The 57,671-nt window shown below is 34.3% G+C and carries 60 protein-coding genes and 1 other annotated feature (1 of these 61 running past the window's edge); of the genes, 37 read left to right on the top strand and 23 right to left on the bottom strand.

What is annotated here, in order from left to right; translation table 11 throughout:
* Positions 1–1,090: 1,090 nt before the first annotated feature.
* The 9 genes from TY13_RS15025 to TY13_RS14985 all read left to right on the top strand — a co-directional run bounded on the left by TY13_RS15025 (position 1,091) and on the right by TY13_RS14985 (position 8,743).
* Entirely contained in the window at positions 1,091–1,825 is a 735-nt protein-coding gene (locus tag TY13_RS15025; protein WP_407637735.1) for a response regulator transcription factor, read from the top strand.
* A gap of 1 nt (position 1,826) precedes the next feature.
* A complete protein-coding gene (locus TY13_RS15020; protein ID WP_042477731.1) occupies positions 1,827–2,777 on the top strand; it encodes a sensor histidine kinase in 951 nt (316 codons plus the stop codon).
* Positions 2,778–2,859: 82 nt separating this feature from the next.
* Entirely contained in the window at positions 2,860–3,783 is a 924-nt protein-coding gene (locus TY13_RS15015) for an ABC transporter ATP-binding protein (RefSeq protein ID WP_042477726.1), read from the top strand.
* Positions 3,776–4,468: an ABC transporter permease gene (locus TY13_RS15010; RefSeq protein WP_042477723.1), complete on the top strand. Its 693-nt coding sequence runs from the start codon at positions 3,776–3,778 to the stop codon at positions 4,466–4,468. The genes TY13_RS15015 and TY13_RS15010 overlap by 8 nt, the downstream gene beginning before the upstream one ends.
* The gene (locus TY13_RS15005) at positions 4,465–5,343 is read left to right on the top strand and encodes a DUF4097 family beta strand repeat-containing protein (protein ID WP_042477720.1); all 879 of its coding nucleotides are present in this window, start codon (positions 4,465–4,467) and stop codon (positions 5,341–5,343) included. The genes TY13_RS15010 and TY13_RS15005 overlap by 4 nt, the downstream gene beginning before the upstream one ends.
* Before the next feature lie 644 nt (positions 5,344–5,987).
* Positions 5,988–6,191, top strand: a complete 204-nt coding sequence (locus TY13_RS15000; RefSeq protein ID WP_042477718.1) for a hypothetical protein — start codon at positions 5,988–5,990, stop codon at positions 6,189–6,191.
* Positions 6,192–6,450: 259 nt separating this feature from the next.
* On the top strand, positions 6,451–7,269 hold the full coding sequence (locus tag TY13_RS14995; protein ID WP_052344354.1) for an ATP-binding cassette domain-containing protein: 819 nt from the start codon (positions 6,451–6,453) through the stop codon (positions 7,267–7,269).
* Position 7,270: 1 nt separating this feature from the next.
* Positions 7,271–7,975, top strand: a complete 705-nt coding sequence (locus TY13_RS14990; RefSeq protein ID WP_042477715.1) for a hypothetical protein — start codon at positions 7,271–7,273, stop codon at positions 7,973–7,975.
* Between the two features lie 267 nt (positions 7,976–8,242).
* The gene (locus TY13_RS14985) at positions 8,243–8,743 is read left to right on the top strand and encodes a GNAT family N-acetyltransferase (protein ID WP_042477712.1); all 501 of its coding nucleotides are present in this window, start codon (positions 8,243–8,245) and stop codon (positions 8,741–8,743) included.
* 267 nt (positions 8,744–9,010) lie between these two features.
* Here TY13_RS14985 and TY13_RS14980 read toward each other — a convergent pair whose 3' ends face one another.
* The 4 genes from TY13_RS14980 to TY13_RS14960 form a co-directional block, all read right to left on the bottom strand.
* Entirely contained in the window at positions 9,011–10,108 is a 1,098-nt protein-coding gene (locus tag TY13_RS14980; protein ID WP_042477709.1) for a low temperature requirement protein A, read from the bottom strand.
* Between the two features lie 247 nt (positions 10,109–10,355).
* Positions 10,356–10,907, bottom strand: a complete 552-nt coding sequence (locus TY13_RS14975; protein ID WP_052344353.1) for an NADPH-dependent FMN reductase — start codon at positions 10,905–10,907, stop codon at positions 10,356–10,358.
* An 864-nt stretch (positions 10,908–11,771) separates the two neighbouring features.
* Entirely contained in the window at positions 11,772–12,371 is a 600-nt protein-coding gene (locus TY13_RS14965; protein ID WP_042477701.1) for a nitroreductase family protein, read from the bottom strand.
* 75 nt (positions 12,372–12,446) lie between these two features.
* Positions 12,447–13,202, bottom strand: a complete 756-nt coding sequence (locus tag TY13_RS14960; protein WP_230199452.1) for an SDR family NAD(P)-dependent oxidoreductase — start codon at positions 13,200–13,202, stop codon at positions 12,447–12,449.
* 392 nt (positions 13,203–13,594) lie between these two features.
* Between TY13_RS14960 and TY13_RS14955 the strand changes: the two genes are divergently transcribed.
* From TY13_RS14955 to TY13_RS14940, 4 genes are all read left to right on the top strand, one after another.
* Complete coding sequence (locus TY13_RS14955) at positions 13,595–14,068, top strand: GyrI-like domain-containing protein (protein WP_042477699.1); 474 nt, start codon at positions 13,595–13,597, stop codon at positions 14,066–14,068.
* A gap of 119 nt (positions 14,069–14,187) precedes the next feature.
* Positions 14,188–14,673, top strand: coding sequence for a GyrI-like domain-containing protein (locus TY13_RS14950; RefSeq protein WP_042477697.1), 486 nt, complete (start codon positions 14,188–14,190; stop codon positions 14,671–14,673).
* Between the two features lie 245 nt (positions 14,674–14,918).
* Positions 14,919–15,335: an SRPBCC family protein gene (locus TY13_RS14945; RefSeq protein ID WP_042477694.1), complete on the top strand. Its 417-nt coding sequence runs from the start codon at positions 14,919–14,921 to the stop codon at positions 15,333–15,335.
* A gap of 92 nt (positions 15,336–15,427) precedes the next feature.
* Complete coding sequence (locus tag TY13_RS14940) at positions 15,428–15,937, top strand: YfiT family bacillithiol transferase (protein WP_042477691.1); 510 nt, start codon at positions 15,428–15,430, stop codon at positions 15,935–15,937.
* A gap of 77 nt (positions 15,938–16,014) precedes the next feature.
* Here the strand turns inward: TY13_RS14940 and TY13_RS19915 are convergent, their stop codons facing one another.
* Entirely contained in the window at positions 16,015–18,270 is a 2,256-nt protein-coding gene (locus TY13_RS19915; RefSeq protein ID WP_052344352.1) for a M28 family peptidase, read from the bottom strand.
* A gap of 332 nt (positions 18,271–18,602) precedes the next feature.
* On the opposite strand from TY13_RS19915, the gene TY13_RS14930 reads away from it, so the two are divergent.
* The 3 genes from TY13_RS14930 (at position 18,603) to TY13_RS14920 (ending at position 20,351) form a co-directional block, all read left to right on the top strand.
* Positions 18,603–19,259 (top strand): NAD(P)/FAD-dependent oxidoreductase, encoded by a 657-nt coding sequence (locus TY13_RS14930; protein WP_042477688.1) that lies wholly within the window; start codon positions 18,603–18,605, stop codon positions 19,257–19,259.
* Entirely contained in the window at positions 19,246–19,449 is a 204-nt protein-coding gene (locus TY13_RS14925) for a hypothetical protein (protein WP_042477685.1), read from the top strand. Before TY13_RS14930 ends, TY13_RS14925 begins: the two co-directional genes overlap by 14 nt.
* Before the next feature lie 308 nt (positions 19,450–19,757).
* Positions 19,758–20,351 (top strand): YIP1 family protein, encoded by a 594-nt coding sequence (locus tag TY13_RS14920; RefSeq protein WP_042477681.1) that lies wholly within the window; start codon positions 19,758–19,760, stop codon positions 20,349–20,351.
* Positions 20,352–20,394: 43 nt separating this feature from the next.
* Here TY13_RS14920 and TY13_RS14915 read toward each other — a convergent pair whose 3' ends face one another.
* Positions 20,395–20,832, bottom strand: coding sequence for an Lrp/AsnC family transcriptional regulator (locus TY13_RS14915; RefSeq protein WP_042477677.1), 438 nt, complete (start codon positions 20,830–20,832; stop codon positions 20,395–20,397).
* A gap of 140 nt (positions 20,833–20,972) precedes the next feature.
* On the opposite strand from TY13_RS14915, the gene TY13_RS14910 reads away from it, so the two are divergent.
* The gene (locus TY13_RS14910; RefSeq protein ID WP_042477674.1) at positions 20,973–21,554 is read left to right on the top strand and encodes a DJ-1/PfpI family protein; all 582 of its coding nucleotides are present in this window, start codon (positions 20,973–20,975) and stop codon (positions 21,552–21,554) included.
* Between the two features lie 80 nt (positions 21,555–21,634).
* Here the strand turns inward: TY13_RS14910 and ileS are convergent, their stop codons facing one another.
* Complete coding sequence (ileS, locus tag TY13_RS14905) at positions 21,635–24,700, bottom strand: isoleucine--tRNA ligase (protein WP_074432970.1); 3,066 nt, start codon at positions 24,698–24,700, stop codon at positions 21,635–21,637.
* 56 nt (positions 24,701–24,756) lie between these two features.
* Positions 24,757–24,993, bottom strand: a binding site (T-box leader).
* A 170-nt stretch (positions 24,994–25,163) separates the two neighbouring features.
* Here ileS and TY13_RS14900 point away from each other — a divergent pair.
* Positions 25,164–25,700, top strand: coding sequence for a GNAT family N-acetyltransferase (locus tag TY13_RS14900; protein WP_042477668.1), 537 nt, complete (start codon positions 25,164–25,166; stop codon positions 25,698–25,700).
* A gap of 70 nt (positions 25,701–25,770) precedes the next feature.
* Here TY13_RS14900 and TY13_RS14895 read toward each other — a convergent pair whose 3' ends face one another.
* On the bottom strand, positions 25,771–26,454 hold the full coding sequence (locus TY13_RS14895; protein ID WP_042477665.1) for a hypothetical protein: 684 nt from the start codon (positions 26,452–26,454) through the stop codon (positions 25,771–25,773).
* Positions 26,455–26,785: 331 nt separating this feature from the next.
* Between TY13_RS14895 and TY13_RS14890 the strand changes: the two genes are divergently transcribed.
* The 3 genes from TY13_RS14890 to TY13_RS14880 all read left to right on the top strand — a co-directional run bounded on the left by TY13_RS14890 (position 26,786) and on the right by TY13_RS14880 (position 30,741).
* Positions 26,786–27,973 carry a hypothetical protein gene (locus TY13_RS14890; RefSeq protein ID WP_042477662.1) on the top strand — a complete coding sequence of 396 codons (1,188 nt, stop codon included), beginning with the start codon at positions 26,786–26,788 and terminating at the stop codon, positions 27,971–27,973.
* Between the two features lie 18 nt (positions 27,974–27,991).
* On the top strand, positions 27,992–29,224 hold the full coding sequence (locus TY13_RS14885; protein ID WP_042477659.1) for a Zn-dependent hydrolase: 1,233 nt from the start codon (positions 27,992–27,994) through the stop codon (positions 29,222–29,224).
* Positions 29,225–29,565: 341 nt separating this feature from the next.
* A complete protein-coding gene (locus TY13_RS14880; protein ID WP_042477655.1) occupies positions 29,566–30,741 on the top strand; it encodes an amidohydrolase in 1,176 nt (391 codons plus the stop codon).
* Between the two features lie 57 nt (positions 30,742–30,798).
* On the opposite strand, the gene TY13_RS14875 is transcribed toward TY13_RS14880, so the two are convergent.
* Positions 30,799–31,317, bottom strand: a complete 519-nt coding sequence (locus tag TY13_RS14875; protein WP_042477651.1) for an NUDIX hydrolase — start codon at positions 31,315–31,317, stop codon at positions 30,799–30,801.
* Positions 31,318–31,572: 255 nt separating this feature from the next.
* Positions 31,573–32,031: an NUDIX hydrolase gene (locus TY13_RS14870; RefSeq protein ID WP_042477648.1), complete on the bottom strand. Its 459-nt coding sequence runs from the start codon at positions 32,029–32,031 to the stop codon at positions 31,573–31,575.
* Positions 32,032–32,154: 123 nt separating this feature from the next.
* Between TY13_RS14870 and TY13_RS14865 the strand changes: the two genes are divergently transcribed.
* From TY13_RS14865 to TY13_RS14825, 9 genes are all read left to right on the top strand, one after another.
* Positions 32,155–32,637 (top strand): NUDIX domain-containing protein, encoded by a 483-nt coding sequence (locus TY13_RS14865; protein ID WP_042477646.1) that lies wholly within the window; start codon positions 32,155–32,157, stop codon positions 32,635–32,637.
* A 600-nt stretch (positions 32,638–33,237) separates the two neighbouring features.
* Positions 33,238–34,215: an ABC transporter substrate-binding protein gene (locus TY13_RS14860; RefSeq protein ID WP_042477644.1), complete on the top strand. Its 978-nt coding sequence runs from the start codon at positions 33,238–33,240 to the stop codon at positions 34,213–34,215.
* A 14-nt stretch (positions 34,216–34,229) separates the two neighbouring features.
* Entirely contained in the window at positions 34,230–35,216 is a 987-nt protein-coding gene (locus tag TY13_RS14855) for a FecCD family ABC transporter permease (RefSeq protein ID WP_074432969.1), read from the top strand.
* A gap of 1 nt (position 35,217) precedes the next feature.
* The gene (locus tag TY13_RS14850; protein ID WP_042477641.1) at positions 35,218–36,030 is read left to right on the top strand and encodes an ABC transporter ATP-binding protein; all 813 of its coding nucleotides are present in this window, start codon (positions 35,218–35,220) and stop codon (positions 36,028–36,030) included.
* Positions 36,014–36,523 carry a HugZ family pyridoxamine 5'-phosphate oxidase gene (locus TY13_RS14845; protein ID WP_052344351.1) on the top strand — a complete coding sequence of 170 codons (510 nt, stop codon included), beginning with the start codon at positions 36,014–36,016 and terminating at the stop codon, positions 36,521–36,523. The genes TY13_RS14850 and TY13_RS14845 overlap by 17 nt, the downstream gene beginning before the upstream one ends.
* Positions 36,524–36,526: 3 nt before the next feature.
* Positions 36,527–36,952: a DinB family protein gene (locus TY13_RS14840; protein ID WP_052344350.1), complete on the top strand. Its 426-nt coding sequence runs from the start codon at positions 36,527–36,529 to the stop codon at positions 36,950–36,952.
* Positions 36,953–37,304: 352 nt separating this feature from the next.
* A complete protein-coding gene (locus TY13_RS14835; protein WP_042477830.1) occupies positions 37,305–37,544 on the top strand; it encodes a helix-turn-helix transcriptional regulator in 240 nt (79 codons plus the stop codon).
* Positions 37,537–37,866, top strand: coding sequence for a hypothetical protein (locus TY13_RS14830; protein ID WP_042477640.1), 330 nt, complete (start codon positions 37,537–37,539; stop codon positions 37,864–37,866). Before TY13_RS14835 ends, TY13_RS14830 begins: the two co-directional genes overlap by 8 nt.
* A 453-nt stretch (positions 37,867–38,319) precedes the next feature.
* Complete coding sequence (locus TY13_RS14825; RefSeq protein WP_042477636.1) at positions 38,320–38,775, top strand: hypothetical protein; 456 nt, start codon at positions 38,320–38,322, stop codon at positions 38,773–38,775.
* 493 nt (positions 38,776–39,268) lie between these two features.
* Here the strand turns inward: TY13_RS14825 and thrS are convergent, their stop codons facing one another.
* Together thrS and TY13_RS14815 are read right to left on the bottom strand one after the other, a co-directional pair.
* Positions 39,269–41,188 carry a threonine--tRNA ligase gene (thrS, locus tag TY13_RS14820; protein ID WP_042477634.1) on the bottom strand — a complete coding sequence of 640 codons (1,920 nt, stop codon included), beginning with the start codon at positions 41,186–41,188 and terminating at the stop codon, positions 39,269–39,271.
* A gap of 351 nt (positions 41,189–41,539) precedes the next feature.
* Positions 41,540–43,141 carry a Na/Pi cotransporter family protein gene (locus tag TY13_RS14815; RefSeq protein WP_195891707.1) on the bottom strand — a complete coding sequence of 534 codons (1,602 nt, stop codon included), beginning with the start codon at positions 43,139–43,141 and terminating at the stop codon, positions 41,540–41,542.
* A gap of 294 nt (positions 43,142–43,435) precedes the next feature.
* On the opposite strand from TY13_RS14815, the gene TY13_RS14810 reads away from it, so the two are divergent.
* The 3 genes from TY13_RS14810 (at position 43,436) to TY13_RS14800 (ending at position 45,589) form a co-directional block, all read left to right on the top strand.
* The gene (locus tag TY13_RS14810) at positions 43,436–43,729 is read left to right on the top strand and encodes a hypothetical protein (RefSeq protein ID WP_042477631.1); all 294 of its coding nucleotides are present in this window, start codon (positions 43,436–43,438) and stop codon (positions 43,727–43,729) included.
* Positions 43,730–43,856: 127 nt separating this feature from the next.
* Positions 43,857–44,606 carry a DUF2087 domain-containing protein gene (locus TY13_RS14805; RefSeq protein ID WP_407637734.1) on the top strand — a complete coding sequence of 250 codons (750 nt, stop codon included), beginning with the start codon at positions 43,857–43,859 and terminating at the stop codon, positions 44,604–44,606.
* Positions 44,607–44,944: 338 nt separating this feature from the next.
* Positions 44,945–45,589 (top strand): YdeI/OmpD-associated family protein, encoded by a 645-nt coding sequence (locus TY13_RS14800; protein ID WP_042477628.1) that lies wholly within the window; start codon positions 44,945–44,947, stop codon positions 45,587–45,589.
* 126 nt (positions 45,590–45,715) lie between these two features.
* Here the strand turns inward: TY13_RS14800 and TY13_RS14795 are convergent, their stop codons facing one another.
* Positions 45,716–46,576, bottom strand: a complete 861-nt coding sequence (locus tag TY13_RS14795) for an AraC family transcriptional regulator (protein ID WP_042477626.1) — start codon at positions 46,574–46,576, stop codon at positions 45,716–45,718.
* Positions 46,577–46,749: 173 nt separating this feature from the next.
* Here TY13_RS14795 and TY13_RS14790 point away from each other — a divergent pair, with 173 nt between their 5' ends.
* The 4 genes from TY13_RS14790 to TY13_RS14775 all read left to right on the top strand — a co-directional run bounded on the left by TY13_RS14790 (position 46,750) and on the right by TY13_RS14775 (position 49,545).
* Positions 46,750–47,337: a hypothetical protein gene (locus TY13_RS14790; RefSeq protein WP_042477625.1), complete on the top strand. Its 588-nt coding sequence runs from the start codon at positions 46,750–46,752 to the stop codon at positions 47,335–47,337.
* Positions 47,338–47,376: 39 nt separating this feature from the next.
* Entirely contained in the window at positions 47,377–48,081 is a 705-nt protein-coding gene (locus TY13_RS14785) for a tubby C-terminal domain-like protein (protein WP_042477622.1), read from the top strand.
* A gap of 12 nt (positions 48,082–48,093) precedes the next feature.
* On the top strand, positions 48,094–48,978 hold the full coding sequence (locus TY13_RS14780; protein ID WP_042477620.1) for a GNAT family N-acetyltransferase: 885 nt from the start codon (positions 48,094–48,096) through the stop codon (positions 48,976–48,978).
* Positions 48,979–49,236: 258 nt separating this feature from the next.
* Positions 49,237–49,545 carry a hypothetical protein gene (locus tag TY13_RS14775; protein ID WP_042477615.1) on the top strand — a complete coding sequence of 103 codons (309 nt, stop codon included), beginning with the start codon at positions 49,237–49,239 and terminating at the stop codon, positions 49,543–49,545.
* Between the two features lie 101 nt (positions 49,546–49,646).
* Here TY13_RS14775 and TY13_RS14770 read toward each other — a convergent pair whose 3' ends face one another.
* The 10 genes from TY13_RS14770 to TY13_RS14730 form a co-directional block, all read right to left on the bottom strand.
* Positions 49,647–50,276 (bottom strand): hypothetical protein, encoded by a 630-nt coding sequence (locus TY13_RS14770; RefSeq protein ID WP_154661619.1) that lies wholly within the window; start codon positions 50,274–50,276, stop codon positions 49,647–49,649.
* Positions 50,263–51,138, bottom strand: coding sequence for an ATP-binding cassette domain-containing protein (locus TY13_RS14765; RefSeq protein WP_042477609.1), 876 nt, complete (start codon positions 51,136–51,138; stop codon positions 50,263–50,265). The genes TY13_RS14770 and TY13_RS14765 overlap by 14 nt, the downstream gene beginning before the upstream one ends.
* Before the next feature lies 1 nt (position 51,139).
* Positions 51,140–53,161 (bottom strand): ABC transporter permease, encoded by a 2,022-nt coding sequence (locus TY13_RS14760; RefSeq protein WP_195891705.1) that lies wholly within the window; start codon positions 53,159–53,161, stop codon positions 51,140–51,142.
* Between the two features lie 115 nt (positions 53,162–53,276).
* A complete protein-coding gene (locus tag TY13_RS14755; RefSeq protein WP_042477603.1) occupies positions 53,277–53,675 on the bottom strand; it encodes a hypothetical protein in 399 nt (132 codons plus the stop codon).
* Between the two features lie 32 nt (positions 53,676–53,707).
* Positions 53,708–54,466, bottom strand: coding sequence for a hypothetical protein (locus TY13_RS14750; RefSeq protein WP_154661617.1), 759 nt, complete (start codon positions 54,464–54,466; stop codon positions 53,708–53,710).
* A 329-nt stretch (positions 54,467–54,795) separates the two neighbouring features.
* Positions 54,796–55,029, bottom strand: coding sequence for a helix-turn-helix domain-containing protein (locus tag TY13_RS14745; RefSeq protein WP_042477597.1), 234 nt, complete (start codon positions 55,027–55,029; stop codon positions 54,796–54,798).
* Between the two features lie 4 nt (positions 55,030–55,033).
* On the bottom strand, positions 55,034–55,168 hold the full coding sequence (locus TY13_RS20245; protein WP_074432972.1) for a YvrJ family protein: 135 nt from the start codon (positions 55,166–55,168) through the stop codon (positions 55,034–55,036).
* Between the two features lie 16 nt (positions 55,169–55,184).
* Complete coding sequence (locus TY13_RS14740) at positions 55,185–55,760, bottom strand: sigma-70 family RNA polymerase sigma factor (protein WP_154661616.1); 576 nt, start codon at positions 55,758–55,760, stop codon at positions 55,185–55,187.
* Positions 55,761–55,929: 169 nt separating this feature from the next.
* On the bottom strand, positions 55,930–57,048 hold the full coding sequence (locus tag TY13_RS14735; protein WP_042477593.1) for a S8 family peptidase: 1,119 nt from the start codon (positions 57,046–57,048) through the stop codon (positions 55,930–55,932).
* Between the two features lie 513 nt (positions 57,049–57,561).
* On the bottom strand, positions 57,562–57,671 hold the final stretch of the coding sequence (locus TY13_RS14730) for a hypothetical protein (RefSeq protein ID WP_042477591.1). The gene runs 268 nt beyond the window's last position; the window shows 110 of its 378 coding nt (coding positions 269–378); the start codon falls outside the window, past its right edge; its stop codon occupies positions 57,562–57,564.

Below are 57,671 nucleotides of genomic sequence, written 5' to 3'. Positions count from 1 at the left end.
AGAAATGATCAAACTTTTTTATAAAAACAAGATTTAAATCTACTAGGTAAGAATCCATTTTGATCAACCTTTTTTTCAAAATGGATTTTTTTATTTAACGTGAAATATCGGTTTGCGAGGTGCTTTTGATCAAATTTTATTCCAAACCTACAAGCGTTGAAATAAAGTCGTAACGTTTATAAAAAAGATGTACTGTTTTAAATAAAGTTATACCGTTTGTAATAAAGTTGCACCGTTTCCCCCTTTGGATTACTATAATCTAAAGGGGTGTTTTTTATGTCAAAAAGAACATCTATAGTTGAAAAGTGGATTAAGGAAGGTTGAGGTTCTGGTATCTGTTCGGAATATAAACCTTGATTAAATATTCAAGACGTTGCTTCATGTTGTTATAGATATAAGTTCAAGCACAATGATTGTACAAATCACAGGTATAGCTGAGAAACATGACGAACTTTTTTAGTTGCTTTAATCATATCGCATAATTAAAATGGCTTACACAGGCGAAGTAGCCGTTTATCTCATAGTAATAAGCTGTACTTCTGTGACAAGTAAGACCCCTACAACGAAATAGTTAAGTGAGGGATAAACTACCTGCATAACTTTGATTGGTTGCCTCACTTTATAAAGCAAGAATCCATTTTAATCTTTGAAATGGGTTCTTTTTGTTTGTGCTGTTTAACTTGATTTACTATCCGACAGCAAAGTGGCATGTATAGAAATCATTCCTATTATAAGCGGCAGGACAAATGCTAGAAAAGTATTTTAATCAAATGAAGAGCACAATTAATAAACTTGAAAAATCAATATCTATTCATTTGCAAAACTATTAGAATTGAATTAGATAAAAATGGGGTGAGTGGGTGGTTTAACTTGATTCAGCAAATATTTGCTGCGATGAGTAATCACAGGAGCAATGTTTTTTGTATCGAAAGCGTAGTGACAGGTACAGACCATTTCTATAAGTAATGCAAAAAAAGCATTTCAACAAACTCTCTGTTGATTCAAATTAAGCCCTCGGTGGATGTCAGGGGTTTTGAAAGGAGTGCATTATGTAAACACAATGCAATATCCTGACGTGTCGTTGATGGGGATGCTTTTCAAACAATTTTTAGGAGGGGAAATTTTGAATCATCGAATTTTGCTTGTCGAGGATGACCAATTCATTAGTGATATGGTTAATGAAAGTTTAACGAAAGAAGGGTATGAGGTGAAGGCTGCCTTTGATGGGGAAGAGGCTTTGAAAATATTTCATACGCAGTCATTTGCTTTAATTATACTAGATCTCATGTTGCCTAAAATAGATGGTATAGAATGTTTGAAAATAATTAGAATGCAAAGTATGGTTCCTGTTTTGATTATGTCAGCTAAAGGAGAAGACATAGATAAGGCACTGGGCTTAGGATTCGGAGCGGATGATTATATTGCCAAGCCCTTTTCGATGGTTGAGTTAATTGCTAGAATTAAAGCGATTATCAGACGACAGAATTATTACATACAGTCAGCAAGTACTAATGTGAGCGAAAAAACTATTAAAATCGGGGACTTGCTAGTTGATATGGATGAATTTTCAGTAAAAAAACATGACAAATATATCAATTTGACATTAAAGGAATTTAATATTTTAAAACTATTTATTTCAAAGCCCACGCATGTTTATACAAAATCTCAAATATATAGCCTTGTCTGGCAAGAAGACTATTATAGGGACGAAAATGTAATCAATGTGCATATTCGAAGGCTGCGAGAAAAAATTGAGGATGACCCCTCTAATCCTCAATATATTAAAACATTATGGGGAATAGGTTATAAATTGGGGGATTTTTAATATGCTTTATTTTGCAATACTATTGATTGTAGTTTCTTTCAGCTTAAATATTTATTTATATCGGTGTCGAGTAGTGCAAAATAAAAATATTAACTATATAGAGAAAAAGCTTCAGAGTATTATTGATAAAGAGACGGATGAAAAATTATTAGTGTATACAGATGATAAACAATTACAGAATCTATTAATACAAATAAATCTACTTTTAGAACATAATCAAAAAACAGTAGCTAGCTATCATGAAATAGAGCGTTCGATTAGAAAGATGTTAGCGAATATATCCCATGATTTAAAAACACCTTTGACTGTTATTTTAGGTTATATAGAGATTATGCTGATTGAAAAAGAATTAAGTCTTGAAAAAATGAAAGACATGTTATCTAAGGTTAACTTAAAAACAGAGGAAGTACTCAATTTAATTCAGCGCTTTTTTGAGCTAGTGAAGTTGGAGGCTGGAGATAAACATATAGCCCTTTCAAATGTGGATATAGGGGAAATTTCTAGAAGAATGATGCTTGATTTTTATGAAATATTAACAGCAAAAGAGTTTCAAGTATTAATTGAAATCCCAGAGGAGCCCATCTTTATTTTAGGTAATGAGGATGCAATTCAGCGCATTTTAAATAATTTAATTTCCAATGCTATTCAGTATGGAGCAGAAGGTAAAACCATCGAATTTAAAATGAGCACAATAGAAGATAACGTTTTTATTGAGGTGTCTGATCGAGGGATAGGAATCAATGAATTACATAAAGATCATGTTTTTGAACGATTGTATACAATGGAAGACTCAAGAAATAAATTTTATCAAGGAAGTGGCCTAGGGTTAACTATTACAAAAAGGCTAGTTGAGCAATTAGGTGGATACATATTTTTAGATAGCACACCATACAAAAAAACAACATTTACAGTTAAATTTAAACGAGTTACTGGCGGTACACGATTCCTCTAATGGAGCTTAATATTTTTGTAAGAAATGGTTAAGAAAAAAGATATTTTTGTTAGATAGAATGTAGATAAGAGGGGGAAAACATATGACCTATATTATAAAAACAAATAATCTTACAAAAATTTATCAAGGTAAAGAAGTAGTTTCGAATGTAACGATGAATATAAAAAAGGGCGAAATTTATGGTTTTCTTGGACCAAATGGTGCTGGTAAAACCACTTTTATGCGAATGTTAATGAGCTTAGTCAAACCCTCAAATGGAGAAATCATAATTTGTGGAGAACAAGTAACACCCACCTCATTTGAGTTATTAAAACGAATAGGGTGTATTATTGAATACCCCGTCTTTTATGATAAGTTAACAGCAAAAGAAAATTTAGATCTTCACTGTGAATACACAGGGTACTACAATAAAAAGGAAATAGATTTTGTACTAGACTTAGTGAAGTTAAAAGATACTGAGGGAAAGGCTGTCAAGGATTTTTCTTTAGGAATGAAACAGCGTCTTGGTGTGGCACGCGCAATCATAACAAAGCCTGAAATATTAATTTTGGACGAGCCGATTAATGGTCTTGACCCTATAGGAATTAAAGAATTTCGAAATCTATTTCAAAAGCTAAGTAAGGATTACGGGATGACATTATTAATCTCCAGTCATATTCTTGGTGAAATCGAGCAAATAGCGGATACCATTGGGGTTATTAAAGACGGAAAGTTAATTAAAGAAGTATTAATGGAGGATATTCGTGAAGAAAATACGGCATTTATTGAATTGAAAACGAATGATGTAAAGAAGGTGGCATTTGAAATTAGCCATACATTGGGTATTTCTAATTTTAAAATTTTGGATGAAGCGACGATACGTATATATGATATGAAAGCATCAGAAGGTGAAATCTTAAAAACACTTGTAGTAAAGGATATTTTAGTTGAAGCCATTACTCGAAAGAATCACTCTCTGGAAGATTATTTTTTGAGAATAATTAATGGGGGTGGGATGAATGCTTAAACTCATTAAACTTGAGATTAAAAAATTCAAATTGTTCAATTATTATAAAGGTGTACTAATAGCAAATCTAGGATTTATCGCATTTTTAAGTATGATTTATTTTTTAGAGAGAAATGATGGGAATATTCCTTTTGAAAACTTCGAAATGGCAATGAATATTAGTAGTGCTGCCATTCGTACAACATTTATTATTTTCGCAGCAGTCCTCATTGTTAAATTGATTATAGACGAATATAAAAGTAAATCAATTGAAATTATGTTTACATATCCAATTGGTCGAAAGAAAATCTTAACGGCGAAATTGATGATTGTAGTAGCCTTTACTTTTATAATGGTCATGTCATCGACGAGTTTAATGGCAGGGCTCCTCTATTTTGCGGAGGCGCAATTTGACATTTTTCCTGTTGAATTAAGTTTTCAAGATATCGTGAGAAACGTATATGTGAACTTCTTTTATGCGCTTGCAACTGCAGGGCTGAGTTTGATTCCATTATTATTTGGTATGCGTCGAAAATCTGCCGTAGCCACAATTGTTTCAGCTATCTTTTTAGCCACTGTGACAAGTACAACAAGTGATAATATTAATTTATTTTCCATTATCGCTATACCAGTTTCGCTTGGAGTATTTGGTATATTGATAGGGTATTTAGCTATTAGTAAGATTGAGCAGGTGGATGTCATATGATGAAAAAAGTAATCGTAGTAGTTTGTGTTGCCGCTTTAATATGTATTTGGTTTATTAATTCCGAGCTTGGAATGGTTGAGGTTAAAGAAACAAAGGAGTTTGATAGCGATAATCTTCATCATTTAGATTTTCAAACAACAGCAGCTACTATTGAAGTTGTACCAAGTCCAACAGATTTTTTAACAGTAGAATTAGAAGGTAAAATTGAGAAGAAGCTAAAAAATAAAGTTCACTTGAATATAGTAGAGAACAATGACCGATTAGAAATAGCTTACTTGCCAAAAAATAATCGCTTAGGCTTGAAATTGGGAAGTGAAAAAGGCGTAATCCTTCGTGTAAAGCTCCCTGAAAAAATGTATAAAGAATTATCTATACACACAACTTCTGGGGACATTCATTTAGAAAACATAATATCTGAAAATATGAACATAACATCAACATCGGGAAATCAAGCTATGGAAAATTCTGAATCTAAAGGTACTATGATACTTCAAACGACAAGCGGCAATTTTGAACTGCAGCAAAATAGATTCAATGACTTTTCTGTTGAATCGACTAGTGGAGATGTCAATCTGGCGTATTTTATTGCTGAAAAAGGGAAAGTAAAGACAAAATCAGGTGATGTTCACATACTACTAGATGAAATGATTCATAATCTGGCTATTAATACGACAAGTGGGAGTGTAAATACTACCTTCAACAAAAATCCTCAATCACTTAAGCTCGATTTCAAAGGCAGTTCCGGAAAAGCTATTATCCAATTGGAGGATATTTTGTATGAGGAAAAGGATGAGGATCGCACAATCGGGACAATTGGTAATGGGGTCAATACATTAAGCGTGAAAACAACATCTGGAGGTTTAACAGTAAAGTGAGTTTCTGAATAGGCTCATTTCCAAAATCGAAACTACCTCAAAACAATGAAAAATCTAACTTTTAGTTATTTTAAAGCGTAATGCCTCTTCAAAATCCGTGACATTCGGCAGGGCTCTTGACGCACTAGTTGGTCACTCAGCCGTGGGGATCTTAGACTGATTTTTATTTTCTTAGTGCGTGTTTGGGACCTACTTAACTGGGCAAACGTAGCTCCCTGTCTAGGAAACAATCTTCTGTACCTGTTGTTTTCCTGCTACGGTTCCTCGGTGCAGAGAAAAATTTAATCTTAATACAAACAAAGATTTGCTGAACCAAGATAAATTTTTTTATTTTAAATATCTCCTTTAAAATTAGAGGATTTTTGGAAAAATACAGAATCTATCTTTAAAACTATTAAATATTTGGAGGGGTACGATGAAAACACATTATTACTGTACAATGGGAATAAGAAACTAACGGATGAAGATAAGGAAACTATACAATATAAAGATAAAACCGATGTAATATCCATAAAAGATTTATATGATAAAGATAACGATGCTGAATGATTTAAAAATGGGACAGAAGTTATACCGCTAACGGACCATTTAAGGTAGTAAGGATTGTTTAACTAACGATCGAGACTGGAGAGAGCAGGGGGGAATTGTTTAAAGCAGCAGTATATTTGGTACAAGGATTGATATTCATATTAGTAACTCTTATTGGTTTAGGACCAATATTTAGCATTGCTGCACCAGACTCAGATGAAATTTATGGGGTTTGGGTTTCAATGAATGTGAGTTTTAATACTCTTGTGTTGATATCTGCTTTTGTGCAGTTAAGGATAAAAAAGTTTGGGTGTTTTTAATATTCACAATAGGCTTGACTGCTCTTTTTATTTTAACTTTACAATACATATACCCTTACGTTTTGGATTTATTTTAGAATGAACAAAGTAACAAGCATTCAATTATCGCGCACGTTTGTTGAACAACATTACTGGAAAATGATTAAACTTTTTTATAAAAGTTAATATCAGTCTAAAGTGAAACCTATACATTTTGATTAATCTTTTTTCAAAATTTATCTCCTATACAATCTTATTAGGAGAATAGAAGGAGTTTTTAATGAAAATATTTGAGGCAAATAAAGTTTGCAAGAAGATAGACGGAAGAATGATTATTCATGAAGTCACTATAAGTATATCGCAAGGAGAAAAGATAGCGATTACCGGAAAAAATGGTTCAGGAAAAAGCAGCTTGTTGAAGCTTATCGGTGGTATCTTTACAGAAACTGAAGGGCAAGTGAAGCGACCTAAAGTTAACATTGGCTATGTCCCAGAACACTTTCCCGAAAATATTCGATTTAAAACACTTGATTATTTAATGTTAGTAGGTAGAATGTCTTCTAATTTAGATGAAGGAATTCTAAAAAGAATTGAGAAGTATGCTGAGCTATTTGCAATTACAGAATTCCTAACTACTCCTTTAAAAAATTGTTCGAAAGGGACAAAGCAAAAAGCCGGAATTATACAGGCATTATTAAATAACCCTGATTTATTACTATTAGACGAACCGCTAACTGGTTTAGATGATACGGCAAAAATTGAACTTTTGAGTCAGCTAAATTCACTTCAAAAGGATAAAACGATAATCTTTACTACACATGAACCACTACTAATTGAAAGACTAGCTGATAGGGTTTTAACTATAGAGAGTGGAAGAATTGTCTCTGATTCTACAATAGTCAAAAAGGAGAAAGTAAGAATTATAAAAGCGAAAATACCTAATAGAGGCATAGTAGCAGAGATTCCGTTTATTAGGTATAAATTTTTAGGGGGAGATTCTGTTGAAATAATTGTTTCAGTTAAAGAGTCTGATGAAATTTTGTCCATGTTACTTAAACGGGGATGTTCAATATTGGAATTAGCAGAGAAGGGGGAGTAAGTTGTCAGCTTTCATCCGTTATCAATTAATAAGCTTTGTGCAATCATTAAAATTTATTCCGCCTGTTGTTATTTTTTGTGCATGGGTGTTTATTTTATATGCCTATAAAAATGTGCCGATACTTAGCAGTTACGCAGTATCATCTCTTGTAATGTACTTAATCATGACATGGATTACAATGTCTATTTTTACATTGGATGAAGAAAGCGAAAAGCATATCTTATTCACTCACCTTAGCAGAAAAGTGAGTTATTTATTTGGTAAATGGTTAACTATTCTGGTAATCATGATACCTTTACTATTATTTGCAGTTTTCTTCCCGATTCTTATAGAAAGCTTCCAAGGAAATATGTCGGTTAAGCTATATATTTATACATTTTACAGTCACTTGGTTTTTTCGGCATTTGGGATTTTAGTAGGAACGCTATTTTCAGCTACTAAACTTGCAACAAAAAAATATGCATGGCTTTCAGCCGTATTTATAATCGTAGTTTCACTTTCTTCAAAAGCAATAATTGAAATGATGGCCTTTTCCAAATGGATTTTATGGATTTTTCCCCCTGTATTTAAGGTGACTGAGTATATGGAAGATAAAAGTCAATTACTATTAAATAAACCAATAATATTTGATAGTGTTTTTGTAGTTGTTTATCTACTCATTGGAGTAGTCATGTTAGTTCCTCTTTTTTTAAACAAAGAAGGTTAGCAGTTGTAAAATATTAATAAAGTCTTATCATACATGCAATCTTCAAATAAGTACGCAATTGTTGAAGTTTTTAGTTAGAAAATGACCAAACTTTTTTATGGAAAATGTACAATACTTTACAAAGAAAGAATCAGTTTTATTAAAATCATCTCACCTCCAGAAATTTCTAGTGTGAGATGATTTTTTATTGGATATTTATGTTACTATTGTGAAGTAATGTACTTAAATTAAGCGCAAATGACCTGTCTTAGAAAAGGAGATAAAAAAATGATTGAATTACGAAAGATAAATGGGAATAACATAGATGAAATAATAGCACTTGAAGTTGAAGAAAACCAGAAAGACTTTATAGAAACTACTAACCTTAGAAGCTTTGCAGACGCTCATATGTTAAACGCAGATGGTATACCAGCGACTCCGCTTGCCGTTTATGCCGATGAAGTTGTGGTTGGATTTTTGATGTATATTTATGATACGTTGGATCATGAATCATTTGCAAATGAAGTTTTTTACGGGAAAAAGAGCTATTTTATTTGGCACATTATGATTGGAAAGGGTCACCAGGGTAAAGGATATGGCAAGCTTGCTTTTGAAAAAATGTTGATGGATATTGAAACTATGCCAGATGGTGAAGCAGAATATGTAACCCTCTTTTATCAAACAAATAATATCATAGCTAAAACATTATACGCTTCATTTGATTTCGTAGATACAGGAATTATTCAGGATCATTCGATGTTAGCGATAAAAAAACTAGAGGGAAAATAGCGTAATATTTAGTAAAATAGTCTTCTTGGAAAGAAATGTAGGCTATCGACGTCTTGCCCCTTAATAAACCCATATATCCAGAAGGAAAACTTAGCAAAAATATAATATTTACACCGCAATCGGTCGCAATTTTTTTAGAATTACTAGGTAGAAAATGATCAAACTTTATTCCAAACCAACACTAACAAATATTATAGAACCTCAAAAAAGAGCTGTTCATTGGTAGAAAGTAAAGTCCACTTCTAATGAAACAGCTCTTATTAATTGTTACTTTAAAGAGATAAACGCATAGATTACAAAGAAAACAACCATCATTACTAAAATGAAAAAGTTTGAGAGAACAGAGGCTTTAACAAAAATCATGGCGATAAAGCATAATAGGAATAATGTTAGTACAATAAATTGATGTCTTTTCAATTTTGCATGTGAATAACGATACGAGTGAAAGACAAATAATGTGGATAATAAGTACATGGTCATAGATATAAAGATAAAAACGAGTATAAAAGTAGGGTTCATTTTTTCTTCGAATAATAGGCGAATTGAAATTGTAATCATACTAATGGCCATTAAAATAAAAAGATGTCCATAGATAATACGATGACCAGTAGATTTTATCTGTTTATCAATTTTAAAATCTAAGTTATCAAAGTATTGCCAGCCCATTGAAATAATTAATATAAAGAATAGTGAACCGTATAATATATTATTCCATTCGCCAGGGTGTGGTTGAACAATAATGATTGTACTGACAAGCATTTCACCAAATAAAATAGTTGTGAATTGACTAAAGCGTTCAATCAAATGCTCACTATTTATTGGACTTTTCATCAAATATTTTCGTCCGAACATAGGCACAATAATATCTACGACAATCCCCAAGTAGAGGAAGAAATAACGCCACCAGCTATCGAAAAATAAAGAGCAGAGCGAAATGATGATACCAATCCAAAAGTATTTACCTAAAAATAGTGCCACTTGTTTATTCGGCCCGACTTCAGAACGCGCAACAATTACATATTGAATGGCTGTTAAAGCCCTTAATCCAAGGTAACCAATTAAAAATGGAATAAAATAAGAGTCGAAATCTGTCGATAAACTTGAAATCATAATCAAAGCAAAAATCATTTGTAGAATAAGAAATAAACGATGATGGATTAAATCTTTACCGAAACGATTCGTAAATAGCGTTTGACCTACCCAGCTCCACCAAATAGGGATAAAAATCAAAACAAACTTTGCCATATATTCAACTGGAATTTCCCCATCTTCAGTATGGATGAGTACACTTGTAACAGTAGCAATGGCTGCAACAAATAATAAATCAGAAAATAGCTCTAACCAGGTGACTTTTTTACTTTCCATGTAAAGCCTCCGTCTCTATTACAAGATATCTGAACAATTATAAATTCTTATAAATAAGAATCAACGTTATTTGCTCATTTTAATACATTGTACATTACGAAAAACGATATAGTGAACCTTCTATCAGTGGGGGTTTCCTCATCCCTCACTGATTGATAGTTTCACCAACCTTAGTTTTTATAGGCTGTTAATACGGGATAAATCAAAGAGCTAATTCTATTGAAGAGTTGTCTCAGCCTTGAAAATATTATTGATTTTGATGCATCCACTCAATAAATTGTTTTAAATAACGATTTAAGTACGTATTAGTTTTTTCATCTGTTAGGGCTCTTTGTTCAATATCAATTTTTGTATGAACTTGTGAAATGAGCATTTTTTGGAATGGTAATACTTGCACATGAATTTGCTCAAGTGATTGGCGTAGCTGGATTTGAGCAAAAGCTGTGCCCATGCCTCCTGGTGTAGCACCAATAATTCCAACAGGTTTATTGATTAAGACAGAAGTTTTTGTTGGACGTGATGCCCAGTCAATTGCATTTTTCAAGACACCAGGCACGCCTGAATTGTATTCTGGTGATACAATGATCAGCCCATCGACCTGCTTAATAGCTTGTTTAAATTGAGTAACAGTAGTAGGATCGCCATCTACCTCTAAATCCTCATTAAATAATGGTAATTCTCCTATTTCAATCTGTAAAAATTGAACAGAGTCATCTAACTTTGGTAAAGTTTCTGCAATAATGCGGTTATAAGATGCTTTTCGTAGACTTCCGCAAATAAGCCCAATTGTTTTCATAATAAATCTCCTTTGGCTTCAGATAAAATGTAAGGATTAATCTTCATATAAGTTTTGATAGTCAAAAAATAATCCTTCGTAAATAAATGAAGCTCTATTTTGAGAGTATTGTAACAAATCATTACGCAGTTTTGAATGTATTATATTGTATTTCTCACAATATAGTGTAATTTAAGAACTCAATTTGTATTCTTTCTAACTCTGTCTTTTTATCTGTTTCTTCTTCTAAATATTTTTCTAAATCAGGAATCAATGATATAGGAACATTGAAACACTGATTCTTATCATTATCAAGAGTGTCTTCTATTGGCGTAACCTTGCCAGCATTTAAAAAATTCTCAGATAGCTTGCATACTTCATTTTTGGATGCTGAATCAACTCGAGGATTATTTATTAAGTTGGATAATATCAAGATAATGCCTATTAATAAAATGTAAGTTATTTTTTACTCATAATATTTTTCTTCTTTTAAAAGCTGTTATTACTTTATAGTAACCTTTCTTTATGAAGTGTAGTACAAATAAAAAAGAGTGGGTACAGCATGGCATTATCTACAACAAGTCAAAAAATACAGGATTTTTGAAGGGGTAAGGGGTTTTCAACTACCAAAGGGAATTTTGATGGACAAGAAACACTATAACCATGGAATTCATTGCTCCATTTACAGGGGAAGAAATAAAAGCAACAGAGCTAAAATAATAAAATCACTTTGGTAGTAGCGTGAAAACGTAGTGTGGTTGTTGAAGCAGTGAACTCCAGCGTTTCACACGTAAAGAAAACCACCAGTTAGTTAAGACTGGTGGTACTATATCATCTCTAAACTTCCTTACTTCAAAGCCATAGCTAAGCTACTGGTTTTGAAAATAATTACTTATGGAATTTCACACGATCTTCAAGTGGCTGGAATTCTTTTTCACCTGGTGTGGCTGTTGGATTACCAAATGGCATTTGTGCGATAAGCTTCCAATTATCAGGGATATTCCATTCTTTTTTCACTTCATCATCAATTAGTGGATTATAGTGCTGTAAAGATGCTCCTAATCCTTCTGCTTCTAATGCTGCCCAAACAACTAACTGGTGCATACCCGATGATTGGTTTGACCAAATTGGGAAGTTTTCAGCATATAGAGCAAATTGTTCTTGCAATGATTTAACAATCGCTTCATCTTCAAAGAATAATACGGTTCCATAGCCTGCTTTAAAAGAATCCATTTTTTGTTGCGTTCCTGAAAAATCTCCATTACCCACTGCTTTTTTTAATGCTTCAGTAGTAATGTCCCATAATTTATTATGCGCCTCGCCTGTTAATACAACTAAACGTGCAGTTTGAGAGTTAAAAGCTGATGGAGTGTATTTCACCGCAAACTCTACAATTTCTTTAATTCTTTCTTCAGATACTTGTATCTCTTTATTAATTGAATAGTAAGAACGTCTTTCTTTAAGTGTAGTATAAAAATCTTTTGACATAATTGTATTTCCTCCTAATATTTCAATAAAAATTTATTTTAAATTAATTAAACATCAGATTACTTATGCATTCCATTAATGAGCGGTTTGTCCACCATCGATAACGAATGTATGTCCTGCCGCAAAGGTAGCTCCTGATGAAGATAAAAATACTACCATTTCTGCGATTTCCTCAGGCTTAGCAGGGCGATTTGCTGGAATATTACCAACGACTGTTTTGCGGAATTCTGGATCATCCATCCAGTTTTTAGTCATCGGGGTTTCGACAAGCCCAGGGGCAATTCCATTTACACGAATTCCTTTTGCTGCATATTCAATTCCGGCTGCTTTCGTTAAACCAACGACTCCATGCTTAGCCGCAACATAAGGTGCCATGAAAGGATCAGCGATTAGACCAGCGATGGATGCTGTATTGACTATAGTACCTCCACCGGATTTTTCCATATATTCAAGCTCATATTTAAGAGCTAAAAATACCCCTTTTAAATCGACTGCAATTGTACTATCAAAATCTTTTTCCGTCATTTCTACAAATGGCTTCGTTGGAGGAAGAATCCCAGCATTATTAAATGCATGATGCAAACCACCAAATTCAGAAACAGTGTTGTCAATTAATGCTTTAACTTGTTCGGGATTGGTAACATCCGTCTTAAAAAATACCGCTTTTCCTCCTTCAGCTTCAATGAGCTGAACTGTTTCATTAGCACGCTCATCAACATCACCAATTGCTATTTTTGCACCTCTTTTAGCAAATGCAAGAGCTGTAGCACGCCCAATGCCTGTTGCTGCACCTGTAATTAGAACAACTTTACCTTCAAAATCTCTTGACATCTCTATCATTTCCTTTCCATTCGCTTGGAATTCAAGGGCGTTTTTTGTCCAAGTTCCCTCATACTTAAAGTTGCATTCCAACTGTATTAGTATAACCAGCGTCTACCTTAGTAATTCAACTGGTTTTTATCTCGAATTAAAATATCTCTAATTCAAGATAATTGTAATAAATTCAATATTTATCGTCAACAAGTATGCTCAAATTTTATTTCAAATAAAGCTGTAGTCTAACAAAATTTAAAATAAAATTTGATTAAAAATTTTGTTTCGATATGCAAGATTTCTTCTTATTTCTAATTAGATACATTATAGAATAAACAATTTTATTTTAATGGAGAGGTATTTATTAGTGTTTTATAGAAATTGTAACTACATCTAAAGGAGGAATTAAAATGACAGAAATAATTCAGAATAAGATTATTCAAGAGCTTAAAGAATTAAAACTAGTTGGCTTTCGTGTTTTGTGTCCAGGTGACCAATACTTAGTTGAAATACCTAAAGCATCGCTAATATTAGCCGAGCGTATAGGTGAAATTAAACAGGTAGTTAATCCAAATATACAAATTGGCGCCTTTGTTGTAGAAAACCAAACTCCCGATGAAGATGGTTACTGGGTTAGTGTTGAAGTAAAAGAATATGAGGATGTTCCAATTGATATGGTGACTCTGACTATACCTCCCCAAAGATATGCAGCTCTAAGACACGTAGGTTCTAACAGCAAAATAATAGAAGCATATAATGACTTACATAAGTGGGCTGAAGACAACAATTATGTAAGGCTAAAAAATAAATGGCATTTAGAAAGATTTTACGAATGGAAGGATACTGAAAAGGTAGATGTAGATTTGTTAGATACTATTGAATAACATTGTTACCGTGATTGATAGACTAAAGAGAAATGTTAATACAGGAAGGTGTCTTGCGAATCAATAGCGAAAGCTATTAAAAGGAATTTACACATTTTAAAAGTTAGGGAGGAAATAAAGTGAGTTACGAAATCAAAACGTTACCAGCATATAGGGCGATAGGATTAAAATGGGAAGGGACATTTTCCGAAATTGTACCGAATTTAAAAAACGTTATTCAACAAATTAGAGATCGTGTCGATGAGCTAGAAAATGTGGTAAATCCAAATATTCAATTAGGCCTATCTTATCATGTAATTGAAAATGGATTCGTACATTATGCGGTGTATGAAGTGAGTGAGAATCAAGAAATTCCAGATGGGATGATTGAAATAAGAGTTCCTGAATTTACCTATGTGAAAACGACACATAACAAAGGCGAAGACATACAAACAACATATACGGATTTGCATCAATGGTTATTTACTAGTGACTATACTGCGTTTAAAGAGGCTGGAGTAAATTACTACGATCCTTATATGCCGATAAAACATGAATATTGTTATGTTGATAGTGATCCCAATGATCCACATTTTGATATTTATATACCCATTGTAAAAAAGTAATATTTATTTAATTAAAAAAGCTTATTTTAATTAAGTTTTCTTCCAAATCCATTGTTTCTAGCTTTATAAAAAATAGATAATTTAAATATGAATGTTCAATTTTAATTTGCCATGTTCTTGAGTAGGAGAAAGGGTTTTTCATAATTAATATAGAAATTAATTTTAGATGAGGTTATAGCATGTCCTGTTTATCTATATTCAATATTTGGAGAAAGTAGAAAATTACTTTGAGAGTGGGATGGAAAATGGACAAAAATAGAGTAGTTGGACAAACAAAAAGCGTAGGATTTCAAGTAGGAGTTAGAAGGACTTTCCCTATATCACAGGAGCGAGCATGGGAGTTTATTACTTCTGAAGAAGGATTGAATTTATGGTTAGGGGAAGATGCTAATGTCATTCTTCAGTCTGGTCAGAATTATAGTACGAAAACAGGGACAGGGGAAATACGGATTGTCAAACCTTTACAACAGCTTCGCCTAACTTGGCAAAAAGAAGGCTGGGAAAAACCGTCTACAGTTCAAGTCCGTATTATAGCAAAGGTAAGTGATAAGACAACGATTAGTTTTCATCAAGAGAATCTTTCCAATCAGAACGCTAGGGAAGAAATGAAAGTACATTGGGAAACAGTCCTAGAAGGCATAAAAGAAAGATGTTTGTTTTAAATGTTAACTAATTCATAGGGAAAATTATATCCATTCACTTATAATCAAGGCAAGTGAATTTAGTAAACGAAATAAGGAAAAGGGGTTTGAAAATGGACGTAAAATATCCAATTGGAAAATTGCAAGTTCCTGAAAAAGTAACAGTTGAACATGTTGAAAAATGGTTGAGAGAAATTGAAACATATGCAACAAGACTAAGAGAAACTGTTGGTACATTAAGTGATGAGGATTTGAGCAAAACATATCGTGAAGGTGCATGGACAGTGCGTCAGCTTGTTCATCATATTGCAGATTCGCAGTTAAATATGTATCAGCGTTTGAAGCTCGCTTTAACAGATGACAACCCAATAGTACCTGCTTTCAATGAAGAAGAGTGGGCCATTCAACCAGATACAAAGCTTCCTGTAGAAAGCTCTATTAAAATGTTAGAAGGTATCAATGAGCGCATTGTAACTTTGGGACAGAGTTTAACAGAAGAGCAATTAAATCGAGTTTTTACTCATCAAGTAAACGGTGAAATACCTGTTGCTATAAAAGTTGCAAAATTAGCTTGGCATGAAGAGCATCACTTGGCTCATATAAAAAATGCATTAGTAAAGTAAACATTTTCAACAAAAGCTGTCTAGAGGTAGATGCATGCATCTACCTCTAGACAGCTTTATTTTGTTATAACAAGCGCTTATTTCTTCCCATGCAGCTTTAATATCGCATTAATCGCTTGTTCCAATGTGTAATTGCTCTGTGGTGAGAATAAGTCATGCTCTATGCCGTCCATAATTCCTGCAAGTTGTAAACTATAAACACTTTCCTTGGCAGAAGGAGAAATTTCACTGTCATCGCTGTAAGGTGTAGGGTGACTATCCGTAAAATTCTCTTTTATCTCCATGTATTGATATACTTGATGAAGAATTACTGCGGCTTCCTCGCGAGTAATCGTGTCATTAGGGTCGAATGTGTTTTCTATAATGCCAAGTTCATATAGTGCCACGATAAAGTCATCGGATGTATTTTCAAATAATGAAGCTGGTGTTATATCTGATTCCCAATCTGTTTTCTGAAGAAGTAATGTAACAACAAGCTTAGCAAAATCGCCTTTCTTGATATCTACCCTATAATTTTTGTGAAGCCAATAAGGGAAAAGCTCAGCTTTCATCGCTCTTGCCATCGTCAAATTTGTTAACAGATCCTTCTCATTATAGCTATTGCCTAGCGAATTAGTAATATCGATATAGTCAAGATTAAGATGTACACCTTTTATAGGACTCAACGTGCCGTAAGTTTGTCCCTCTTGTATTTCTTTCTCCATTTCCACTACAAATTCATCCTCGATAAGCTCGTCGTAAGCAAAGTTTGTCATAGTAACCGACATATGGCCACCAAGCCCATCAGAGCTGATACTGATAAAGCTGATTTCTGCTAGCTCTTCAGTAGAAAGCTGTGATTTTATCTTCTCCCATGCTTGCTTTGCGTGGTCTGTTACGGGCAGAGTGTCAGAAGGCTTATTAATTATTTCTTCTTTTATAATCTGGCCATCTTGTTTTGAAAAACGGCTCTCATGGAATCCGCTTGCGGAATCCATACGAACAAGCTCATTATTGACAAGCGTATAGCCTTCTCCCTCTTCTTCGTATGATCCGATATATAATGTAAAGAGATTTTCTTGCTCATCATATTCAATATAATAAGAATTTCCGTATATATTGTTCCATCTATTGTCCTCAGATTTGCCAAACTCTTTATCCAAAATTGTACTTAATTCCCCAAATGAAATACCCGTATTACGAAAATCTACAGAAAGAGAACCAAACCATCCCCAGTGACTAGTTGCAGTTAACGTGAGCGCTTGAGGTATATCAAATAACTGTACCTTAGCCTGATACTTCGCTGCGTCATCATCAGATGGAACTTGACTGAATCGTATAGCAGTTGCTTCCTCTACCTCTTTTTTGGAGCCAGATGGTATCCTCATTGTATTAGAGATTGGATACACTGTATCGTCAACGATAGGTCGTGCTATTGCTTGATAGGATGGGGTTTTATCGCTCATAATTTGGCGAGCAATTACCTGACCTGCATCAGCCGCATACGCAAGCATATCGGGGCTAATATGTTCAATTGTGTCATTTTCATTATGGTATTCTCCATGTACAGCAGGGTGAGAGAAGAATAGATTCGGAATTGCCTTTGGATGGAAAGAGGCATGGTCACTTGTTCCACCACTGTTATACTCCAAAACTTGAATGTTTTTATAATTTTCGTTGTTCTTTAGCAGCTCAGATAAGAAGCTTCCTTCTCCGTCAGCAGAATAGATTTTCACGTTTTTTTCTTTCTTTGCTGCTAACATATCGAAGTTCAGCATTCCTATTACTTTTTCGCTATCAGCTCCCAATTGATTCACATAGTGCTTTGAGCCAATCAAGCCATCCTCCTCTGCGTCAAAGGCAACAAAACGTATTTCTGTATCTGTAGGTACATCATGTAATAAACGTGCAAGCTCAAGCATCACCGCAACACCAGAAGCATTATCATTAGCTGCTGGAATATCCTTTATACCATCATAGTGTGCGCCAATAATCAAAATGTCCTTTGTTTTTACCGCTGTATTTGGCGAAAGTGTTCCAATAATATTGATAGCGGAATATTTATTGGAGGTCTCTTCCATTCCGTTACTAGCCTCTCCCCAGTCGAAATACTCTCCTTCAAATGCTTGCGTTGTCACAGTAAGACCATATTTTTTAAATGTATCAATAATGAATTGCCTCGCAAGTTCCTTTTCTTCATTGTCATGTCCTCTTGGATAAGAAGACAAAGCTTCGACAGTTGACATCATCTCGCTTGTATTTACGGCATCTTTCATAGCACTTGCTGTAAAAGTATTTGGTAAACTTGCAAAAACAAATAAAGTTGCCAATAATGTACTTATTATCTTTTTCATTTAGTAGATTTCCCCCTTGTCATATAAACACCATTCTAGAAATACTGAATCAAACAATGCCCAATTAATCTTTATTACATTTGTTGAATAGTTATAATTCACCCAAAATAAGGAATCTTAATAATCTTACATAAAAGCCACCATTTAAGCAAATATTTTCATCCTTCTTAAATGGAGTAAATTCTTAATGGTCTGAAAAATAAAATTACCTGCTATCGTCATAGCAATTTTATTACTTCCTGTTCTTTTCATCTTTTCGGCATTCTAAAATATTTGAATATGGCGTTAGAGAATAATAAGATGAGAGTAATAAATAGTAAGGAGCAGCTCACATGGAGGAGAATATTAAAAAAGTTAAAATTGCTATTAATGGGGGAATAGGATTTGGGGCAAAGCTCAATGCAAAGCAATTATTAACCATTTCTAAATATATAGGTGAGGACGAGGAGATTGAATTAACAACTTTTCAACAGCTATATATAGAAGTCCCTGAAAATCAAAAAGTAGAAATTGTTCAGGAGTTTGAAAGTGTTGGATTGGCTTGCTATCCTGTTGGAAACTATGTGAAAAGCTTAAGAACTTGTAATTTCTGCAAAGGTGAAGAACAAGAAGGAATGCCAATTGCAAAAGAAATTAATAGAAGAATCGCTGGGAGACCCGTTCCGTTTACTCTTCGCCCTGCATATACTGGTTGTCCCGTTGGTTGTGGCGAGCCTTTAATAAATGATATTGGCGTTATGAAAATGAAGAATGGCTACGATTTATATATTGGTGGGAAAGCAAAAGGTGGCGATGCTAAAGCCGGTGAATTGTTTATGGAACAGCTTGAACCTGAGCAGCTTTACGCTATAATCGAAAAAGTTATTAATATCTATGCGGAAGAAGGTAAAAAGAGAGAACCTTTTAGCAAGTTTTGCAATCGCTATGGAGTAGACAATTTAAAGCACTCTATCATGGGAGCAGAAGGGATTTTAAATGGAATTTACTGAAATTGAATTATTAGAAGCAAAACGCCAGATAGACTCAACTTTACATAAGCTAGTGGAAACTGTAAAGACATTAGAAGGAAAAGAGAAGCCTGATAGATATAAATCTCAAATAACTTTAGCTAAAAGAAGAATTGATGCTTTTTGGATTGCAGTGGCTTTGATTGAAAGAGAACTGGAAAGTTTGAAATAATAAATGTTAAAGCCTCCGCACTAGTGTGGGGGCTTTACGAGTATTATAAAAACAAAGCCCCAAGAGCAGTCAGCATTACAAAAATTATTAGTAACGCTCCAAGCCAATCTGCTTTTATACCATTCCATTTCCCATCAATATACAGGAAGTACGACTAATCCTACATCACATAAGGCAATGAGACCTCAAGGAAATCCCTCACAAGAAATAAAAAATGTAATATAAGGCCATATTAATCGTAAAGTGGAACTATTCCCCAATTTGTCCGTATATAATAATAACAACTACATTTTGGGGGTGTGTTTATAATGAATCCATTTTTTTCTGCATGGCTACATCCAAAGCAAACGGCTCGTTACATTATCGAAAATAAATCTATGGGTTACGTGATTTTCATTATCTCAATAGGCCATATAGGTTCATTCTTATCAAGCTTGAAAGATATCAATTTTAATATTGATCCATGGCTACTTTTAGTAGCGAGTGTTATATTGTCGCCTGTTCTAGCTATTATCGGAAACAGCATTTCAGCATGGATTTTTTGGCAAGTCGGTAAACTGTATGATGGAATAGCTACCTATAAAGAACTGTTTAAAGGTTTAAGTGCAGGGGCAATCCCCTCTGTTGTGCTTATTCCCTTTTTTAGTATTTGGCTTCTGACATCGCCAGACTCTTTCATATATCGAGAATATATGGGACCTATACCTTGGATTGCTTTGCCTGCGCTGTTATTGGCTGCTGTTACAAGTATCTGGTCAATTGTTATCTCTGTAGCAGTTGTTGCTGAGTTACATCAAATTTCAACATGGAAAGCGATTGGTACAGTAATAATTCCATCAATCATATTAGCAATTTTAATAGTTATCCTTACTATTGTTGTAGTAGAAGCATTTTTGATTTAGTGTGTTTAAGTAAAAGTAGTTGATTGCGTAATTCTTTATAACTTTATTCTTCAACATCGAAAGGGTCGACTACTTTTTTTTCATGAGAAGATAACACGATATTTGTTGAGGGCGTGCCGTACTGCATTGAAGCATCAATAAATTTTTCTAAGCTTTCTACAGAATGTGTTGCTAATTTGACGATATAGCTAATTTCCCCGGCTACTCTGTAACACTCCAGTACATCGGGGTGGTTATGGCAAAAGCTTGCTAATGATTTACAATCTTTTGATTCAAACAAGATAAGTGCAGAAATAGGGCGGTTCATCTTTTTTAAAGAAACATGTGCATGGTAGCCTTCAATGATTTGTTGCTCTTCTAATTTTCGTACTCGCTCCGTTACTGACGGAGGGGATAGGTGAACAGCATCAGCTAAATCTTTCATTGAAATTTTGGCATTAGACTGTAGTATTCTCACAATGTTTTTATCGATTTGGTCCATAAAATACCCAACCTTTTTTTATAAAGTACAATAACCTAAAATCTAAATTAATTAAAGCAAAATAATTAAATTTCCTTTTTCAGCTTATTCATAGGCCCGCTATCTTTATATAAAATAAGGTATCAGAAGGGGGTTATGAAATGAAAAAGGTATTATTATTATTGGCTGATGGATTTGAAGCAGTAGAAGCAAGCGTATTCACGGATGTGCTAGGTTGGAATAAGTGGGAGGGAGACGGATCAACTGAGGTTGTGACTGTTGGCCTTCGAAATAAATTAACTTGTACATGGAATTTTACTGTCATACCTGAAAAAACTATAGATGATATTGAATTAGATGAGTTTGATGCACTTGCGATTCCAGGGGGTTTTGAGGAAGCGGGCTTTTATAAGGATGCTTTTAGTACACCATTTTTAAATGTTATTCACCATTTTAATGCTAATCAAAAGCCGATTGCTAGTATTTGTGTGGCCTCATTAGCACTCGGCAAAAGCGGCATTCTTGCAAATAAAAAAGCTACTACATACAACCATCCGACAAGTAAGCGAATAGGGCAATTAAAGGATTTTGGTGCAATTGTGCAAAATGATTTAATTGTTCAAGATGGCAATATTATTACATCTTCAAACCCTGTAACAGCTTTTGATGTTGCATTTTTATTACTAGAAAAACTAACATCTAAAAAGAACACAGAACATGTAAAAGATCTTATGGGATTTTAAAAATTTACTTTCAGTAATTGAAGAAAAGGCTGTCGGAAAATGCAGATGCAAAATCTGCTTTTTCGACAGCCCAATTTCTATTAATTTAACTCCAAGCTAAATTGTAGTTCTTCATGTGCGAATATATAATGAAGTGCGGATTTGTTATTTAAAGAGGTAACAAATTCGATATCCTTTACTAAAACATTTGCTCTTAATAGTTCTTCATATTGCTGAAGAGTTGCTTGTTGCTCTGGTGAACAAGCAATTGCTAAGTTGATATATTTTTCGATTGGATAATTTAACTGTTTGCGTTGATCTTGAATAGAACGAATAAAGTCGCGAACATATCCTTCGGCAAGTAGATCATCCGTTAAATGTATATTAAGCAATACTTGAAGTGCGTCATCCTCTGCCAGCACGTAGCCATCTTTTATAATAGATTCAGTTAAAAGATGTGATTGCTCTAATTCAATGGCTTGCTCAGCAAGCTGAACAGTTAATTTTCCTTCTTGTAATAATATGTTTTTCTCTTGGGCAGACATTGTCTCAACATATAATTTTACAGCATTTACTTGCTTGCCAAATGCAGCACCAGCTGTTTTAAAATTCAGCTTGAAGTTCGTTTCTATAAATGCCTTTGTAGAATGTAGCCACTGTATTTGTTTGATATTCAATTCGTCTTGAATGATTGTATTATAATTACTTAAATTTTCCTGTGAGCCAATAACGATTTCGGCTAAAGGCTGCTTGACCTTTAAATTTTGCGCATTGCGAATGCTACGTCCTAGCTCTACTATTTTTATGATAGTAGCCATTTCCTCTTCAAGCTCCACGTTGATAAAAGTCGCATCAGCCATTGGGTAATCTTGTAGATGCACACTTTCATTGTGCATTTGCATATAAATATGCTCTGCGATAAATGGTGTAAAGGGTGCTAATAGCTTACACACTTCACTTAAAACAATATGCAATGTGTTAAAGGCAGCTCTTTTATCGTCAGAAAAACCCGAAGCCCAGAAGCGTTGGCGAGATCTTCGTACATACCAGTTACTCACATCGTCCATTAGCCTAGCAATTTCTCGACACCCTTGTGTAAATTGATAATCATCCATATGTGTTGTTACTTTTGCGATTGTCGTATGCAGTCGTGATAATACCCATTTATCTAATAGTGTCGGTGTTCCTTGTAATGATATATTGAATGTGAATTGATCGATATTTGCATAAAGCTGATAAAAGCTAAATGTATTTTCCAACGTATCTAATAGCTTTGATTTTGCCTCTTGAACAATTTTTGTGGAAAAGCGCTTTGGATTCCAAGGTGAGCTATCCACTACTAATGCCCAGCGCAGTGCATCTGCACCGTAAGTGTCAATCAAGTCGATTGGATCCAATGCATTGCCTTTACTTTTGGACATTTTCTGCCCGTGCTCATCTAATACATGACCTAAAGAGAGGACGTTTTTATAAGGCGCTTGCCCTGTATATAGTGTAGATACAGCAAGCAAGCTATAAAAGAATCCGCGTGTTTGATCTATCCCTTCTATCACAACATCCGCAGGAAATTGCTTCTTGAATGCCTCTTGCTCAAATGGATAGTGATGCTGTGCAAAAGGCATTGAACCACTATCAAACCAGACATCAATTACTTCAGGTGTACGTCGCATCGTTTGCTGACAGTTCGGGCATGTGCAAAGAACATCATCAATATATGGTTTATGCAAATCTTCAGGCAATGGCTGCTGTGCCAATGCACTCAACGCCGCTACACTGTCAGGTGCTTCCTCATGCCCACAAGCAGTACAAATCCAAACATTTAACGGAGTACCCCAATAACGATTGCGGCTAATATTCCAATCGACTACATTCTCAAGGAATTTACCAAAGCGACCTTCTTTAATATGGTCTGGATACCAAGTCACTGTTCCGTTGTTAGCAAGTAGCTGCTCCTTAAGCGTAGACACCTGAATAAACCAGCTATCTGTTGCGTAGTACAACAACGGGGAATCGCAGCGCCAGCAGTGCGGGTAGCTATGCTCGTATTTTTCTTTATGGAATAATAAATTGGTAGCTGCTAATAGCTTAATCACATCGACATCACAGTCTTTGACAAAGCGACCTGCTAAATCGGTAATCTCGTTTGTATAGCGTCCTTGCAAATCAACTACATTCACAAAGGATAATCCATGCTCTTTGACAGTTTGGTAATCATCTTCACCGTGAGCAGGGGCAATATGCACAATACCCGTACCACTTGTTTCGGTTACATAATCCGCCATCACCACAACATGACCTTGCTCTACTGAAATATAATTAAAAGGTGGCTGGTAGGCTACCTTCGCAAACTCCGAGCCTTGATGTTCACTTAGAATTGTGGCATTTTCCCCTAATACCGTAAAGACAAGCGATTTTGCTACAATGAAAACCTCTCCGTCAAGCTGCGCCTTCACATATGTTAAATTAGGATTCATTGCAAGCGCAACATTGGCGGGCAATGTCCAAGGCGTTGTCGTCCAGCCTAAAAAGATTTCATTCGAATCCATGCGTCGAAACTTAACTGTTGCAGATAAATCCTTCACATCTTTATAGCCTTGCGCAACCTCGTGCGAACTTAATGAAGTTTGGCAGCTAGGGCAATATGGCGATACGCGATGCCCCTTATAAAGCAGCTTATCTTTATGAACCTTGCTCAGTATATGCCAGACGCTTTCGATATAGCTGTTATCCAATGTGACATAAGGATTATCCATATCTACCCAATAGCCTAATTGCTCTGTAAAGGAGCGCCAAATTTTTTCGTATGTAAAGACACTTTCTTTACATTTTTGTACGAACGGCTCAATTCCATATTCTTCGATTTGCTGTTTTCCTGAAATGCCTAGTTGCTTTTCTACACCTAGCTCTACTGGAAGGCCGTGCGTATCCCAGCCAGCTTTACGCTCTACTAAGAAGCCTTGCATTGTTTTATAGCGTGCCACTACATCCTTTATCGTCCGACCTAGTGCATGCCCTACATGTGGTAGCCCATTAGCTGTAGGGGGTCCTTCGTAAAACACGAAAGAATCACGATTTTTGCGATTTTCAATAGATTTTTCAAAAACATGCTCCGCGTGCCAATATAAACGAATTCTTTCTTCTCTTTGCTGCAATGTTTCTTTTACCATTTTACTTCCTCCTATACGAATTTGTATAAAAGGCATACAAAAAACTCGTCCCTAAGTAAAGGGACGAGTTAACTCGCGATACCACCCTAATTCTATTGAACGATCCAATAGCACTTAGCAACGTACAATCATACGTGTTCTTTTTAACGGTAGACACCCGGGGTTGCTTACTATATTTCAGCGCGCCTTCTCAGAGAGGATTTTCATGTAACAATTGAACACTGATTCTCATCACAACATCAGCTTTCTGTAGAACAATACGAAACATTACTCTTTCTCGTCAACGAATTTGTATGCTTTTATTAGGTACTACATTAAAGGATTTTTAAATTATTGTCAATTATTTGTAATGGGAAATCCCGGATTACTTTACCCCAATTTGTACAACAATTAAAACGCTGTTATAGCTAAGTTGCACTAAAATACTTCTTTCGATTATATTGATTAAAAAGGGAGTGGTTCGATGGAATTTAAACAAATATATAAAGAAGATTATTCGGATGGGAAGCCGTTCATTTATCAATATACATCAACTAAATTTTATGATGTAAGGAGAGAGCTACAAGACACAAGCTGGACGCTGAAATTTACATTAAAAGATTTCGAAACGCCTTTTGAAAAATCGCTAGAGGGTAAAGTTTTTGAAGACCACTTAGAAAATATAGAGTGCTATATCGCATTTGAAGGTGATATTGAGATGGGTGTAATGAGCTTTAGCCATGAAAAATGGAACAATACGATTCGCTTGAATGATATTCATGTTTATCCTGAGGCGAAGCGACGAGGTGTTGGGACAGTACTCATGAATATTGTAAAGCAGCGAGCAAAAGAAATAGGGGCAAGAGCAATAGTTTTAGAAACGCAAACGTCGAACTATCCAGCGATTTGCTTTTATCAAAAACATGGCTTTTCGATTATTGGATGTGACCTTATTAGTTATACCAATAAAGATATTGAAAAACATGAAGTCCGACTTGAGTTAGGGTATATAGTTATATAAAGTGAAACTTTAATCGGTGGGGAGCGCCCCACCGATCTATGCTTTACTATTTGAATGACCTTTTTTAAATTTAGTTAGATGCCTCAATGTAAAACTCATTTTCATCATTTACACCTAATTGGATTCCTGAATCTAAGGAAATATTTATTGGGAAAATGACAGATTCTTTGCTAGAAAATAGCCATCTTCTTTCTGGCCTAACAAGCAATAAAAATACTTTTGTTTTTTTATCACCCATAAATGATAAAGTATCCTGAGTTATTTCAGAGTCATCACGTTCAACTATCTGAAAATCTCTTAACCTTTCAGCAACTGAAATTTTATTTTTTACGACTAAGCTCATTTCAGAAAGCTTTTGTATGCTATTTAAAGAAAAGGGCTGATTGCTAGATGGATTATCTTTTAACCTAGCAATAAATTCAACAATATTGCCAGAAGGATCTTCAAAATAAAGTGACTTTGCAGATAGGTGGGTAAAATCAATTTCATCTTCTCCATCTTCAGTTAAAAGGTTTGTACGTTTTTTAATCCATTCTTTTGCCTCTTTAAATTGATTTGAAGGAATATCACAAGCAAAATGATAGTACGGATTTCCTTCCACATCTATGTTATTAAACTCAATTGAACTCATACCAAAGTTGATTTTAAAGCTATTTGCTGTTTCAGCCTCTAATAAAAATCCTAATTTTTCTTTATAAAAATACTTCATTTCGTTAAGTTTATTAGTTTTCAATACTACATTTAAAATATCCATAATCGCTCATCCCTTATATTAATCTTGTGTAAATATTACTAAAAGCCGAGCTGGAAAAGTATTGGACATTAGGCTGAAATACTTCCCCTTACAAATTTATTGATATTTTGAAATAATAGTTGTCCCCTCTAGAAAGATCTATAACGGTGCTAAATGCAATGAAAATTAAGCTATTCTATTAGTTGGGTAAAGACTTTTGTAAGTGTAATCAATTGAAGAGCTTCAATTTTATAGAAGTTAGAATTTACTGAATAATTAGAATTGACATAAAAAAGTTATTGTATTATTATTTTTAGAATAATAATTTAGTAGAAAGTGAAGGATGGTTATCATGTCGCAAATGTTAGCGTTAGTTATTTTGTTAGGAATTTTATTTATAGGAGATTTAGTAGCTGTTCGAACAAAAGCATGGGTACCATCTATTTTTATCTGCGCTATTCTGTTCTTGTTAGGATATTGGACATTTTTCCCACAAGATATAGTGGCAATAGCGGGGGTACCATCAGTTGTTGCAGTAATGCTGATGTACTTACTGATTACCAATATGGGGACGCTATTATCTATTCAGGAATTAAAAAAGCAGTGGAAAACAATTTTAATTGCTATTTCAGGTATTTTAGGGATTATCGTTATTTTATTTGCTATCGGTACATTCTTGTTTGGTTATGAAACGATGATTGTAGCCATTCCACCTTTAGTAGGTGGCGTAGTATCTGCTTTAATTATGGCAGAGGGAGCAAAAGAAGCAGGGCTAGTTTCATTATCTGTTTTTGCAATCGTTATTTATGTTATGCAAGGATTTGCAGGTTACCCAATTACATCTGTTATGTTGAAAAAGGAAGGGAAAAGACTTCTAACAAAATATCGCAATGGGGAATTAGCGGCAAAAGAGGGTGTACAGGCTTCCTCAACAACTGAAAAGACGGAGCTAAAATTATTTAAAAATATGCCAGAGAAATATAATACAGATTTCTTTAAGTTTTTTAGGTTGGCTTTTGTTGCTTATTTAGCATATCTTGCTTCAACATTATTAGCACCAATCGTCTCCATTAGCCCGTTTGTTCTGTGCTTACTATTTGGGGTTATTGCCTCAAGTGCAGGCTTTTTGGAGAAGCAAGTTTTACAAAAGGCAAATGGATTTGGATTTGCTGTATTAGGATTAATGCTCTTTATTTTTGATGGATTAAAGCAAGCGACTCCAAGTATGATGCTAGAAATTATTTACCCACTTATTGGAACAATTATTTTAGGTGTTATTGGGATGTATATTTTCTCATTTATCGCCGGTAAATTATTGAAGGTGAGTACACCAATGGCCTTTGCTATTTCCTTAACAGCGTTATACGGATTCCCAGCCGATTATATTATTACAAACGAAGTAATTAAGTCGCTGACAGAGGACGAAAAGGAAAGGGAAATGCTGACAAGCCATATGCTACCACCTATGCTTGTTGGCGGATTTATTACAGTTACGATTGTATCGGTTGTATTAGCGGGTATTTTTGTAGGATTCTTATAGGAAAGGGATATACATGCTATGAATAATGTGCAAGAACGCATTGAAAAACATATAAATACATTAAGTCAATTTACGGCTACACCAGGTAAGGGAACAACGCGTCTTACTTATAGTAAGGAGGATTTACAGGCGAGAAACTATATAAAGGAGCAAATGAAGGCGTGTGGTTTACAAGTACAGGAGGATGGGTTTGGTAATATTTTTGGTAAGCTTGAGGGTACATTAAAGGATGCACCTAGTGTTCTAATTGGTTCTCACTTCGACTCTGTTCCAAATGGCGGAGCATATGATGGTCCAGCAGGCGTAGTCGTAGCGCTTGAAGTAGCACATCTTTTTAAAGAAAATCAACTAACACCAAAATATCCTTTGGAGGTCATTGCACTTGTAGAGGAGGAAGGAACGCGATATGGTGGCGGTTTAATGGGCTCTCGTGGAATGATGGGTCTACTGAACGAAGAAGATTTTAAAAACTTAAAGGATAAAGATGGCATCCCCACAGAGGAGGCTATGAAGCAAATAGGGTTAAATACGACTTTACCGAAACAAAGAGATCCAAAGACAATAAAAGCATTTTTAGAGATGCATATTGAGCAAGGGCCAATTCTTGAAGAGAAAAATATACCAATTGGCGTGGTAGAAGCAATTGTAGGCTTAACGCAATTGGATATTACAGTAAGTGGGCAGGCTGGACATGCTGGCACAACGCCAATGGATCGCCGTACAGATGCTTTAGTTGCTGCTGCTAATATTATTGGCCAATTGCCGCAGCTTGCTATAAATGAAGGGGCTGGAACAGTTATTACAACTGGGCGTCTTAATGTATTTCCGAACGGGGCAAATGTCATACCAGATAAAGCTGTATTTACAGTAGATATTCGCTCAGGTAAAGAAGAAAATGTTTTAAATGTCGTTGAAAAGGTTAGGAGCTTGGTGATGTCCTATAATAAAGACGGTATTGGTGTCACAATTGAGCAGCCTTTATATATTGAGCCAAAGGCGATGAACCAAGAGATTATTACACTTTTAAAAAATACATGTGATGCATTAGAAATTCCATATTGCTCAATTAATAGTGGTGCTGGTCATGATGCAATGGTTTTCTCTGACTATACTGCTGCAGCAATGCTATTTATCCCAAGCAAAAATGGGCTAAGCCATTGTCCAGAGGAATGGTCTGATTCCGCTCATATTGCAAACACAGTAAATATTTTTTATGAAGCAGCGAAAAAGCTTACAGAAAGCAATGAATAATTATTAAAAGGGGCTGTGAAGGAGCAAATGCTTTTCTCACAGTCTTTGTTTATCTTGATTCAGTAGAAAACTCCCATATCTACAGGTGATGAGATGAATGCTTTATTTTGTTTTCTATGGTTCAGTGAGTGTACAAACACGCACTGAAATAGAGGAACTCAGTCTAAATGCGCCACATCCTTGTGGCAACGACTGCGTGACCAACATCACGTTGGCCCAAGCGCCCCGGCGGATGACACAGGACGTGACGGTTTTAGGTTAACTTCCGCTCATGAGCAAACTCGAAAAAAATCTGGACGCAATTACGCCAAGGCGTAATTGATTTGAAAAGGAAGGGTACAATGATTCATCCAATAATAAAAGAAACAATACAAAAATATAGTGAGGAATTAACAGAATTACGCAGAAAGCTTCATAGTGAACCAGAATTAGCATGGGAGGAAGTTAAGACAACTACTTTTATTTGCCAGTACCTTGAAAGCTTAGGTATACCATATAAAAAAATGGAGCCTACAGGCGTTATAGCAGAAATACAAGGTGGAAAGTCTGGAAAATCGGTTGCTTTAAGAGCTGATATGGATGCCTTACCAGTAGAGGAGCTAAATAAAGATTTACCTTATGCTTCTAAAGAGGTTGGTAAGATGCATGCCTGTGGTCATGATGCCCACACAGCGATGCTGTTAGTTGCGACGAAAGCACTTCATCATATTAAAAGCGAATTAGCTGGTAAAGTACGCTTGATTTTCCAACCTGCTGAAGAAGTGGCTCAAGGGGCAAAGGAAATGGTTAAGCAAGGTGCGATGCAAGGTGTCGATAATGTATTTGGCATTCATATATGGTCTCAAATGCCAACAAATAAAATTTCCTGCCAGCCAGGTCCTTCCTTTGCTGCGGGAGATTTGTATAAGGTTATATTTAAAGGCAAGGGGGGTCATGGAGCAATGCCACATACTTGTGTAGACACTGCCATCGTTGCTTCGTCCTTTGTAATGAATGTGCAAACGGTCGTTTCGCGCACTGTGGATGCACAAAGTCCTGCTGTTGTCACAATTGGTAAGATGGATGTGGGTACTCGCTTCAATGTCATTGCAGAAAATGCTGTTATTGAAGGCACTGTTCGCTGCTTCTATCCTGAAACAAGGGATCATATTGAAAAGCAGCTCCGGCATTATGCGGAAAGCGTTGCTAGTATGTATGGTGCTACTGCAATTGTAGAATATACGCGCGGCTCACAGGCTGTAATCAATAACGACTTGAGTGCAAAGCTTGTACAGCAAGTTGCAATTGAGGCATTTGGCGAGGCTGCTTTATATGCTGAAAAGCCGACAATGGGCGGGGAGGATTTTAGCTTCTTTTTAGATGAAGCACCGGGTAGCTTCGCTCTTGTTGGTAGTGGTAATTCAGAAAAAGATACAGAATGGGCACATCATCATGGTAAATTTAATATTGACGAAGATGCCTTAGTTACAGGCGCTGAATTATATGCTCAATATGCCTGGGCTTATCTAAATCAATAACAGTATAGATAATAGGGAATATAGGTATTAACCTACTTTCCCTATTACCTGCTTTTGTTATACACGAATCGAACCGTACTTTGCTCTTCCCTCGAAAAGAAAACCAATAATGCTTTTATAATATGGAATAAATAACCCATCCTCGATAAGCTTAAAAATTTCCTCTTGAGAAGCCCATTTGACAGCTTGTACTTCCTCAAGCTGCAATGTCAGCTCATTTAAATCAATATCATGCTCAATTAAGTAATAATCGTCAAAGCCTCGCTCAAAGTTAATTGTTAACTGTGGGCGAATGTTTTCAAAGTCATAGTGAATGCCAAGCTCCTCAAACAATTCACGTGCAGCAGCTTGCTGACTTGTATCACCTGCAACGGCACTTCCTCCACATGTAATATCCCAAAGGTTCGACCAGCCTTGCTTAAAGGGCTGACGCTGCTGAATAAGCATTTCTCCTTTTGAATTAAAAATACAAATATGTACGACTAAATGAAATTCATTTGCTGCCATGGCATCACCACGTATAATTTGTTTCTCTATTTTGTTACGATGCTTATCATATAAATCCCACTTTTCCACTGAAAAGCCCCCCTTTATCCCGTATTAACAGGCTGTACTTTTGCGACGAGTAACCGCAGGAGTACCAGACCCCCATATCAAAACCTCAGATAGAATCGAGATGTTTAAGTAGGGGATCAAACAGCCTGTAAAAACCCGATTGGTGAAACTACCAACCAGTGGGGATGAAGAAAACCCCCACTGATTAAAGGTTCACTTTATACATTCGGTGTAGGTCTTCATTGTATATGTTAAAAAGATTAGGTACAACTAATGTTAAATACGTAGAAAATCGGCAGGCTTCTTATGAATAAAATTTCTTTCAATAGACTTTAGCACATCCTCGTTACCAGGTAATGAAATGAACTTTAATGCATCATTGAATGTAAGCCATTTATGTTCACTATGCTCGTCATTTAATTCGACTTCTTGCTCCTCATTTACAAAGGCAACAAAAACGGGTGCAATATAAATATAATTTTCGTGTGGAGAAAAAACCTGATCAAATTGATTTGATGAATAGAGGGTTAGATTTGTTATATTAGTTTCTTCTTTAATTTCCCTAAGAACAGCTTCTATAGCAGATTCACCTTCTTCTATACTGCCACCGATATAACACCAAGTATTAGTTAATATAGACCCTGCTCTTTTAAGTAACAAAACATGTGCTTCATCATGTATCTTCTTAATTAAAACAGCCGCAACACCATTTGACTTGATTGGAATAATTGTCATATTCAATTCTCCCTCTACTGATATAATATACAAATAAAACGGTTCTAGGAGAAATAAGTTTCCGAGTATTTACTTTATTGTTAAGTATATATTACAATGTGGGAAAATAAGGAGTGTTACTATATGCAATTTCATATAAGAGTACGTGCAGGGGCATTAATTATTGAAGATAATAAAATACTATTAACTGAATATAATGATCCTGTGAGAGGGATTGTTTATGATTTACCTGCTGGTGGTGCAGAACCAAATGAATCGATTGTCGAAACGGTTATAAGAGAAGCCAAAGAAGAAGCGTGCATCGAAGTAGAAGTTGGACCATTAGCTTTTGTATATGAATATGCCCCACATCTTAATTCAAATAAGTTTGGGAATACTCATACATTAGTTATGATGTTTGAATGTAAGATTAAAGACAACGCTATTCCAAGCCTTCCCGCAAAACCAGACCCAAATCAAACAGGCGTAAAATGGCTGCCGTTAACAGAATTACAAAATGTACAGCTTTATGCTAATATGGGGACTTATATACAGGAGTACACTCTTAATAAGCGGAATATTAATCTGATTGAAGAGCACAAATTGAACCAAGTTATTTCAATGTAGGATCGTTAGATATGGAAAAAGCAAAAGTAATCTTGTTCTTTCATTATGGAATCAAAATTGAGTAGAGTATAGAGATGTTAATAGGGACTTAATTTTAACCAATCACGTCCTGATTAACGCTAGTTTAAATCTTTTTGTTTGTACTTAAAAATTTCCTGTTATCTGCACGAAACCTTGGGCAATAAGTATAATAAATATGCGCAAATCACGATTGGACATCCTTCAATTAGCCCTGTTATGTTAGTTAAAATCTTATTAATTCAAGCTCTCGGAGGATGTCGTTTGGTGCGCTTTACTTGTCAAAAAGTCTGTTGAAATGTAACCTATCGCTAGTTTTAGGTACCTCTCCGTTTCAAACTTAAAACATCCTTAATCATCTCTCGTTAATGCCACGTTGATAAAAATATTACTAAATAATGCATCCGTGAAATAGTGTTGTTCTCTACAAAGCAGGCTATCCTTATTTAATATTTTCAGCATTAATATGTTTGTGAGAATTATATTTTCTTAAAAAGAGAGTTGGAAATTTCACATTGACAATTGAGAATGATAATTGTTATCATTTGTATTGAAAATCATTATCAATAGGAGTTGTGTAAAGTGAAAAAGTTATTCATAGGATTTTTATTCTGTTTAATCTTAGTATTAGGTGCATGTGCATCTAACAAAGAAGAAAGCAGCGAGAAAGAAGAAACACAAACTAATAACAATGAAACAACGAATAACAAAGTAGAAAATGAGGTTGTGGTAAATGCAGAGACAACAGAACTTTTAGCGCAATTCCCAGAAAAGGTAGCAGAAAAGGTCATTACAACATCTGTGCCAATTACTGAAATGCTACAACTTTTAAATATTGAGCCAATAGGAGTACCGACATCAACAAATCCATTACCAGTTGAGTTTGACCATATTCAACGAATTGGTTCTCCAATGGCGCCAGATTTAGAAGTGATTACAAGCCTAGAACCGGAGCTGCTACTAGGAGCAAAATCATTAAAAAGCTCGTTAGATGAAAGTGTTAAAGGAATCAATCTTCAAACGGCTTATTTGCCAACGGATTCTTATACAGACTTAATTAATAGTTTCACAGCTTTGGGCACTTATTTTAACAAGCAAGAAGAAATGAATAAAATATTAGAAGCACTGGCTGCTAAAGAAAAGCAATTAGAAGAGCAAGGGAAAGATAAAGAGTTACCAACAGTTATGCTAACAATTGGGACAGCAGATTCGTTTATGGTGATGAATGAGAAATCTTATGTTGGAAGCCTTATTCAAAAGCTAGGTGCGAAAAATATTGCAACAGAAGTATTAAAAGCCACCGACACTTACTCACCTTTAAATTTAGAGGAAGTAGTTGTTGCAGATCCAGATATTATTTTAGTTTTAGCTTCTGGGGATCATGGTGCTACAGAAGAGATGTTTAAAAAAGAAGTTGAAAAAAATGAAGTTTGGAAAAAATTATCGGCATACAAAAACGATAAAATCCACATTTTAGATTATGAAGTATTTGGTGTGACATCAATTAAAAATGCAGAGAAAGCATTAACAGAAATCTCTACATATTTTTATGAGGAATAGAGAGGGTTATTAGCATGATGCATTCTAGAAATAGAGTGGTTGTTACGGTAACCTTTGCTTTAGTAGTTGTAATGGCAATTATTGCAATTGGTCTAGGGAGTGTAAGAGTACCTATCCCTGATATTCTTCAAGCACTCTTTCACGCTTCTTCGAGCCATGTAAACGATACGATTATTTTTGATATTCGATTACCAAGGGTGCTGTTGGCTTTGATTATCGGGGCGAATATCGCTATATCTGGTGCAATTTTACAGGCCGTAATGGGCAATCCACTTGCTGACCCAGGGCTTACTGGTGTGACAAGTGGAGCTGCAGTAGCTGTGTTAACGATTATGCTGGTAATGCCAGAGTATACGTCATTTATCCCGATAGCGGCGTTTATTGGTGGGATTATAGCGGCGTCAATTGTTTACAGCTTGGCATGGAAAAAAAGAGGCTTATCGCCAATTTCTATTATTTTAGCAGGGGTTGCAGTAAATGCACTTTGTGGTGGGGTAGTTGGTTATTTATCCATTATGTATAGTGATCGCCTACCATCTGCTGTGCAATGGATGAATGGGAGCCTAGCAGCCAAAGGTAATCACGTACTTTGGATGGTATTGCCATATTCAATTGTAGGTTGGATTGCGTCTATTTTCGCTATTCGCAAAACAAATATTATTAAGCTTGGTGACCAAGTTGCCTCCAACTTAGGAGAAAATGTGAATATGATTCGCATTTTGTTATCGATATTAGCAGTTTTCTTAGCGGCTACTTCTGTTGCAGCTATTGGAATGATTGGCTTTGTAGGATTGATTGTGCCACATATGGCTAGATTTTTAGTAGGCTCGAACTATAAATATTTATTGCCGATGAGCATGGCTTTAGGTGCATTAGTTTTATTAATTGCAGATACGGGCGGCAGAACAATCGTAGCGCCTTTAGAAATACCGGCAGGAATTGTCATGGCCGTTATCGGTGGACCGTATTTTCTTTATTTGATGAGAAGGAGTGTGTTCTAGTATGCTAACAGTCGATTCAATCTCAATTCAATATGAGAAAAAAACAGTCATTCAGGATTTTTCTTTTTCTGTACAGGAGGGAGAAATTGTTTCCATTATTGGCCCAAATGGCTCTGGGAAATCTACCATTTTGAAAGCCATTTCAAGACAGCTTGCACCAAGTAAAGGGGATATTAAATTGCAAGGTGTAAATATAAGCAAGCTGGGTCGCAAGGAAACGGCACGCCAAATGTGTATGCTTAGCCAACGCAATACTGCCCCAGAGGATATGACTGTATATGATTTAGTATCGTATGGTCGCTATCCACATAAGCGATGGTTTGAAAAGCTAGCAGAAAAAGATGAAAAAATCATTGAATGGGCACTTGAAAAGACGAATATGACGCAGTTCAAGGAAAAACGTATTGCAATGCTATCTGGCGGTGAATCTCAAAGAGCTTGGATTGCGATGGCCTTATCACAACAACCGAAAATTTTATTATTAGACGAGCCGACAACTTATTTAGACATTTCACATCAACATGAGGTATTGGAGCTTGTACAAGAGCTGAATCGCGAGATGAACATGACAGTAATTATGGTGCTACATGATTTAAATCAGGCCTCTTATTATAGCAATCGTATTGTCGTTGTGCAAAACGGAAAAAAGCAATCCTGTGGTACACCAGAACAAGTAATGACGACAGATATGGTGAAGAACGTCTACCGAATGAATTGCGAAATTAACTGCAATTGCAATGACAAGAAGCCAAGAATCCATTTATTAAATTCTACGAAAGTTAGAGGGGGAATTAGTGTTGACAAAGCAAATTGATCTTGAAAAATATAAAGAAAGTTATTTACGATTTATAGAAAAGAAAAGTATTTTAACTTTAGCGACGTTAGATGAAAATGGCCATCCTTTTACAAGCTGTACACCGTTTGTAAAAAATAATGGTAAGCTATACATTTATATTAGCCAAATTGCTGAGCACTATCAGTATTTAGAAAATAGTGAGCTCAGTGATGTGTTTTTAATGGCGGATGAAGAGACTACTAAAAACCCATTTGCAACAGAGCGAGTACGCCTGAGATGTAGTGCGCGTAATATTGGAAATGAAGGAAACGATGAGATTTTTTCGTTATTCGATGAAAAGTTTGATGCGAAAATGATGACAGTGTTCCGTGGGCTTGATTTCGCATTATTTGAGCTAACGCCGACTAGTGGTCGCTATGTGGTTGGTTTTGGTATGGCATTTAATGTGAGTATCGATGGAGCTAAGTTTGAGCATGTAGTTGTAGATAAAAAGAACAACACGGAGGCTTAAATAGTGGACATTACATACAAAAGTGAAGCCCATCGAGCAATTTTAACGATGTGGGGTGCATTAAGAGGCCGCTTTACAAATATGGCAAAGAATCTAACAGAAGAACAATTGGATTTAAAGCTTTACGACACAACAATTAGATCCTTGCTTATTCATACAGCAGAAGCTGAATATATGTTTGCGGAATGGTATTTGAGCAAAGAGCAACCATCTACATTACCATCCTCAAATACACATGAGGAAATTATCAAGTTGTTGGAGTTATCTAATACACATGTAATAACTGCAATTAATGAATTAAAAGAAGATGAGCTATATACAATGGTTGAAACGAAAATGGGTACTAGTACACCAGCGGAGGCAGTTGGTAGATTGATGTATCACGCGGGTATCCATGTTGGTCAGATTGCATTCATTAAAAAGCAATAAAAGTTAGAGAGTACCGATAAATGGTAACGAGGAATGTACTTATCAAAATGTACATTTCTCGTTTTTTTTGACCTGTTAAAGAGACAGCTACTTATCGGCAATCTCTCTCTAAATTTTTAATCGTTACGATATAGATGAGGCGTTCTTAGAGTGAACTTTGGGGGATCCTGTATCTGAAGCAATGCATTCGCAACAGAAAAACATTACTGAATTGAGGTAAATATAAACTGTACAAATGTAATGATTTATATGTATTTTATAAAATAAAAATTAAATTTTGTATAAGTTTACTTTACTTTTATAAAATTATGGTTTATTATATACATATAAGCAAGAGGGAAGGGTGGTCGCTTTGAAAAAGGAAGAGTTCGGGGATTCAATTTTTAATAAAGTATATGAATACAGAGTACTGAAGCGCATGTCGCAGCAAGAGTTAGCAGATGCTGTAAGCGTTTCTAAGCAAACTATATTTGTAATGGAAAAAAATAATTATTCTCCATCTCTCGTATTGGCATATAGGATAGCTAATTACTTTGAAGTAGATATTAATGACATATTTTCGTATGTAAGAAAGGATGATAGTAATGATTGATTTACTAAATGAATGGATGTTAAAAAGCTCTCAAAACTTTAATATTATTGTAGGTTTAACGGTGATTTTATATGTAGGGGCATTATCAATGCTTTTATACATTAATAAAAAGATTGGCAGACCTGATGAAAGAACAAGTACGATTTACCTCAAAATTGTGTCGAGTATGTTTACTACACAACTCGTTATGAATGCAGTCTTTATTTCATTAGTCGATAGAGATATTGAATACTTCCGCCAGTTCTTTATTTTATTCCAAGGTATTGTCTTTTTAGTTGGTGCAATATACGCCTTTAGATTATACAAAAAAGATTTTGAATAATTTTGGGGTACATAAAAAAATATGATATAAAACGGGAAATGTACTAATTGAAATGTGCATTTCCCGTTTTTTTATGAGCAATTAAAGGAACAACAATTGAAGAATGAGAAGTTATCAACAATAATGCTGCTGATATGATTGTTGTACCAGTAATTACCGTTCATTTAGTCCCTAAAGCAACTTGGGCATTTGAGCATTTATTAGCTATACTTATTGCTCAACATTTGCAGCAACTATTATGGAAGTCGTAAATTAGATAAATGAACTAAAGCGATTAAAGATGGTGCTAACTATGTTTCTGTAAAAACAATTAAGGCATCAGAAATGCAAAAATGGATGGATAGTAGTGGCATTGCTAACGATAAACCACATAAGTATACTAGAATTTTACAAGGAATTTCTGTAAAAGTGAAAAGATAAGAAATACTATAATTTTGAAAGGTATAGATCTTTATGGAAAACGATTTAGTCATATATTACTCATATAATTTAAATTGGCACTTACCAAAAGCAATTCAAAATGAAGCTAAGGAATTTCTTTGTCAAATTGCAAATGAGCAATTGCCACTGATATTTCCTAAATATGCAAAGGAATGTTGGGAGAATGCAGTGGATATTATAATATCAGTCGGTTATCCAAATAATGAATTAGCTTTACCTAAACTATACGAATTATTTAAGGATTTAAACTGGCCAGGAGCATCCAAAGCTTTAGAGTACCTTAAAGGCATAGAACGCCTTATAAATGTTAAGTATTTAGAAATTGCTTGTGTTGAAGCTGTCAAAACAAAAGATACAGAATGGTTGTATTATTTATATATGGTAAGTGAAGAACTCAATATTAATAAAGATGACTTTAAAGATGTCTGTTTATATAATGCAATGAAAAAGGTCTATGAAGGGGATTAATATGGATTAAAATAAACTTTGATATTTTGAAATAGGATAAGTTTGTTTTCAATAAAAACAGTTAGATTTTTAAATTTCTTGATACAATGTATATTTAAGCGAAAATTACTGTGGTTTTTATAAATTATTTAGCATCTTTCAACACATAAGTATTTTTTATTAAGTCACAGTTAACCTATATAACTTATATTTTTTAAAAATTTAGTTATTCAAATGTTAATTATTCTTTCCGCAATTTCTTTAAGGATGGTTCCTTTATATGTTGGTATAAAGAGAAATTCAATAATAGCTACAATCGTCACATCAATCATTATTACGGCAATTATCGCAATCTTACTATGGTTAGTAGGTATCTGCTTTACAATTGTGATTGTGAGAAAATGGTTGCCAGTGAATTATATATTTAGGGATGGAATAGTTTTCTTATCATCTTGAATATCAATCAGAGCTGCCTGAAAAGTTATTTTGAGACAGCTCCATTTTTTATAGTTTACTAATGAAATAATTGCTTATCAATAATCTTCTTCTGAACTTGTTCAATAAATTGTTGGATGGGCAGTGTCAGTAAGTTATCTTTTTTATGTGTTCTGACATTCACCGTTTGATTTTGCTGCTCTTGATCGCCCAATACAAGGATATAAGGAATTTTTTGTAGCTGAGCATCCCTTATTTTGCGACCTAGCTTTTCATTACGCATATCTATAGAGACGCGAATGTTAGCCTTTTGTAGAGCTTTGAAAACTTCCATTACATAGGGTTGATGAACTTCAGAGACGCTAATAATCTGTACTTGCTTCGGTGCCAGCCATAGAGGTAAGACGCCGCCAAAGTGTTCAATTAATATGCCAAGGAAGCGATCAATTGAACCGAATACTGCACGGTGTATAATGACAGGCCGTACCTTTTCGTTGTCCTCATTAATATATGTTAAATCAAATTTTTCGGGCATTTGAAAATCTAATTGTACCGTTGCACATTGGTGGCTACGCTTAATGGCATCACGAATGTGGATATCAATTTTGGGTCCGTAAAATGCACCGTCTCCTTCATTTACTTTAAACGGAAAGCCTAGACGTTTTAGTACATTTTCAAGTGCTTCTTCTGCTTTATTCCACAATGCGAGCTCACCCATATAGTCATCTGGGCGTGTTGATAGCTCAATTTCGTATTCGAAGCCAAAGACTTTATATACATGGTCGATAATTTTTAATGCCAGTGCGATTTCATCCTCGATTTGTTCAGGTGTTGCAAAAATATGTGCATCATCCTGGCAAAATGTGCGAACGCGAAGCAAACCGTTTAATGCACCACTAAACTCATGACGGTGTACCTGGCCAAACTCTGCCATACGAATTGGTAAATCGCGGTAAGAGTGAAGGTCGTTTTTATAAATGAGCATATGTCCTGGGCAATTCATTGGCTTTAATGCAAATTTTTGTTCATCAACTTGTGTGAAATACATATTTTCTTTGTAGTGCTGCCAATGTCCTGACTGCTCCCATAAACGTTGATTCATCATTAATGGTGTACGCACTTCTTGATAATCATATTTTGTTTGAAGTTGACGTAAAAAGCTTTCCAGCTCATTGCGAATAATTTGTCCATTTGCTAAATAAAAGGGCATTCCTGGTGCTTCTTCAGAAAACATAAATAGCTCGAGCTCTTTTCCTAACTTTCGATGATTACGTTTTTCTGCCTCATCTAAAAAGATGAAGTAATCCAGCATTTGTTCTTTTGTTGCAAAGGCAACCCCATAAATGCGCTGTAGCATTTGATTGTTACTGTCACCACGCCAATAAGCGCCTGAAATATTCAATAATTTAAAATGCTGAATTTTGTTTGTAGATGGGACATGTGGACCCCTACATAAATCGTAAAACTCCCCTTGCTTATAAACAGTTACTAATTCATCTGAAGGAATCGCTGCCAGCAGCTCTAGCTTTAAGGCATCATGTGCAAATAGCTGCTGTGCCTCTTCACGTGACACCTCCTTGCGAACAACTTCAAAATTTTCGCTAGCAATTTTCTTCATTTCACGTTCAATAATAGTTAAATCCTCTGGCACTAATGTATGAGTCATTTCGATATCATAATAAAAGCCATTTTCGATAACTGGGCCAACTCCAAATTTTGCATCTGGATATAAACGCTTCACAGCCTGCGCTAATAAATGTGCTGTTGAATGACGTAGCACTTGTAAGCCTTGCTCTGACATCGCATCATAAAGTGAAATTTCGGCATCCACTAGAATGGGTTGTGTCAAATCGGTTGTCGTTGTATTGACGCTACCTACTATTGATTTTTTTGCTAAGCTAGGACTGATTGCTTTTGCAATGTCGGTTAGCGTAACACCTTTGGCAAAACGTTTTTTCTCGCCATTTGGAAATAGAATTGTTACTTCTTGATTTGACATACTACCTCTCCTTTTTGATTTTTTGGTAAATAAAAAAACATATTCATCCGCTAAGGGACGAATATGTTTTGAATACCCGTGGTTCCACCCAAATTCCTACTCATGTATGCACATCAGTAGCTCATTGATACAGATAACGCCTGTAAACGTCGCTAGTTTCCTAGCGCGGCTCCAAGGGAGTAAATCATTTTGTCCAATCAGGAAACTTTCAGCCGGTGATTTCCCTCTCTAATGACCTTCTCAAAAATGATTCATATCCTTTTCTTTGCCTTTTAAGTTAGAAATTAATTTATCCCAAAATTTAAATGATGTCAACATTTAAATTTAAACAATTGTTTGATGGGGTATTCATTAGGCAATAACAGTTTCTGCTATATTTGAAGCATGGTCACCGATTCTTTCTAGATTACTTACAATATCTGCAAAAACAATACCTGCTGAACCTGAACAAGTTCCTTCGTTTAAACGTTTGATATGTAATTTACGTAAACGACGCTCCATATTGTCAATTTCATTCTCTTTATTAATAACTTGTTGTGCCAAGTTAGTATCACGTTTATCTAAGCATTCGATAGCTATTTTTACAGTATCTAATGTAAAAATAAACATTTCCTCTAGCTCTTTTGCAGCTTGTTCACTTAGGCGTACTCGGTTGTTCTCTTTATACTGTAATAACTCGATAATATTTTCTACATGGTCACCAATTCGTTCAATATCGCGAATATTTTCAAATAAAGCATGATGCACTTGAGAATCATGGTTGGATAAAGACTGTTTTGATAATTCCACTAAATATTCCGTTGATCTACGGTCTAAATTGTTTATCGCTTCTTCTAATTGGACAACCTTCCCAATCAATTTAGTGTCTGCAGTTTTTAAAATTGTCAATGTTTCTTCAAGTCCTTGAATACTATATTCACCCATGCGTACCACTTCCATTTTTGCTTGTCCAAGTGCAACAGATGGAGATTTGATAATTAAATTTTTATCTAAAAACTTTGGTTTGTGCTCAATAATAGAATCTTCACCAGGAATCAGCTTGGTCACGACATATGCCCAAACACCAACGAATGGCAATTGAATAATTGTGTTAAGAACATTAAATGTTCCATGAGCAAAAGCAATTTGCATTTTCGGCTCTAGATTTAGTACACCCGAAATCCATTCTACATAATTCGTAAATATTCCTAGTAATAACATAAATATAATTGTACCTACGACGTTAAATAGCACGTGTGTGGCAGCCGCTCGTCTTGCGGCAATGGAAGCACCTAATGCTGCTAAAATAGCTGTGATTGTTGTTCCAATATTATCACCAAACAAAACAGGTAAAGCACCATGTAAAGATATTAACTCTTCAGCATAAAGACCTTGTAAAATACCAACTGTAGCTGAAGAAGATTGAACGATTAAAGTAAATCCTGTTCCAACAATAACACCTAAAATCGGTATATCTGACATTTGCACAGTTAAATCTAAAAATGGCTGCCAATCTCGTAGCGGCTTCATTCCACCACTCATAAGCTCTAAACCTATAAATAAACCCGCAAAACCAAAAAGTACTTGTCCTATATTTTGAATAATACTTTTCTTAAAGAAGAATAAACAGATCGCACCTACTGCCATAATTGGATAAGCGTATGCACCTACGTCAATTCCGATAATAAAAGCTGTTACTGTAGTACCAATATTAGCACCCATAATAACGCCAATAGCCTGACGTAATGTCATAAGACCTGCACTAACTAAGCCTACTGTAATAACAGTCGTTCCTGAACTAGACTGTATAAGAACTGTTACAATTATTCCGACAAGTACACCCATTAGTGGATTTGTTGTAAATTTATCTAAAATATCACGTAAACGATCGCCTGCAGCTTTTTGCAAGCCATCTCCCATATATTTAATAGCGAATAGAAACAATCCTAATCCTCCAAGAAATTGGAAAATCATTTCTTGTACGTTAATAGTCAATTTATTCCATCCTTTCTTTGTAACTAAATTATGTTCTTCACTATCAGGCAATAAACCTGTTGAGTGAAGTTTCACTTTATTATTGATAGTTTTAAGTGACCTGTACATATCATTTACAAGGGATTAAATAAATATTTACATCGCATTTACAATCAGTCCAAAAAAACGACATATTTAAAGAAATCTTAACAAAAACAAGCTTGTATTATAGAGCAGTTTTCAACTGAGCAAAAACTATATCATATCTTAGCGGAATTAAATAAATACTACTATATGAACGATAAAGGCCTTTTTCTAAAAAGGTATGGTATTTATCCACCAGAAATATTCAAAGAGCTTATTGCGGTTAAGAATAAAAAGGTGGAAGATGAGATTAAAGAGCTTGTTTTCTCAATTTTGAAGGGAAATAAAGAAGAAAATCTTATTGATAGTGATATGGTTGCCACAAGCTTTATGACAATATTAGATGGGATGCTATTCCATATGATGAACTATTCATATGAAGAGTATGAGAGCAAGTTAAATATTTCTTGGTCTGTCTTTTGGAGAGGAATTCAAAAATTGTGAGTGTGAGTAGGTTTTTTTAGTAGCGTGTTGGAGTTGACTCTGACATGCTACTTTTTTGTTTAGCAAATAAGTCTATAAATATAAACAAATTGTATTTTTGTTTACAAATTAATAAACTTTATATAATATGTTTGTTGAGGTGATATTTATGGATTTCTCAAATATATCGGTTGGCGAATTAATGAAAGGCTATCAATTAGATGATTTACAATATCGTTGCCTTCATTGCGATAAAGTGTTTTTTATACATGAAGTATATCCATTTGAAGATAAATTTTTAACAGCTGAAGGTATGGTACAAGCACATATTCGACAAGAGCATGGCTCAGCCTTTCATGCACTTTTGCAAATGGATAAGAAAATAAATGGCTTATCCGAGGTGCAGCAGGAGATGTTAGAGCTGTTTTATGAGGGCTTATCAGATAAGGAAATCGCTGTAGAAAGTAGTGTTAATAATATTTCAACAGTGCGTCAGCATCGCTTTAAGCTACGTGAAAAAGAGAAGCAGGCAAAAATTTTCCTAGCCCTAATGCAGCTATTCTCAGAGCCGAATCATTATAAAATTCATAAGGGGGCAACACAAGTGGACGAGCGTTATAGCATTGAGGACAAAGAGCGCGAAAAAGTGCTACAAACTTATTTTAAACAAGGTTTAGATGGCAGCATTGAGACGATTCCGAGTAAAGAAAAGAGAAAGCTTATTATTTTACAACATATTTTAAAACGATTTACTGTTGGGAAGGCTTATACAGAAAAAGAAGTAAATACAATTTTAAAAACAGTGCATGCTGATTTTGTTACTTTAAGACGTTATCTAATTGAATATGGATTTATGGATCGTAGTAATGATGGTTCGTCCTATTGGATTAAGGAATAGAAGTAGGCTAGGCTTTTTGGGGGAAGATATAAGAGGTTGGAAATGTCGATAAAATGGGAAATGAGCAATTGCTACATTTCCCATTTTTCTTAAATAAGAGCGCCAGTTTAGAATAGTGCTGAAAGATATCTTATTACATAAACGATTATTGCAATTAATGCGATATATTTTAATATAGTGAATGATACTTTTAAAATGCCACCAATAACAAATAATATAGCTAAAAAGATAATTAAAGAAATTAAAAGGCCCACAGTCTTACCTCCTTACGTCTGAAATGCCGTTAAATAATAATACGCAACTGTAAAGAAAAAAGATTCATTGAAGGAGAGGGAATAATGAAAACTATTGTAGAAAAATTAAATTTAAATAAGTATGAAAAGCTAGCTGTTTTAAATAATCCTAACCCAAATTTATTTGCAACGTATGAAGGACAATATATTGAGGAGTTAGATGAACAAAAGTACGGTGCAATTTTTATTTTTGTCAATTCGCTAGCTGATTTTGTTGAAGCGACAAAGAAAATGGTTGAAGAGGATCACATTGCAGAAGGGGGTTATGTATTCATTGCTTATCCGAAAAAAGGAAATAAGCAGCTAGATAGCTTCATTCATCGTGATGATATTTTCCCAGCGCTAGATATTGATCCGGATGGGGACGGTTATATTGCAGGGTCACCATATAAATTTTCAAGAATGGTCAGTGTTGATGATGTTTTTACAGCAGTAGGTATTAAACGTGAGGAGAAGAAAAAGAAATCGAATGCCGCAAGCCAGCGTGTTGACGATTACATCGAAATGATTCCACAGCTAAAGGAACGGCTTCAGCAATACGACGAAGCATATCATTTTTTTGAAACGTTAACAGAAGGCTATCAAAAAGGGTGGGCGCGACATATTTTTAGTGCGAAGCGTGAGGAAACGAGAGAAAAGCGTTTTGAGCAGATGGTAAAGGCTTTAGAGAATGGCGAAAAAACAATTTAAACGCGAATGGGATGGGCAGTCTAAAAGGTATTCCTTTTCGGACTGCCTTAGCCTTTTAACTTAACTATTTGCTAAAAAAGCGGTTATTCGTCGCAAAGGGCGCGACTCAAAATACGCCCATCATAATTATTTTTCCTTTACTGCAATCCAAACCTCGCTATAAACATTGTTTGCTGGATCATCATAGCGAGTGAAGGAAATTGTTGGCTCATTTAAGAGCTCATAATTTGATGATGGCAGCCACTCTGAATAAATTTTGGCATACGTTTGCTGTAATGTTGTAGGGAAAGGGCCACGATTTGGGAAAATAGCCCACGTATTTTCTTCCAGTTTAATTAGCTCTAAGTCGTTATACGGATTTTCCTTTGTAGTTGCAAAGCCGATCATATGTGTTAAATTACCCTTTTCCTCTAAATGCCCTTCATCAAAATTGTATGAAGCATTTAATACTTGATGCGGGTATAAATTACCTAATTCGTGCATTTCTTTTCTTTGTTGCTCAGTAATCGTTTTAGCTAAGTCCATAATTGCATTGTTTTCACCTTCAAATTGTATTGGTACTCTTTTTGTTACACCTACTAGATTGAACTTTTCCTTTTTCTCAATTTTGAATTCCATCGAAACGCCTCCTTTAATATCTATAAAAAATGAAAACTTTGGAAAGGTTTTTTGGATCTGATTTTTAGCAACTTCTGAAGGTAAAAATCCACTCCACTCACGAAATGCTCTAGAAAATCCATCAACGGATTGGTATCCATACTTGAAGGCCACGTCTGTCACTTTTGCCCCTTTTACTAACTCAGCATTTGCAGAGGAAAATCTTCTATTTTTGATATACTCCGTTAACGACATGCCTGCCATATAAGAAAACATTCTTCTAAAATGATAATCGGATAAGCCGACAATTTGAGAGACTATTTCTCCTGAAAGATTTTCTGTCAGGTGGGCTTCAATATAATCCATTAATTGATTAAACTTTTGCAGCAATTGTTTTCCCTCCCTTGTAAATTAATCATATTGAATAAAGCCTTCCTTTACTCGATATTTTCTAGACGGAAATAATCGAATTTGAAAAAAGTATTAGATTTTCCTTTCATTCTAGCGTGATTTGGTATGATAGAAAATGGAGAGCCCCATTATGTTTGGAAAGGAGCTGGAAAATGTTTACAAATGAACAACTAAAGCAATTAATAGCAGGCGAGATGATTGGCGAGATGTTCCCATATAATACAAAGAGTGAGCAACTTATTCTCGGTTATTTAAAGAGAATCAAGGTAGAATTAGAGAAGTCAAAGCAAATACATTGCGAGCCAGAGCCATTACATTTTGGGAGTGGCTATGCGTCGTATATACAATGGTTTGTCTATTGTAATGATTCTATAACTCGTACAAAGCAGCCTAGTGGTGTGGTAGAAGAAAGAAAAGAAGGGCTTATTGTAAATATTAGTATGCTTGCCCCAGTTGTCTTAATAGGGCGCGGCGAAAAAACGGATTGTTATTTAATGGAGACAGGTGTATGGACAAATGGTGCGATGACTTCTTTGGATGACATACATCAATTGATTGTTCCAAACAATTTAAAAGAACTGTATGAAAAATTGCAGCGTCTCTTTTTGAAATATAATTATTCAATTTTACAAAAGGAAGATGTAGAAAAGCCACTTCCTTTTGATGCCAATATTGCAACACTTTCTAGAAGACCGAAAGATTATCTTATAAAGGATGCGATTTTTTACTGGATGGACTAATTATTATTTGAAAGCTCATAAAGACGAGTGGAGGGAAACATGTATCATTTAATCTTGCTTTTTATTTTACTGCAGCTTGCTATCTTCGCAAGGTTTTTAATTTATGGATTATTTAGTGTGACAGCTTTTGCATCAACTTTTCTATTTCTAACTGCTGCACTTTTTATTTGGTTATTTAGTAAAAAGCTCATACATAAGGAACAAAATTATAAACCAAATAATATTACAAGCTGGTCGTATTATGAAAGACAAACAACGATTTTATCAAAAAAGCCTTTGTTTAAAGGGGATTTAAAACTAGGTTACATAAGGCGTTATTTCGAAAAGAAATGGCAGCATATTGTGTCGGATATTTTAGGCTCAAATTGGTATTTAGCACTCGAAGTTCAAATAAATGAGGAAAATTATCTTATTCGCTGGAATTCTAAAAATAGATTATTAATACAGGAGCATTGGACGATATACAAAAACGGTATGGAAATAGGCAGGGCTCACACTTTAAATACTATGAAAAATACTGTAAAGCTAAAAGAGGTTATTGAATTTACTATTGAAGGCAAAACTTTTACTACTTCCGCAGCATCAATGTCCTCAGCGATTACATTGCAAGACAAACAGAGCACTTTAGGGACGATGAAGCGCAATCATATTATAAGCAATGTTCATCTATTAGACGCCCAGGAGGATTGCTCTGAATATCTCGTTGCACTTATTACACACGCATATTATTTTAAAAGAAAGTAAGAGGAACTATAAATGACAAAGTATGAATTAGTAAGTGACTATCGAAATAATGAAAGCTTGCGAGAGAGCTTTAACGAATTGGCAATTAAAACATTTGAGCTCGATTTTAGACCTTGGTATGAGCGAGGATATTGGAACGAGCAATATGTGCCGTATTCGTATGTTGACAAAGGCAAAGTGATTGCAAATGCCTCTATTAATAAAATGTCTGTTCTTATTGATGGCACAGCATATAGTGCCATTCAGATTGGTACGGTGATGACAGATGAAGGCTATCGCAATCAAGGTTTATCACGAAAATTAATGCAGCATATTATGAAGGAATATGAAGATAGATGTGATTTCATGTTTCTTTTCGCAAATGAAACGGTGCTTGATTTCTATCCGAAATTTGGCTTTACGCGACTTCATGAAAGTGAATTTAGCATGGATTTAGAGAAAAGTTCGATTCAAGTGAATAAAGGTGCGAAGATAAAGCAGCTTACTGTTAAAAAGGATATAGCCTTGCTTGAAAGTTTTGCGGAAAAACGTTATATCAACTCAAATGTTTTAGATACTAAGAATAATGCTAGTCTTTTAATGTTCTACTTCACTATTCCATTCAAAGAGGTAATTTTCTATGTGGAGGATTTAGAAACGATTGTACTTATGGAGGAGGAAGAGGATACATTACATATTTTCGATATCATTGCGTTAAATGCACTAAATATCGAAGCTATTATGGCAAGCGTTGTAAAAGAAACAACGAAAAAGGTCGTATTTTACTTTACACCTAGCTGTACAATTGATGGCATGAATGCGACAATTTCTCCGAACGATGACGATGCTTTATTTGTTTTATCAAAAAATCCGTTGCTGAAAGGTAATTTTATGTTCCCGCTGACTTCACATTGTTAATAGCGAGCTAAACTTATACAATTCCGTAAGTCATGTAGACTAATTGTGAGTACAAGCTAGGGGGGATCTGGATTATTGTTAGTTGAGATAAACACAGTCAACTAAAAGGAGCATCGCATATCTTACGATAAAGACGAGAAACAGGCAATTTCGAACAAATTTAGGAGCCAATAGCATCACGTTTTACATCAATATGTTTGTATTTGGCTGCTGTGGCTTGTTATAATTAATAGGATGAATATATGGGGAGGGTTATTTATGAATAGGTTTTCTCTGTATGCAATAACTTTAGGTGTCGCTGGCATATTGCTCTTTATTCTTTCAGGTGTAGCTGGGACGCAAAAAGGAATGGTGCCTCTTACTACCCTACAGTTGACTTTATTTTATGTATTTAGTGGTACAGGGATACTTTGTTTCATTGTTAGCTTTGTATTAGGAATTTTAGGCTTTAAGAAGAAAGAGGGGCATAGAAGACTAAGATATACAGGTCTCTTTTTTGCTCCAGTTGTCGTAATTGCCACTGTGTCTTTTGGTTTATTTATAAGTTGGGCAGCTTTTATTGCTTAAAAGTATTGCTCATGTTTCTACTCCAATTTCAAGTTAAAGACAGCAAAATAATGCTGTCTTTTTTAGTGTTCTAAACGCCTTCTTAACAACAATATTAGTATTTAAATAATATTTCGTTCGATTGTTTTGGCATATTTTATAGAGGCAAATAAAAAAATGGCTGATATGAATAGATAAATAATCATCTGTATCCATAGAACATTTAAATTGTGGCTATCTAATGAAAAGATAAAAATATGCGGCCAAGGAAATATCTCACCTGTTGTTACTGCCTCCGAAAATACATATAAAATAGCGCTCATACTTGCGATTTCTATGCTTTTTAAATAAATAGTGATTAATAAAACAAAGGAGGAAATTATAAATGTTTGACCGATTAATAAAAAAACTAAATGTAAGGGGAAAGGCTGTCCCACTTTAATGTTTGTAATAAAAAACAAAAATAAAATTAAAATAAGAAACAGAGATGTAAATCTCAAATAGTCAAACAAAAGATTTTTTCCAATGTAGGTTGCGAATATTTCTTCAACATTATTTTGATATAAATCATATATATTAAATACAGGCCACCAGAAAGAAAAAGGGAGGACAGCTATTTGTAATATAAGAAATAAAATCCCTTCTAATTCAGCGGGTATGAGTAGAAGAAAAATGATATAGAATGCACAAAATAGGAGCGGAAGATAAAATAGACTTCCCATGTTTTTTATTTGAAATTTAAGTAACATCAAATACTCCATCTCCTTCAAGAATGCTTAGATATCCATCAATTAATTTTGGTTCTACAGGTTTAGCGTATTTGGGTTGAGATTTAGAAAAAATACGAAGCTTTAAGTTATCAAAGGGCTGCTTTTCTATATTTAGAACAGTGTAATGATGTAATATGTTGGATATTTCATTAGGCTTAGCAGTTATTTCCCATACCATCCCTTTAGCGTAGTTTGCGATTTCCTCAGAAGTCCCTTCTTTTAAAATTTCGCCATTTTTCAAAATTCCAATTTTATTACAAAGAAATTCTACATCTTCAGCAATATGAGACGTAATAATGACAGTTCTATCCTTTGAAATACTCCTTATAAGATTCCGAAAACGAAATCTTTCTGAAATATCTAATCCATTAGTAGGCTCATCTATTATGAGTATTTTAGGCTCTGTTAAAAACATTTGTGCAATACCAACTCTTTTTCTCATACCGCCAGATAAATCTTTAATTTTTTTATATTTATGTTCTACAAGATTGACAATTTCTAAAACTTCTTGTACTTTTCTTTTTCGATCAAAACTTTTTGATAATCCTTTTACGATGGCTATATGATTCAAGCATTCTTCAATGGTAACCCGTGGATATATGTTGAAATCTTGAGGTAAATACGCAATGCTTTCTCGTAAGCTTTTAATACTGGAATCATAACTGTTACGAAAAAGTACTTCTCCTTCATCTACTTTAATTAATCCTGCTATAACTCGCATTAAAGTGGTTTTTCCTGCTCCATTAGGGCCAATCAACCCATAAATTCCTTCTATATTTAGGTTAATATTTTTTAAAGAATAACGATTTTTATACTTTTTACTAATGTTACGTACTTTAATCAAATTACTCCCTCTTTTCAGATTTTATCGTTTCTAAAATAACCTCAATATCTTGCCAATTTGCGTTTTTATTGTGTAAAATCTCCATCCATTTAGAGAAAAATAAATATTTTTCTTCGTCTTGTGCGACGTCAACAAATGAAGTGATTTTATCTACAATTTGCTTAGTGGATTCTTCATTTATAGTTCTATATATATTTTTTAACCAAAACGCCCCTATTGAATATTGATTTTCGTCTATTCCTATATTCTTGTTCAACTGAATGCCAACCAAAATATTAAAGAGTGTCACAATTTCATAGTTATCATAGGCTAGACCTTGCCTCTTCCATAATAAGGAGCCAATCAAATCATAAGAAATTCTCTTCTTCAAAATATCCAATGTGTTCTTATCATGATTTTCATAAGGGTCAACTATAATAAAAATTTCGTTAGGGTGATACCACATAAATTCAGAAATATAATTATCATTAGCACCTCTAACAGGTATAAAGCTAATTTTGTCTGGCATAGAAATATTCAAATCAAAAAGGTTATTTGCTTGTTCAAATAAGTGGGTAAAGATAGATAAATAATCCTTTAATTTCCCCATGCTATTTTCCCATGTTAAAGGATAACTAATAATTTTGTTATCAAATTCGATTGTCTTTAGTTCTCCGTTAATTATATAAATACCGCTGTCACTAATGCCTTCATAGTGATTATCTTTGAAGGCTAAATTTGTATTTATAGGACTTGCTCCTTCGTAAAAAAGAATATATTCAATATTATTTTTAGGTTGTTGGGGTAATCTATAGTTTGATTCATATATATATTTAAAAGCTGCATTTAGTGTATTGGATGGAATCCATGCAAAATAAAACGGTAAATAGACATTATTAGTTGATACGGGAAAATAAGGGGAGCTTTTTCCGATATATTTAAAAGTTAAACTTATACTTGGATTTAAGATGTGGACAGATATAAAATCACCTTCTTGGCTGTGATTTAACTTATTCCCATTTTGATCTACTATTTCTGTTATTTTAAATCCATGATAAAGTGCAAAACTTTTCTCTCCTTCAATTTGATTTTGAAAGAAGATATCAACTGTTGCATCGACAGTGTTAGAAGTTTTGAGGTCTATAACATATTTTGCAATATCATAATCAAAGCCTGAATTAACTTTTCCTTGCTTTTCTTCAGCATAATAGTTGAGCTCATTAATATACCTTTTATGATAATCAGATAGAGTGTTTTCGTTCGAATAATCTTTGATGTGCATAATAAATAGATAGGCAATAGGAATAAAACAAATTAGTACAACTTTTTGATATCCATTACTTTTTATAAAGTAGATTCCGAGGCTAAGTGATATTAGAAGAATAATCCACATTATTTTATTTATTATATCGGGAAAGGAAATATAGAATCCTGAGAAAGAGTTATAGGGCATTTCATAATATACTTGACCTAAAATTAAGAAACTTGGTATTTTTTCAAATCCAAACATTTTAAAAAAATTGTTAATGAACTTCTCGTTCATAGGGGATAGTATAATACAAGTTATTAATATTGCAGCAACACCAATATTTTTTCGAAATAAAAGTCCGTATAAAGCCCCGAAAAAGATACTAATTATAAAAGGTAAAACCCAATATTCAAATACAAAAAGCAAAGATTTATAGTAAAATATTGAATCTGTGTAACCAGAGTATTTGTAGGAAAAGAATATTATTATAATTGAGGTTAAGCAAAACAATAGATTAATTATTAAGATAGTAAATATGTTTCCAAAAAGCTTTATAGGTATACTTTTAGGGATTATTTTAAAGACTTCATAGGTATTGTTATTTAGTTCTTGATGAATAGCTTGAAATCCAAGAAACATAAAAATTATCATTAATCCCTGTATTAAGTAAGAAGAGAGTTGAAGCATATTTCCGGGATTTGTTATTTCAGAAATACTATAAGTATGAATAATCATGATTAAATAAAAAAAACTAAATAAAATAGATAAAGTATAAAAAGGATTTTTGATATTCATTTTCGAAAAAAACATGATAGAATGAAATATTTTTAAAATAATTGATACACTCCTTTCTAATAAGTAAGCTGACTATCCTTGAGTTTAACAGTTAAAGGATAGTCAGCTTCATAAATTAGTCAGTAATCTGAACTGCACCCCAAATTTGAGTTGTATTATATTCAGTGTAAGCTACAGCATAATAGCTTGTTGGAGTAGGATAGAATGTTGATACTACTTCAGTTTGCGGTCTAGCGTAGCTAGTATGAACAATTGTGTCAGGGATAATTGAAACATTAAATTTTTTTGCGTGACCGATTAGCTGAAATGGTTGATTAGAACCATTAGTCACTGTCATTTTAGATGTTCCATCCGTTATTGAAATAGGAGTACCTTTTGCGGAATTGCTGCCAGTATTTAAAACGGCAATGGATGTAGCTGCATTAGCAATATTTGATAGTAGGACGGAGAAAATGATCGTAAATATCAGTAAGGCTATTTTTGATTTACTGCTTTTCTTTAAGGCAATATTCATTTTGTTTTATCTCCTTTTTACTTTAATTGAATTTAACAAACAAAACAAAAGGCTGCTTGCACAATTGGATTCCAACCTAGACCTGCTGGGAATACGCTTTGAGCACAATCACAAATCTGCTGATCACAGTAACAATGTGGGCGTTTTACACCGTACTTAATGTAACAACAGTCATGAATTCTACAACAATTATCAAGTGCATTTTTTACATATGAATTCGAGTCATTACAATTTTTACCTACACAAGCTTGACCACACCAAACATAATCTGGGAGACAGCCATCTAACGCATCTTGGGAGCCCAATAGATTTTTTAATTGCCCAGGCTCATAATCATCGCTCAATGGAAAATCTTTGTAAAAATCTTTATCGTTATTATTAAGAGCCGATACATAATCATCTAGATCACGAGTATCCGATTTTACTGTTATTTCTCCTTCTACATTAGCTTTAACACGCAAGAGCTCAACTGTTTTATCAAGGGGGAGAGCGAGATTTCCATGTGCTATATATTGGGGATGATTGCCATCCTCAGCTCCTACTTTTTCGATAAATGAAATATAGGATCCACTGCTTTTATCTTTGAATAGAATAGCTCTATTCAAACTAATTTCGTCATTATAGCCTAAATCGAATTTAAAGGCTTGATACACCTCCAATGTACTCTCAGATAATGTAGTGCGCTTACTTAACTCACTAATAATGGATTTGACATTCTCCTGATTTAAAGCAAATGCAGCAAACTCTTTTACTTCCTCCTCTTGCATTTTTGCACCAATAACTTTCATCATTTTTCCTCCTTTCGTTTTTTTATAAAGAAGCTTGTTTAAACCTAATAACAACTTTTTAAATAAATAATATTTAAAAAGTCTATAAAGATATTGGCAGTTCAAGATAAAGCCAGTGTTTGTGCAGCTATTGAAGTAGAAGAGGGCTGAACGGTCTTTGCAACAAAATAAGCCCAACCCAAACCCATATTCTTGATATCCAATAAACGATTTTAGAAAGACTTTTAGCAATTTAATGAAAACGATTATCTTGATATAAACTTGGGCAAGAAAAATCAAACGGCATATGCCCTTTAAATTTAGGGCATATGCCGTTTAAAACACTTTTATTTTTAACGGGACATTACATGATCTTTAAACTCCCAAAAACCAGGGACACTATTTAGGTCATATTTCCAGATACAGTTAATGAGCTTATAATTTAATTCTTGTAATAAATCCTCTCTGTGTGAAGGTGTTGTGAAATAAAGAGATTTATAGATTTTAGGCTCAAAAAGCTTAATTAATTCTAAGAGAGCCTCTTCATCATATCGTGCTCTTTCCACTAAATAATACATTTTGCTCATGATATTATCCCCTTCCATAACTTTTTATAACTTGAGTTAATTCCATGATAACTTTTTCAAGGTTCTCTATTTTCCTTTCAAATCGATAAAATAAATATACAGTGATGGCTATTGGAAATCCAAAATTACCAATAGCCATAATTAAGTCAGATGTCTCAATCAACGCTTTTACCTCCTTTATTCTCTATAAAAAAGCTTGCCAACTCTTTTAACGCTTTTTTATGAGTTTTTGATATCGACTGTTGAGATATATTTAACAATTTTCCGATTTCTGTGTCGCTTAGACCATTTACATAAGCTAACTCTATAATCTTAAGTTGTTTTTTTGTTAATTTTTTCAAAGAAGCATATAAAATTGGACAAGATACTTGCTTCAAAATGCTTTCGTGAGACAATAATTTGTCTAATGATATTTTTGATTCTTCATCAATCAATAAATTGATAAAGGAATTATCATTATCATTTTTATCAATACTAGAATCCAAAGTCAGATTATATCTAGAATTTTGCGTCCTTGTTCGCTTATCATAATTAATGGCATTAAAATGAATAGTTGAAGATATATGCGAAATAAATCTTATATCGAAGTAGAAAGCCTTGAAAAGTTTATCTAGCTGCTGTTGATTTTCCAGTGTCGGGTTGTTAATGGCAAGTTCATAGGCATTTTTATTAGTAGAATTTTTTAAAAAAGAGGTTATTAATTTATTTTTTAGGAAAGATTCGTTCTCCATCTCAAAACATTTCAGTAAATCGGGCTTAATACAGCTTGTCTTCTTACTATTAACATTCGTACAAATAGTAATCACCCTCCGATTAGAAACGTATGTTTGTATTGATATTATATCAAATTATTGAAATACATGGAATATAATAGTTTAAAAAAGAAAGCTCTATTTGTCGTTATGGTTTAATACCATAACATAATTTTTTGAGCTTGTTTGTTGTACTCTTTGACTCTTGGATTAGCGATATTAAAAATTCCTTATCTTCTGGAGAACAATAATCGTTTAGACACTGTGTAAAAAATGCTTGTGTTTTTCTGACTTCACCAAAGCATTTAATCAATAATTCTTTATTGATTAAATTAATTTCGGTATCATCATAATTTGCAAGATTTAATAATAAAATGGTATTAGTGTCTGTGACTTTAACTTGTTCAGTATGTTTAATCAAAAAGTTGTACAATTCCATTTCAGTTGGTTTAGTACCTGTTATCAATTCATATCTATTAATTAGTAATGCCAATGCTCCAGTGACATGGGGTGCAGCCATTGAGGTTCCGCTTAATGAAATAAACTCCTTTTCTAAATGAGTGGATTCAATATCTACCCCTGGGGCATAAAGATCTATATTGTCATTGGAGTTGCTGAATTTAGCAATTTTATTTGCATTATTTATAGCTCCAACAGCAATAACCTCCTCATAGTAAGCAGGATAACTATATTCATCGGTATTTATATCTCCATCCCCATCATTACCTGAAGAGACAACTACAGATATATTGAATGCTATAGCCCTTTTAATTGATTCATAAACTTCATTATTACTATTTTTTGTTCCTAAAGATAAATTAATAATATTTACTCTTTCATTATTCGGACCACGCCAATCAATAGCATAATTTATTGCTTTAATGAAAGAGTCTAGTGACCCGATGCCTTCTTTATTTAATACTTTTAAAATAAGAAGTTTAGCATCAGGAGCCATGCCAATTAGCCCGCCATTATTGTTAGATGCAGCTATAATTCCAGCTACATGTGTACCATGACCATTTAAATCCTCATAAATATTTATATTTCCCCCATGTTCGTTAGTGAAATTACAACCGCCAATAATTCGATTTCTTAAATCTGGATGAGCAGTTTCGCATCCAGTATCCAATACTGCGATAACAACATTTTTACCAGTAAACCCCTGACACCATAATTTTGCAGCGCCGGTTTTTAAAATATTCTCTGTGACTTTTTCTTTAGACTGATTGATAGTGTATAAAGATGTTTTCTCTGTGAAAAAAACCATAAAAATCACATCCTAACTATTTTATTTATTAAAAAAGAAGTAACATTAGATAAAAATACAACCTTTTCAGAAAATTCCCAAAAATAATATTCTATCTAATTTATTAATTTTTTGTTAAGTAGGAATATGACTATTAAAAAAACCTCGCATTTTGGGCAATAACAGAGTGGAGAGAGGATATGTATGCATGCACTAAAAGCAGGGGAATAACGATATTTTGTAAAGGGGAAAATTCCCATTAAGGAAAACAGTACATATGAAAAAAGAGCCGATTTCTACTTTATCCAATCGCTTTCATATGCTGTAGTATTAGTAAAAATAAAATTAAGCGCAGCTCGCAAAGTGATGCGTTAAATCTACAACTTATCTCTATAGATGGATTAAAATTTTAAATGCGTCGAAACGTTGTTATTGTAGGGGGAATAAAATCAAAAGACCTTCATATTGCATGAGGTCTTTTGATGAAGGTGAATTTTATTTAATGAGGTTAACTTTGATTCTTTTTTGGGATATTTAAAGAGGTCTAATACTCTGTAACCTACCTGTACCGCTAGTTGGATAGGAAGCGCTTGTTCTAGATAATCTCAGAAAATAGGTGTTTGGCTCAAGCGAAAATATTCCTG

The organism is Bacillus ndiopicus (assembly GCF_000612805.1).
Taxonomy (GTDB): domain Bacteria; phylum Bacillota; class Bacilli; order Bacillales_A; family Planococcaceae; genus Metasolibacillus; species Metasolibacillus ndiopicus.
This window is presented reverse-complemented; position numbering and strand designations above follow the sequence as displayed.

What these genes read in the sequence shown, in the direction of transcription:
- TY13_RS14855 (WP_074432969.1), top strand. Translation starts at nt 34,230, where the DNA reads ATGATGCATTCTAGAAATAGAGTGGTTGTTACGGTAACCTTTGCTTTA.
- TY13_RS14740 (WP_154661616.1), bottom strand. Translation starts at nt 55,760, where the DNA reads ATGGAGAACGAATCTTTCCTAAAAAATAAATTAATAACCTCTTTTTTA.
- TY13_RS14995 (WP_052344354.1), top strand. Translation starts at nt 6,451, where the DNA reads ATGAAAATATTTGAGGCAAATAAAGTTTGCAAGAAGATAGACGGAAGA.
- TY13_RS14915 (WP_042477677.1), bottom strand. Translation starts at nt 20,832, where the DNA reads ATGGACCAAATCGATAAAAACATTGTGAGAATACTACAGTCTAATGCC.
- TY13_RS14785 (WP_042477622.1), top strand. Translation starts at nt 47,377, where the DNA reads ATGTATCATTTAATCTTGCTTTTTATTTTACTGCAGCTTGCTATCTTC.
- TY13_RS15010 (WP_042477723.1), top strand. Translation starts at nt 3,776, where the DNA reads ATGCTTAAACTCATTAAACTTGAGATTAAAAAATTCAAATTGTTCAAT.
- TY13_RS14920 (WP_042477681.1), top strand. Translation starts at nt 19,758, where the DNA reads ATGAATCCATTTTTTTCTGCATGGCTACATCCAAAGCAAACGGCTCGT.
- TY13_RS14805 (WP_407637734.1), top strand. Translation starts at nt 43,857, where the DNA reads ATGTTTGTTGAGGTGATATTTATGGATTTCTCAAATATATCGGTTGGC.
- thrS (WP_042477634.1), bottom strand. Translation starts at nt 41,188, where the DNA reads ATGTCAAATCAAGAAGTAACAATTCTATTTCCAAATGGCGAGAAAAAA.
- TY13_RS15015 (WP_042477726.1), top strand. Translation starts at nt 2,860, where the DNA reads ATGACCTATATTATAAAAACAAATAATCTTACAAAAATTTATCAAGGT.
- TY13_RS15020 (WP_042477731.1), top strand. Translation starts at nt 1,827, where the DNA reads ATGCTTTATTTTGCAATACTATTGATTGTAGTTTCTTTCAGCTTAAAT.
- TY13_RS14965 (WP_042477701.1), bottom strand. Translation starts at nt 12,371, where the DNA reads ATGTCAAAAGATTTTTATACTACACTTAAAGAAAGACGTTCTTACTAT.
- TY13_RS20245 (WP_074432972.1), bottom strand. Translation starts at nt 55,168, where the DNA reads ATGGCTATTGGTAATTTTGGATTTCCAATAGCCATCACTGTATATTTA.
- TY13_RS14980 (WP_042477709.1), bottom strand. Translation starts at nt 10,108, where the DNA reads ATGGAAAGTAAAAAAGTCACCTGGTTAGAGCTATTTTCTGATTTATTA.
- TY13_RS14960 (WP_230199452.1), bottom strand. Translation starts at nt 13,202, where the DNA reads ATGTCAAGAGATTTTGAAGGTAAAGTTGTTCTAATTACAGGTGCAGCA.
- TY13_RS14850 (WP_042477641.1), top strand. Translation starts at nt 35,218, where the DNA reads ATGCTAACAGTCGATTCAATCTCAATTCAATATGAGAAAAAAACAGTC.
- TY13_RS14925 (WP_042477685.1), top strand. Translation starts at nt 19,246, where the DNA reads ATGGAATTTACTGAAATTGAATTATTAGAAGCAAAACGCCAGATAGAC.
- TY13_RS19915 (WP_052344352.1), bottom strand. Translation starts at nt 18,270, where the DNA reads ATGAAAAAGATAATAAGTACATTATTGGCAACTTTATTTGTTTTTGCA.
- TY13_RS14945 (WP_042477694.1), top strand. Translation starts at nt 14,919, where the DNA reads ATGGACAAAAATAGAGTAGTTGGACAAACAAAAAGCGTAGGATTTCAA.
- TY13_RS14985 (WP_042477712.1), top strand. Translation starts at nt 8,243, where the DNA reads ATGATTGAATTACGAAAGATAAATGGGAATAACATAGATGAAATAATA.
- TY13_RS14750 (WP_154661617.1), bottom strand. Translation starts at nt 54,466, where the DNA reads ATGATGAAAGTTATTGGTGCAAAAATGCAAGAGGAGGAAGTAAAAGAG.
- TY13_RS14735 (WP_042477593.1), bottom strand. Translation starts at nt 57,048, where the DNA reads ATGGTTTTTTTCACAGAGAAAACATCTTTATACACTATCAATCAGTCT.
- TY13_RS14810 (WP_042477631.1), top strand. Translation starts at nt 43,436, where the DNA reads ATGAACGATAAAGGCCTTTTTCTAAAAAGGTATGGTATTTATCCACCA.
- TY13_RS14800 (WP_042477628.1), top strand. Translation starts at nt 44,945, where the DNA reads ATGAAAACTATTGTAGAAAAATTAAATTTAAATAAGTATGAAAAGCTA.
- TY13_RS15005 (WP_042477720.1), top strand. Translation starts at nt 4,465, where the DNA reads ATGATGAAAAAAGTAATCGTAGTAGTTTGTGTTGCCGCTTTAATATGT.
- ileS (WP_074432970.1), bottom strand. Translation starts at nt 24,700, where the DNA reads ATGGTAAAAGAAACATTGCAGCAAAGAGAAGAAAGAATTCGTTTATAT.
- TY13_RS14940 (WP_042477691.1), top strand. Translation starts at nt 15,428, where the DNA reads ATGGACGTAAAATATCCAATTGGAAAATTGCAAGTTCCTGAAAAAGTA.
- TY13_RS14890 (WP_042477662.1), top strand. Translation starts at nt 26,786, where the DNA reads ATGTCGCAAATGTTAGCGTTAGTTATTTTGTTAGGAATTTTATTTATA.
- TY13_RS14745 (WP_042477597.1), bottom strand. Translation starts at nt 55,029, where the DNA reads ATGAGCAAAATGTATTATTTAGTGGAAAGAGCACGATATGATGAAGAG.
- TY13_RS14755 (WP_042477603.1), bottom strand. Translation starts at nt 53,675, where the DNA reads ATGAATATTGCCTTAAAGAAAAGCAGTAAATCAAAAATAGCCTTACTG.
- TY13_RS14930 (WP_042477688.1), top strand. Translation starts at nt 18,603, where the DNA reads ATGGAGGAGAATATTAAAAAAGTTAAAATTGCTATTAATGGGGGAATA.
- TY13_RS14825 (WP_042477636.1), top strand. Translation starts at nt 38,320, where the DNA reads ATGGAAAACGATTTAGTCATATATTACTCATATAATTTAAATTGGCAC.
- TY13_RS14900 (WP_042477668.1), top strand. Translation starts at nt 25,164, where the DNA reads ATGGAATTTAAACAAATATATAAAGAAGATTATTCGGATGGGAAGCCG.
- TY13_RS14775 (WP_042477615.1), top strand. Translation starts at nt 49,237, where the DNA reads ATGAATAGGTTTTCTCTGTATGCAATAACTTTAGGTGTCGCTGGCATA.
- TY13_RS14760 (WP_195891705.1), bottom strand. Translation starts at nt 53,161, where the DNA reads ATGAATATCAAAAATCCTTTTTATACTTTATCTATTTTATTTAGTTTT.
- TY13_RS14955 (WP_042477699.1), top strand. Translation starts at nt 13,595, where the DNA reads ATGACAGAAATAATTCAGAATAAGATTATTCAAGAGCTTAAAGAATTA.
- TY13_RS15025 (WP_407637735.1), top strand. Translation starts at nt 1,091, where the DNA reads ATGCTTTTCAAACAATTTTTAGGAGGGGAAATTTTGAATCATCGAATT.
- TY13_RS14910 (WP_042477674.1), top strand. Translation starts at nt 20,973, where the DNA reads ATGAAAAAGGTATTATTATTATTGGCTGATGGATTTGAAGCAGTAGAA.
- TY13_RS14790 (WP_042477625.1), top strand. Translation starts at nt 46,750, where the DNA reads ATGTTTACAAATGAACAACTAAAGCAATTAATAGCAGGCGAGATGATT.
- TY13_RS14885 (WP_042477659.1), top strand. Translation starts at nt 27,992, where the DNA reads ATGAATAATGTGCAAGAACGCATTGAAAAACATATAAATACATTAAGT.
- TY13_RS14870 (WP_042477648.1), bottom strand. Translation starts at nt 32,031, where the DNA reads ATGACAATTATTCCAATCAAGTCAAATGGTGTTGCGGCTGTTTTAATT.
- TY13_RS14895 (WP_042477665.1), bottom strand. Translation starts at nt 26,454, where the DNA reads ATGGATATTTTAAATGTAGTATTGAAAACTAATAAACTTAACGAAATG.
- TY13_RS14815 (WP_195891707.1), bottom strand. Translation starts at nt 43,141, where the DNA reads ATGATTTTCCAATTTCTTGGAGGATTAGGATTGTTTCTATTCGCTATT.
- TY13_RS14780 (WP_042477620.1), top strand. Translation starts at nt 48,094, where the DNA reads ATGACAAAGTATGAATTAGTAAGTGACTATCGAAATAATGAAAGCTTG.
- TY13_RS14880 (WP_042477655.1), top strand. Translation starts at nt 29,566, where the DNA reads ATGATTCATCCAATAATAAAAGAAACAATACAAAAATATAGTGAGGAA.
- TY13_RS14865 (WP_042477646.1), top strand. Translation starts at nt 32,155, where the DNA reads ATGCAATTTCATATAAGAGTACGTGCAGGGGCATTAATTATTGAAGAT.
- TY13_RS14830 (WP_042477640.1), top strand. Translation starts at nt 37,537, where the DNA reads ATGATTGATTTACTAAATGAATGGATGTTAAAAAGCTCTCAAAACTTT.